This is a genomic window from Streptomyces sp. NPDC050564, assembly GCF_044457265.1.
GTDB lineage: Bacteria > Actinomycetota > Actinomycetes > Streptomycetales > Streptomycetaceae > Streptomyces.
The window spans coordinates 57,396-114,655 of record NZ_JBITGS010000030.1; the positions used below are offsets into that span (position 1 = coordinate 57,396).

General features: G+C 70.0%; 49 protein-coding genes (2 of these 49 cut by a window edge). 26 read left to right on the forward strand and 23 right to left on the reverse strand.

Going from position 1 to position 57,260, the window contains the following annotated elements:
• The 9 genes from ACIBK0_RS37220 to ACIBK0_RS37260 all read left to right on the forward strand — a co-directional run.
• Positions 1-413 carry the 3' portion of a response regulator transcription factor gene (locus ACIBK0_RS37220; RefSeq protein ID WP_399089803.1) on the forward strand. Its footprint begins 292 nt before the window's first position, so 413 of the gene's 705 nt are visible here — the last part of the coding sequence; its start codon lies off the left edge, out of view; the stop codon is at positions 411-413.
• Entirely contained in the window at positions 410-1,894 is a 1,485-nt protein-coding gene (locus tag ACIBK0_RS37225) for a sensor histidine kinase (protein ID WP_399089806.1), read from the forward strand. Before ACIBK0_RS37220 ends, ACIBK0_RS37225 begins: the two co-directional genes overlap by 4 nt.
• Positions 1,895-1,941: 47 nt before the next feature.
• Positions 1,942-2,340 (forward strand): hypothetical protein, encoded by a 399-nt coding sequence (locus ACIBK0_RS37230; RefSeq protein WP_399089809.1) that lies wholly within the window; start codon positions 1,942-1,944, stop codon positions 2,338-2,340.
• A complete protein-coding gene (locus tag ACIBK0_RS37235) occupies positions 2,337-2,531 on the forward strand; it encodes a hypothetical protein (RefSeq protein ID WP_399089812.1) in 195 nt (64 codons plus the stop codon). The genes ACIBK0_RS37230 and ACIBK0_RS37235 overlap by 4 nt, the downstream gene beginning before the upstream one ends.
• Before the next feature lie 510 nt (positions 2,532-3,041).
• A complete protein-coding gene (locus ACIBK0_RS37240) occupies positions 3,042-4,277 on the forward strand; it encodes an acyltransferase family protein (protein WP_399089815.1) in 1,236 nt (411 codons plus the stop codon).
• Between the two features lie 118 nt (positions 4,278-4,395).
• Positions 4,396-6,255 (forward strand): M1 family aminopeptidase, encoded by a 1,860-nt coding sequence (locus ACIBK0_RS37245; RefSeq protein ID WP_399089818.1) that lies wholly within the window; start codon positions 4,396-4,398, stop codon positions 6,253-6,255.
• A gap of 300 nt (positions 6,256-6,555) precedes the next feature.
• Positions 6,556-7,719, forward strand: a complete 1,164-nt coding sequence (locus ACIBK0_RS37250; RefSeq protein ID WP_399089821.1) for a S1 family peptidase — start codon at positions 6,556-6,558, stop codon at positions 7,717-7,719.
• Positions 7,720-8,036: 317 nt separating this feature from the next.
• Entirely contained in the window at positions 8,037-9,137 is a 1,101-nt protein-coding gene (locus tag ACIBK0_RS37255; protein ID WP_399089824.1) for a PP2C family protein-serine/threonine phosphatase, read from the forward strand.
• Between the two features lie 70 nt (positions 9,138-9,207).
• On the forward strand, positions 9,208-9,633 hold the full coding sequence (locus ACIBK0_RS37260; RefSeq protein WP_399089827.1) for a tautomerase family protein: 426 nt from the start codon (positions 9,208-9,210) through the stop codon (positions 9,631-9,633).
• A gap of 36 nt (positions 9,634-9,669) precedes the next feature.
• On the opposite strand, the gene kstD is transcribed toward ACIBK0_RS37260, so the two are convergent.
• Positions 9,670-11,466: a 3-oxosteroid 1-dehydrogenase gene (gene kstD / locus ACIBK0_RS37265; protein WP_399089830.1), complete on the reverse strand. Its 1,797-nt coding sequence runs from the start codon at positions 11,464-11,466 to the stop codon at positions 9,670-9,672.
• A gap of 249 nt (positions 11,467-11,715) precedes the next feature.
• On the opposite strand from kstD, the gene ACIBK0_RS37270 reads away from it, so the two are divergent.
• Complete coding sequence (locus tag ACIBK0_RS37270; protein WP_399089833.1) at positions 11,716-13,362, forward strand: GMC oxidoreductase; 1,647 nt, start codon at positions 11,716-11,718, stop codon at positions 13,360-13,362.
• A 34-nt stretch (positions 13,363-13,396) separates the two neighbouring features.
• Here ACIBK0_RS37270 and ACIBK0_RS37275 read toward each other — a convergent pair whose 3' ends face one another.
• A complete protein-coding gene (locus ACIBK0_RS37275) occupies positions 13,397-13,876 on the reverse strand; it encodes a carboxymuconolactone decarboxylase family protein (protein WP_399089995.1) in 480 nt (159 codons plus the stop codon).
• Positions 13,877-13,885: 9 nt separating this feature from the next.
• Positions 13,886-14,959 carry a dihydrodipicolinate reductase gene (locus tag ACIBK0_RS37280; RefSeq protein ID WP_399089836.1) on the reverse strand — a complete coding sequence of 358 codons (1,074 nt, stop codon included), beginning with the start codon at positions 14,957-14,959 and terminating at the stop codon, positions 13,886-13,888.
• 112 nt (positions 14,960-15,071) lie between these two features.
• Between ACIBK0_RS37280 and ACIBK0_RS37285 the strand changes: the two genes are divergently transcribed.
• Positions 15,072-15,692 (forward strand): L-threonylcarbamoyladenylate synthase, encoded by a 621-nt coding sequence (locus ACIBK0_RS37285; RefSeq protein ID WP_399089839.1) that lies wholly within the window; start codon positions 15,072-15,074, stop codon positions 15,690-15,692.
• A 23-nt stretch (positions 15,693-15,715) separates the two neighbouring features.
• On the opposite strand, the gene ACIBK0_RS37290 is transcribed toward ACIBK0_RS37285, so the two are convergent.
• On the reverse strand, positions 15,716-16,990 hold the full coding sequence (locus ACIBK0_RS37290; RefSeq protein WP_399089842.1) for an ArgE/DapE family deacylase: 1,275 nt from the start codon (positions 16,988-16,990) through the stop codon (positions 15,716-15,718).
• Between the two features lie 172 nt (positions 16,991-17,162).
• On the opposite strand from ACIBK0_RS37290, the gene ACIBK0_RS37295 reads away from it, so the two are divergent.
• Positions 17,163-17,600 (forward strand): Lrp/AsnC family transcriptional regulator, encoded by a 438-nt coding sequence (locus ACIBK0_RS37295; RefSeq protein ID WP_399089845.1) that lies wholly within the window; start codon positions 17,163-17,165, stop codon positions 17,598-17,600.
• A gap of 78 nt (positions 17,601-17,678) precedes the next feature.
• Here the strand turns inward: ACIBK0_RS37295 and ACIBK0_RS37300 are convergent, their stop codons facing one another.
• The 3 genes from ACIBK0_RS37300 to ACIBK0_RS37310 form a co-directional block, all read right to left on the reverse strand.
• Positions 17,679-20,069 (reverse strand): M4 family metallopeptidase, encoded by a 2,391-nt coding sequence (locus ACIBK0_RS37300; protein ID WP_399089848.1) that lies wholly within the window; start codon positions 20,067-20,069, stop codon positions 17,679-17,681.
• Positions 20,070-20,928: 859 nt separating this feature from the next.
• Positions 20,929-21,777 carry an SMP-30/gluconolactonase/LRE family protein gene (locus tag ACIBK0_RS37305; RefSeq protein WP_399089851.1) on the reverse strand — a complete coding sequence of 283 codons (849 nt, stop codon included), beginning with the start codon at positions 21,775-21,777 and terminating at the stop codon, positions 20,929-20,931.
• Between the two features lie 195 nt (positions 21,778-21,972).
• On the reverse strand, positions 21,973-23,754 hold the full coding sequence (locus tag ACIBK0_RS37310; protein WP_399089854.1) for a PucR family transcriptional regulator: 1,782 nt from the start codon (positions 23,752-23,754) through the stop codon (positions 21,973-21,975).
• Between the two features lie 412 nt (positions 23,755-24,166).
• Between ACIBK0_RS37310 and dnaK the strand changes: the two genes are divergently transcribed.
• The 7 genes from dnaK to ACIBK0_RS37345 all read left to right on the forward strand — a co-directional run bounded on the left by dnaK (position 24,167) and on the right by ACIBK0_RS37345 (position 31,942).
• Positions 24,167-26,059: a molecular chaperone DnaK gene (dnaK, locus tag ACIBK0_RS37315; RefSeq protein WP_399089857.1), complete on the forward strand. Its 1,893-nt coding sequence runs from the start codon at positions 24,167-24,169 to the stop codon at positions 26,057-26,059.
• Positions 26,060-26,068: 9 nt separating this feature from the next.
• Positions 26,069-26,620: a nucleotide exchange factor GrpE gene (locus ACIBK0_RS37320; protein ID WP_399089860.1), complete on the forward strand. Its 552-nt coding sequence runs from the start codon at positions 26,069-26,071 to the stop codon at positions 26,618-26,620.
• 7 nt (positions 26,621-26,627) lie between these two features.
• Positions 26,628-27,581 (forward strand): DnaJ C-terminal domain-containing protein, encoded by a 954-nt coding sequence (locus tag ACIBK0_RS37325; RefSeq protein ID WP_399089863.1) that lies wholly within the window; start codon positions 26,628-26,630, stop codon positions 27,579-27,581.
• Positions 27,578-27,976, forward strand: coding sequence for a chaperone modulator CbpM (locus ACIBK0_RS37330; RefSeq protein WP_399089866.1), 399 nt, complete (start codon positions 27,578-27,580; stop codon positions 27,974-27,976). The genes ACIBK0_RS37325 and ACIBK0_RS37330 overlap by 4 nt, the downstream gene beginning before the upstream one ends.
• Complete coding sequence (clpB, locus tag ACIBK0_RS37335) at positions 27,967-30,606, forward strand: ATP-dependent chaperone ClpB (RefSeq protein ID WP_399089869.1); 2,640 nt, start codon at positions 27,967-27,969, stop codon at positions 30,604-30,606. The genes ACIBK0_RS37330 and clpB overlap by 10 nt, the downstream gene beginning before the upstream one ends.
• A gap of 5 nt (positions 30,607-30,611) precedes the next feature.
• On the forward strand, positions 30,612-31,055 hold the full coding sequence (gene trxA, locus ACIBK0_RS37340) for a thioredoxin (protein WP_399089998.1): 444 nt from the start codon (positions 30,612-30,614) through the stop codon (positions 31,053-31,055).
• A 341-nt stretch (positions 31,056-31,396) separates the two neighbouring features.
• Positions 31,397-31,942, forward strand: a complete 546-nt coding sequence (locus tag ACIBK0_RS37345; RefSeq protein ID WP_399089872.1) for a GNAT family N-acetyltransferase — start codon at positions 31,397-31,399, stop codon at positions 31,940-31,942.
• On the opposite strand, the gene ACIBK0_RS37350 is transcribed toward ACIBK0_RS37345, so the two are convergent.
• Positions 31,914-32,150, reverse strand: coding sequence for a DUF6296 family protein (locus ACIBK0_RS37350; protein WP_399089875.1), 237 nt, complete (start codon positions 32,148-32,150; stop codon positions 31,914-31,916). The two genes, ACIBK0_RS37345 and ACIBK0_RS37350, sit on opposite strands and share 29 nt — an antisense overlap.
• A 189-nt stretch (positions 32,151-32,339) precedes the next feature.
• Between ACIBK0_RS37350 and ACIBK0_RS37355 the strand changes: the two genes are divergently transcribed.
• The gene (locus tag ACIBK0_RS37355; RefSeq protein WP_399089878.1) at positions 32,340-35,072 is read left to right on the forward strand and encodes a SpoIIE family protein phosphatase; all 2,733 of its coding nucleotides are present in this window, start codon (positions 32,340-32,342) and stop codon (positions 35,070-35,072) included.
• Positions 35,073-35,222: 150 nt separating this feature from the next.
• Here ACIBK0_RS37355 and ACIBK0_RS37360 read toward each other — a convergent pair whose 3' ends face one another.
• From ACIBK0_RS37360 to ACIBK0_RS37380, 5 genes are all read right to left on the reverse strand, one after another.
• The gene (locus ACIBK0_RS37360) at positions 35,223-36,083 is read right to left on the reverse strand and encodes an ABC transporter permease (protein WP_399089881.1); all 861 of its coding nucleotides are present in this window, start codon (positions 36,081-36,083) and stop codon (positions 35,223-35,225) included.
• Positions 36,043-37,065: an ATP-binding cassette domain-containing protein gene (locus ACIBK0_RS37365; protein WP_399089884.1), complete on the reverse strand. Its 1,023-nt coding sequence runs from the start codon at positions 37,063-37,065 to the stop codon at positions 36,043-36,045. The genes ACIBK0_RS37360 and ACIBK0_RS37365 overlap by 41 nt, the downstream gene beginning before the upstream one ends.
• The gene (locus tag ACIBK0_RS37370) at positions 37,062-37,517 is read right to left on the reverse strand and encodes a MarR family winged helix-turn-helix transcriptional regulator (protein WP_399089887.1); all 456 of its coding nucleotides are present in this window, start codon (positions 37,515-37,517) and stop codon (positions 37,062-37,064) included. Before ACIBK0_RS37370 ends, ACIBK0_RS37365 begins: the two co-directional genes overlap by 4 nt.
• Before the next feature lie 111 nt (positions 37,518-37,628).
• Positions 37,629-38,654 (reverse strand): Gfo/Idh/MocA family oxidoreductase, encoded by a 1,026-nt coding sequence (locus ACIBK0_RS37375; protein WP_399089890.1) that lies wholly within the window; start codon positions 38,652-38,654, stop codon positions 37,629-37,631.
• A gap of 43 nt (positions 38,655-38,697) precedes the next feature.
• Complete coding sequence (locus tag ACIBK0_RS37380; RefSeq protein WP_399089893.1) at positions 38,698-39,480, reverse strand: TIM barrel protein; 783 nt, start codon at positions 39,478-39,480, stop codon at positions 38,698-38,700.
• Positions 39,481-39,690: 210 nt separating this feature from the next.
• Between ACIBK0_RS37380 and ACIBK0_RS37385 the strand changes: the two genes are divergently transcribed.
• The 4 genes from ACIBK0_RS37385 to ACIBK0_RS37400 all read left to right on the forward strand — a co-directional run bounded on the left by ACIBK0_RS37385 (position 39,691) and on the right by ACIBK0_RS37400 (position 42,894).
• The gene (locus ACIBK0_RS37385) at positions 39,691-40,731 is read left to right on the forward strand and encodes a LacI family DNA-binding transcriptional regulator (protein ID WP_399089896.1); all 1,041 of its coding nucleotides are present in this window, start codon (positions 39,691-39,693) and stop codon (positions 40,729-40,731) included.
• 105 nt (positions 40,732-40,836) lie between these two features.
• A complete protein-coding gene (locus tag ACIBK0_RS37390) occupies positions 40,837-41,217 on the forward strand; it encodes a DoxX family protein (RefSeq protein ID WP_399089899.1) in 381 nt (126 codons plus the stop codon).
• Positions 41,214-41,681: a peroxiredoxin gene (locus ACIBK0_RS37395; protein ID WP_399089902.1), complete on the forward strand. Its 468-nt coding sequence runs from the start codon at positions 41,214-41,216 to the stop codon at positions 41,679-41,681. Before ACIBK0_RS37390 ends, ACIBK0_RS37395 begins: the two co-directional genes overlap by 4 nt.
• 265 nt (positions 41,682-41,946) lie before the next feature.
• Positions 41,947-42,894: a TauD/TfdA dioxygenase family protein gene (locus ACIBK0_RS37400; RefSeq protein ID WP_399089905.1), complete on the forward strand. Its 948-nt coding sequence runs from the start codon at positions 41,947-41,949 to the stop codon at positions 42,892-42,894.
• Between the two features lie 45 nt (positions 42,895-42,939).
• On the opposite strand, the gene ACIBK0_RS37405 is transcribed toward ACIBK0_RS37400, so the two are convergent.
• From ACIBK0_RS37405 to ACIBK0_RS37445, 9 genes are all read right to left on the reverse strand, one after another.
• Positions 42,940-44,406, reverse strand: a complete 1,467-nt coding sequence (locus ACIBK0_RS37405) for an FAD-binding protein (protein WP_399089908.1) — start codon at positions 44,404-44,406, stop codon at positions 42,940-42,942.
• Positions 44,407-44,857: 451 nt separating this feature from the next.
• The gene (locus tag ACIBK0_RS37410) at positions 44,858-46,057 is read right to left on the reverse strand and encodes an SPFH domain-containing protein (RefSeq protein ID WP_399089911.1); all 1,200 of its coding nucleotides are present in this window, start codon (positions 46,055-46,057) and stop codon (positions 44,858-44,860) included.
• 11 nt (positions 46,058-46,068) lie between these two features.
• Positions 46,069-46,320, reverse strand: a complete 252-nt coding sequence (locus tag ACIBK0_RS37415; RefSeq protein ID WP_399089914.1) for a hypothetical protein — start codon at positions 46,318-46,320, stop codon at positions 46,069-46,071.
• A 107-nt stretch (positions 46,321-46,427) separates the two neighbouring features.
• Positions 46,428-47,306, reverse strand: coding sequence for a hypothetical protein (locus ACIBK0_RS37420; protein WP_399089917.1), 879 nt, complete (start codon positions 47,304-47,306; stop codon positions 46,428-46,430).
• Positions 47,307-47,561: 255 nt separating this feature from the next.
• Positions 47,562-48,560: an ROK family protein gene (locus ACIBK0_RS37425; protein WP_399089920.1), complete on the reverse strand. Its 999-nt coding sequence runs from the start codon at positions 48,558-48,560 to the stop codon at positions 47,562-47,564.
• Positions 48,557-50,203: a nickel ABC transporter ATP-binding protein NikE gene (nikE, locus tag ACIBK0_RS37430; protein ID WP_399089923.1), complete on the reverse strand. Its 1,647-nt coding sequence runs from the start codon at positions 50,201-50,203 to the stop codon at positions 48,557-48,559. Before nikE ends, ACIBK0_RS37425 begins: the two co-directional genes overlap by 4 nt.
• Positions 50,200-51,081: an ABC transporter permease gene (locus ACIBK0_RS37435; protein WP_399089926.1), complete on the reverse strand. Its 882-nt coding sequence runs from the start codon at positions 51,079-51,081 to the stop codon at positions 50,200-50,202. Before ACIBK0_RS37435 ends, nikE begins: the two co-directional genes overlap by 4 nt.
• Positions 51,078-52,037, reverse strand: a complete 960-nt coding sequence (locus ACIBK0_RS37440; RefSeq protein ID WP_399089929.1) for an ABC transporter permease — start codon at positions 52,035-52,037, stop codon at positions 51,078-51,080. Before ACIBK0_RS37440 ends, ACIBK0_RS37435 begins: the two co-directional genes overlap by 4 nt.
• Before the next feature lie 6 nt (positions 52,038-52,043).
• Positions 52,044-53,837 (reverse strand): peptide ABC transporter substrate-binding protein, encoded by a 1,794-nt coding sequence (locus tag ACIBK0_RS37445; RefSeq protein ID WP_399089932.1) that lies wholly within the window; start codon positions 53,835-53,837, stop codon positions 52,044-52,046.
• Positions 53,838-54,013: 176 nt separating this feature from the next.
• Here ACIBK0_RS37445 and ACIBK0_RS37450 point away from each other — a divergent pair, with 176 nt between their 5' ends.
• Together ACIBK0_RS37450 and ACIBK0_RS37455 are read left to right on the forward strand one after the other, a co-directional pair.
• Complete coding sequence (locus ACIBK0_RS37450) at positions 54,014-55,255, forward strand: ROK family protein (RefSeq protein WP_399089935.1); 1,242 nt, start codon at positions 54,014-54,016, stop codon at positions 55,253-55,255.
• 163 nt (positions 55,256-55,418) lie between these two features.
• Positions 55,419-56,948 carry a M81 family metallopeptidase gene (locus ACIBK0_RS37455; RefSeq protein ID WP_399089938.1) on the forward strand — a complete coding sequence of 510 codons (1,530 nt, stop codon included), beginning with the start codon at positions 55,419-55,421 and terminating at the stop codon, positions 56,946-56,948.
• A gap of 125 nt (positions 56,949-57,073) precedes the next feature.
• On the opposite strand, the gene ACIBK0_RS37460 is transcribed toward ACIBK0_RS37455, so the two are convergent.
• Positions 57,074-57,260 carry the 3' portion of a chaplin gene (locus ACIBK0_RS37460; protein WP_399089941.1) on the reverse strand. Its footprint extends 47 nt past the window's final position, so 187 of the gene's 234 nt are visible here — the last part of the coding sequence; its start codon lies off the right edge, out of view — the gene reads right to left on this strand; its stop codon occupies positions 57,074-57,076.

Genomic DNA, 57,260 nt, shown 5'->3' on the forward strand with positions numbered 1-57,260 from the left:
CCGGCGGCGACGACTATCTGGTCAAGCCCTTCGCCCTGCAGGAGTTGGTGCTGCGCCTGCAGGCCCTGCTCCGGCGCCGACCGCCGCGGGACATCGACTCCGTGCGAGTCTGCGGACTGCTGCTGGATCCCGCGACCCGCCGGGTGAGCCTCGACGGGAACCCCGTGGAACTGACGCGGCGCGAGTTCGAGCTTCTGCACGTGCTCGCGCGCAACGCCGGCCTCGTGCTCAGCCGCGACCAACTCCTCGACCGGGTCTGGGGGTACGACTTCGAGGTGCGCACCGACGCGGTGGACACCTTCGTGAGCTATCTGCGGCGCAAGCTGGAGGCATCGGGCCGCTCCCGGATCATCCACACGGTACGAGGAGTGGGCTTCGTGCTGCGGGACGACGATGCGGGGGCCGGGCGATGAGGCTCTCCACACGGATCGCTCTGGCCGTCGGGGCCACCGTACCCGTACTGGTCCTGGCCACCGGCTGGCTGCTGTTGCGACTGGTCGCGGCGGATCTGCACGACGAGCAGGACACTCACCTGCACGAGCGCGCCACGGCCGTGGCCAAGGATGCGCGCGGGCTGCTGCGCGCGAGCGCTGCCGACCGGTCGGCAGCGGTGGAGCAGGCCCGCGAGCGGCGGCTGTTCACCTCGGCCCTGGACGTAGGCGTACGCCTGATCGGTCCCGAGGAGACCTTCACCGGTGGCCCGCAACCCGATGAAGGCGTGGCGCTGCCCCAGAGCGCGCCGGTCCCGGTGACACTGCGGGCCGACGGCCGGAGCTGGCGGGTCCTGTCGACGCGGGTGACCGGCGCGCGGCCCGGCGTACGCGGCACGCTCTGGCTGTTCGCGCCGGACACGGCCGGCGAGACCCAACTGCGCCTGGTCCGCAGACGCGTCGTGACCGTGGCGCTGCTCGCCGCGCCGCTGTCCGGACTGCTCGCCGGGGCCGTCGCGACGCGCGCGAGCCGTCCGCTGCGCCGCCTGCGGGACCGTGCGAGCGGCTTGGACCCGCGCACCAACACGGCCCGGCTGGAGCACGCGCCCACGCGGATCGCCGAGGTCGACGACCTGGCGCACACCCTGCAGACCGTCCTGACCCGCTACGACGAACAGGCCGCCAGAACCGCCGAGGCACTCGCCACGGCCCGCTCCTTCGCCTCGGCGGCCTCGCACGAGCTGCGCACTCCGTTGATGAGTATGCAGACCAATCTGGAGATACTCACCGAGCATCCGGAGCTTCCCGGGCCCGACCGCGACGAAGTGCTCGGCGACCTGCGCCGCGAGCACGGCCGACTGCTGGGGCTGCTGGTCATGCTGCGCGAACTCGGCCGTGGCGATCTGGTCGAGGTGGACGCCTTCGGCCCGGTGGATCTGGCGGATGTCGTCGAGGCGAGCGCCGAGGAACAGCGGCGACGCCATCCGCTCGCCCGGATCTCCAGTGAATCCACGGTGGGGCTGCGCGTCCACGGCTGGGAGCCCGGGCTGCGCGTGGTCGTGGACAATCTCCTCGTCAACGCGCTGGTGCACGGCTGCGTGGACGGCCGGCCCGCGCAGGTCGAGATCACGCTGAGCGCGAACGGCGGTTCCGCCGTCATCGTCGTCGACGACCGGGGACCGGGCATCCGGCCCGAGCGCCGCGCCGAGGTCTTCGAGCGCTTCAGGCGCCGACCGGACAGCCCGGGTTCCGGCCTCGGGCTCACCCTCGTCGCCCAGCAGATCGACCTGCACCGGGGCGGGATCCGCATACTGAACCCGCCGGCAGGCCCGGGCACTCGCATCGAGGTCACCCTGCCGCTCATCAGCGGCTCGGCCGACGCGGAGGCCACACTTCCCCTGCAGCGCAACTGGATGATCACGACCGCCGACCGGCCACAAGAATTCCACAAAGAAGACTCCTAGCTTTCCGGGCGTGAGGGCAACCGCCCCTGAAAGCAGAGGAGTTCGTCATGCCAAGGACCAGGACAACCGTCGTCTCGCTGGTCGCCGTCGGCACGCTGCTCGGTGCCGCGGGCGCCGCGACGGCCAGCGACCCACAGCCCACGCCGTCGGGCGCCCCCACGGGGGACGGTGCGTCCGCGCTCTGTAAGCGCGCACCGAAGATCGACCACCGAATCGACCGGATCCTCGCCCGGCTGCACGCGGACGCGTCACAGCGTGGCTCCATCGCCCGCCTGGAACAGCGCGTGGCCAACGCCAAGTCGGCGGGACACACGGAGATCGAGACCTATCTGAACGACCGGCTCACCTTCCGGCGTTCCCTCGTCCCCACCCTGGAAGCGCGCCAGAAGGATCTGGCGGACGTGGAGAAGTGGTGCGGGGCGCATGACAACGGAGCCGGCAAATGATGCGGGCGCGCCACGCGGGACTGGCCACCGGCGCCGCCCTGCTGCTGCTTTTGACAGCATGCGGCAGCCACGATGCGAACACGCAGAGCCCGGCGCCTGCCTCCTCCACGGATCTCACGCATCTGCAGAAGCTGGTCGAGGGCGCCGAGTCGGCCGCGAGCTCCGCCGAATCCGATATGGCACGGGAGTGACGCACGGGGTGGTGACTCGCCCGCCGTCGCCCACGAGCGAGTGGCTCCCGGGTGCGCTCACGAGTCGCCGCCCAGTAGCGGGGGCCGCCAGGATGCACTCACGACTCGTCGTCGCCGAACGGCTGGTCGCTCCAGCGGAACCATGCGCGGTTCCCCGCGATGTGCAGCAGAAACTCGGGGACGGAACCGTCCGGGGAGAACAGCGAGACATGCTGCCGGATCTCGTCGTACGCCGCCCCCGCGTCCCGGGCGTCGTCCGACTCCGGCCCCCGAGCGTTTCTGCCACCTCGTCCACGGCGTGCCCGAGGCGCTCGTCCCGCTCGCCGTCCGCACCGCACGCGATCGCGGCGCGACGGTCTCCGGACCGGTGACGGGCGAACTCCTCAACCCTTGAGCGCGGTTGACGCCTGCGTTGAGCGAGGGGGTGGCGTAGAACGCCGTGACCGACCCTGGCGGTCGGCACCCACAGGCCGGACACTGGTGGCGCCATGGGCCTACGGGGGAGGCGGCATGACGGAACCGACAGTCCAGTCGGGGCGGCGCACGGAGCTGGACGCGATCCGCACCCTGGTCGTGATCGGACTCGTCTTCTTCCATTCGGCGTTGGTCTTCGCCACGGACAACGACTTCTACGTCAAGAACCGCGACACCACCGACACGATCCTGGTCATCGGCGGTTTCGGCGTGGTCTGGGCGATGCCGATGCTGTTCTTCGTCGCGGGCCTCGGCTCCTGGTACTCGCTGCGCCGCCGCGGCTCGCGCGGCTTCGCCCGGGAGAGGCTGCTACGGCTCGGCGTACCGCTGCTCTTCGCGACGGCGGTGCTGCTGCCGGTCCCGCAGTGGCTGCGCGAGCGGGCCTCGCACCCGGGCCCCGACGAGTCGTATCTCCACTTTCTGCCGCGCTTCTTCGACGTACATCTGGATCTGTCCGAGTTCCCGTTCGTCGTCCAGGGCGAATACTTCGAGACAGGGCATCTGTGGTTCGTGGTGCTGCTGCTCACGTTCTCGCTGTTGCTCGCGCTGGCGACGCGGTGGATTCCCGCCGTGTACGCCCGGCGGATCCGCGACGGTGTGGCCCGTGCATGCGAGCGGCGGGGCATGGTGCTGCTGGCGGCAGTTCCGGTTGCCGTGATGTGCGCGCTGCTCGGCCTCGAGGAGAACTACGCGGCCTGGCATCGGTGGACGTATCTGATGTTCTTCGGGTACGGATTCGTGCTGGCCGGCGACGACCGCCTGCGGACGGTGATGCGTCGTGACGCGGTGCTGGCGGCCGTGCTGGGACCGCTCCTCTTCGCCGCCAGTGCGCCCGGTCTCATGGCCGAAGGCGACCCTTTCATGGACTGGACCGGTTCCGCGATGCTCGCGCGGACGCTGTACGGTGCGGCGGGCTGGTGCTGGATCGTGGGCATGGTCGGGCTGCTCGACCGGCGACGGCGGCCTGTGCCGGCACCCGACGAGGGGCACGAGGATGGGGCCGATGTCGGCCGACGTCGGCGGTTCTTCGGCTATCTGGCCGTCGGGGCGCTGCCGTTGTACGTGTTGCACCAGCCGATCGTCGTTGCGGTGGCGTACGGCGCGGTCGGTATGGACGCCTCGATCCCGGTCAAATACGCGCTGATCGTGGCGGCTTCGCTCTGTCTGACCCTGGCCGCCTACGACCTGCTCGTGCGGCGCACGCCAGTGACTCGTTTTCTGTTCGGGATGCGCCCGGGCGGGCCCCGGCCCACTCCCGACAGTCACGACTGATGGCATGTCTCGGTCAAATCTGCCACGCTTTTGCGCAGCCTGCCGCCTCCGGCGCACCCCAGCCGTCCGGGCGGCTGTCGAGCAGGCCGGAATCCCGGCCGCCGTAAAGGAGTTTCGCGTGAGACCAACCCCCCGCAAGGCCCTCGCCGCGAGCGTACTCGTCCTCGCCGCGTCGGCCGCTGTCTCTCTCCCCGTCGCCCCTGCCGCAGCCGCGCCGCATGCGGCACCTCGGGCTGCTGCCTGCACTCCGACTCAGGTGGTCACCAACGGTGGCTTCGAAAGCGGCACTTCGCCGTGGACCCAGTCGTCGTCCACCCTGATCACCAACCGCGCCGGGCAGACCGCCCACGGCGGCACCACCTTCGCCTGGCTGAACGGTGTCGGCAGCACGCACACCGACACGCTCTCCCAGAGCGTCACCATCCCGTCCGGATGCAGTAGCGCAACCCTCACCTTCTGGCTGCACATCGACACCGCCGAGACGACCTCGTCCACCGCGTACGACAAGCTGACGGCGAAGATCGGCAGCACGACGCTGGCGACGTACTCGAACCTGAACAAGAACAGCGGCTATGCACAGAAGTCGTTCGACGTCTCGTCGTTCGCGGGCCAGACCGTCAACGTCGCCTTCACCGGCACCGAGGACTCCAGCCTTCAGACGAGCTTCGTCCTCGACGACGTCGCCCTCAACACCTCCGGCGACACGACCCCGCCGGCGGACTCCACGCGCACCCCGGCCGCGCCCTCGTACACCGTCAATCTGAGCAGCAACACCAGCGGCACGGTCTGGACCGGTCACGAGAGCGCGGTCTTCACCAACGCGTCCTCGACCGCGCTCAGCGAGGTGTACCTGAGGCTGTGGGACAACTATCACGGCACCTGCTCCGCCATGCCGATCACGGTCAGCAACGTCACGGGCGGCACCGCGGGCGCCCTGTCGGTCGGCTGCACGGCCCTGAAGATCGACCTGTCGACACCCCTGGCACAGGGGCAGACCGCCACGATCGGTTTCGACCTCGTCATCGCCGTCCCCAGCGGGGCCGACCGCTTCGGCCACGACGGGGCCTTCAGCTTCATCGGCAACGCGCTGCCCGTCCTCGCGGTCAAGGACGGATCCGGCTGGCACCTCGACCCGTACACCAACAACGGTGAGTCGTTCTACTCCCTGGCCGCCGACTTCAAGGTGACCCTCGACCACCCGAGCACCCTGCTGGTGCCGGCCACCGGCGCCTCGGTCGACACACCCGGCTCCAGCGGACGCACGGTCACCACGGCCACCGCCTCGAAGGTCCGTGACTTCGCCTGGGCGGCGGGCCCGTTCACCAAGATCTCCGGCACCTCGACGGCCGGCACCCCGGTGAACGTCTACTCCGTCTCCGGCATCAGCTCGTCCGACGCGCAGTCGATGCTCACCACCGCCAAGACCGCCGTGGACGCCCACGCGGCACGCTTCGGCGCCTACCCGTACGGCGAGTTGGACGCCGTGATCGACAACAACTTCTGGTTCGGCGGCATGGAGTATCCGGGGTTCGTCCTCGACCTGGTCAGCACGACGGCGCTCACCCATGAGATCGGACACCAGTGGTGGTACGGGATCGTCGGCGACGACGAGTACAACAGCCCGTGGCTCGATGAGGCGTTCACCGACTACGCCACCGATCTGGCGCTCAACAAGACCGGCACCAACTGCTGGAACAGCGTCTCGTGGTCCTCGTCGGCGGAGAAGATCACCAACTCGATGGCCTACTGGGACGCCCACTCCTCCCGTTACTCCACCGTCGTCTACGGATACGGCAAATGCGCGCTGCACGATCTGCGCCGCGTCCTCGGCGACAGCGTCATGGCCAAGCTCCTGAAGGACTACGCCACTTCGCACTGGTACGGCGTCTCGACCACGGCCGAGTTCAAGGCCGCCGCCCAGGCCGCCACGACCACGGACCTGACCTCGTTCTGGACGCAGCACCGCATCGACGGCTGACAAAGCACCGGTTCGCCGCGGGTGGCGCTCTTCGGCGTCACCCGCGGCGAACCTGTACAGGGACTCCTGGGACCTCCCACACCGCGAGAACGTGCGGTCCGCAGACCCGCCTCCCGATCGGCGGCACCTCGGCCCAGGCTCAGCAGCCGTGGCGGCTGAGCCGCGGGCCCAGCAATGGCTTGCATTGGCATGGACCTGCCCTTGATCCGCGACTATCGTCGTCGACGCACAGCCTTGAGAGCGCTCTCTCTGTCCTTCCGCTCCACTCCCCCATGACCGGAACGACGAAAGGCAACTCCCTTGAGATGCACAACAGTTCTGCGGGTCGCCTTGTCCGCGGCCTTGGCCGTGAGCACCGCGGCCGCCGCCCTCACGACCCAGGCGTCCGCAGCCGACGCCCCCACCACCGCTTCCTCCTCCGCGACGGGCGCTCCCGGATCACCGGCCCTGATCACCGCCATGGAGCGGGATCTCGGCCTGTCGAGCAGCCAGGCCACCGCTCGGCTCAAGGCCGAGGCGACGGCGCGCGCCGTCGAGCGAGCCGCCCGGCGCGCCGCGGGCGGCTCGTACGGCGGCTCGTGGTTCGAGGCCAAGGGCGGCCGGCTCACCGTCGCGATCGCCGACAGCGCGCGAAGGAAGGCCGTTGAGGCCACGGGCGCCCGGGCCGTTCTTGTCGAGCACACCGAACGGCAGCTCGACGCCGCCATGGCAAGGATCGACACCCTTGACGCCCCACCGAGCGTCGGCGGCTGGCATGTCGATCCACGGCGCAACTCGGTCGTCGTCAGCGTGGTCGTCGCACGGCGGGATGACAACGATGTCCGGACGTTCCTGACGCGCGCTCGCCAGGCCGGACCGGTGATCGTCCGAGAGACGGAGCAGGCGCCACACACGCTGGCCGCCGGAACGGTGGGCGGAGACCCCTACTACACGGGCAACGTCCGCTGCTCCATCGGCTTCTCCGTGTACGGCGGCTTCGTCACCGCCGGACACTGCGGACAGCCCGGCGCCGGCGTGAGCGGCTGGGACCACAGCTACATCGGCAACTTCCAAGGTTCGTCCTTCCCCGACAACGACTACGCCTGGGTCAACGTCGGCAGCGGCTGGTGGACCGTGCCCGTCGTCCTGGGCTGGGGAACCGTCTCCGACCAACTCGTCCGGGGATCGGCGGAAGCCCCCGTCGGTGCGTCCATCTGCCGTTCGGGCTCCACCTCCCACTGGCACTGTGGCACCGTGCTGGCCAAGAACGAGACCGTCAACTACAGCCAGGGCGCCGTGCACCAGATGACGAAGACGAGTGTCTGCGCCGAACCCGGGGACTCCGGCGGCTCCTTCATCAGCGGTGACCAGGCCCAGGGCGTCACCTCGGGCGGCTGGGGCAACTGCAGCGGCGGCGGCGAAACCTGGTACCAGCCGATCAACGAGATCCTGAACCGCTACGGGCTCACCCTCCACACCGCCTGACCGGACCTGCCGCCGGTGCAGCAGACCGTTCCGGCACCATCCACGTGTCACAACGGTGCCCGGCGGCAGCGAGCCGCGGGACGGGGCTGCGCCGGCCGCGGGGGCGGGGGCGGGGGCTGCCGGCAGCGCTACGCCGCGTGGGCCACAGAGCGCAGCCGTGTCAGTGCGGACGGCTTCCACGTGCATGCGGCCTGCCCCCGCACGGATGTTGATGCGCTGGACGACTGTGATCGTCGCGATGAAGGTGCCGTTCGCAGGTGGATCGGAATGCGCGGCAGGCCCGAACGGAGGAGCGTGGTGATGTAAGGAGGAGCGCCATGGCCGGCAGGGTCGCTTCCGGGAGGCGGAACGGCGAGGACCGGGGGTGGCTGTATGGTTCGCCGCCTCCGCGCTTGGTGCGCGTGCTGCCGCCCGCACTGCTGGTGGGGGTCTGTGCGGCCGAGCTCATCAGTCACGAGCCGCTGGACATCGGGTTTCTGCTGGGCGCCATTCCGTCGCTGGCCGTGCTCTCGTACGGGCCGGTGGCCACGGGCGTATTCGGTTGCATCGTCGTCGTGCTGTTGAACCTCCCGATCCTGCGGCTCAACCACCCGGGCAATACCGACCTGTGGACCATCAGCTTCATCGCCGTGCTGAGCGTCCTCGCGTCGCTGGTCCGCAGCCGGCGGGACGAACACCTGGTGACGGTGCGCAGCGTCGCGGAAGCCGCCCAGCTCGCCGTTCTGCCGCCGCTTCCCGAGCGCGTCGGCCCCGTGCGCTGCGCCGGTCTGTACCGGGCGGCGCAGCGCGAGACGCTGGTCGGCGGCGACTTCTTCGATGTGCGCGACGGGCCCTACGGCGTTCGGGCCCTGATGGGCGATGTACGGGGGCACGGGCTGGCGGCCGTGGGCACGGTCGCCTCGCTGCTCGGGGCCTTCCGGGAGGCAGTGCTCGACCAGCGCGACCTGGAGGCGGCCGCGGCCCGCCTCGATCGCAGACTGGTCGTGGACTCTGCGGAAACCGAGCATGCCGAGCTGTTCGCGACCGCCGTGCTCCTGGAGTTCCCACCCGGCGCCGACACGGTGCGGCTGGTGTCCTGCGGGCATCCACGGCCGCTGCTGCTGCGCGGAGCGGAGGCCGTCGAACTCGATCTCGAGGCCGGGGTGCCGCTGGGTCTCGGGCTCCTCGACGTCTCCGCCCCGCAAGGGCGCACCGTCCGCCTCGAGCCCGGTGACCGGCTGTTCCTGGCATCCGACGGAGTAACGGAGGGCCGGGACGACACCGGCGCCTTCTACCCATTGGCCGATCGTCTGACGAAGTTCGCGGAGGACTCGCCGACCGCGCTGATCGACGGTGTGTGGGAGGACCTCGTCCAGTTCTGCGCATCGGTTCGCGACGATGTGACCATGCTGGTTCTCACGCCGCTGCAAGAGCCTTGAGATTGTACCTACTAGTATGTACGATCCCGGTCAGAGAGGCGTGGCCCCGGCGACGAGGAGAACCGCTGTCATGCCCTTCGTTCGCGTTGACGCGTTGGGGACCGACGGCGACCGGCTCGACGCGCTCGGGCGGGCCGTGCACGACGCCCTGGTGGAGACGATCGGTTTCCCGCCCGACGACCGGTTCCAGATCCTGGTGGGACACGACGGCGCAGGCAGCACGCTGCGCTACGACGACTACCTCGGTGTGCACCGCGACGACGGCATCGTGTTCGTCGCGATCACCATGCGCTCCGGGCGCACACCCGAGCAGAAGCGGGCCCTGTACCGACAGATCGCCGAGCGCGCCCACGAGTACGCGGGGGCCGAGCCGCGGAACGTGTTCATCACCGTGACCGTGAACGAGTCGATCGACTGGTCGTTCGGCCACGGGATGGCGCAGTACTCCGTTTCACCCGATGCCGTCGACCCACCATCGACGCTCGCCGGCGACTAGGGTCCGGCACCATCGAGGGGAGAGGGCCCGGCCCGTTCAGGCCGTCGCCGCGATGTCCAGCGCCGCGATGTAGCCGAACGTCATCGCCGGACCGATCGTCGAGCCGGCGCCCGCGTAGCTGTGCCCCATGACCGCCGCGCTCGCGTTCCCGGCCGCGTACAGGCCGGGAATCACGGAGCCGTCCGCGCGCAGTACGCGGGCGCGGGCGTCCGTGCGCAGTCCGCCCTTGGTCCCCAGATCGCCAGGGACGATCTTGAAGGCGTAGTACGGGGCCAGCCACAGGGGGGCCAGACAGGAGTTGGGGAGGATCGCGGGGTCCGTGTAGTAGTGGTCGTAGACGCTGTCGCCGCGATGGAGGTCGGTGTCCTTGCCGCTGCGGGCGAGGCTGTTGAAGCGGCTGACGGTGGTGCGCAGGGCGGCCGCGGGTACACCGATCGCGGCGGCCAGTGCGTCCAGCGTCCATGCCTTGTGCGCGGCGCCGGACGTGTACCACGCGTCGGGGAACGTGAACGTCGGCACGACGTCCTTGAACAGGTAGCGGTTGCGGTAGTTCTGGTCGACGATCAGCCAGGCCGGAATGTCGGGCGCGGCGGCGTCGCGCTCGTACATGATGTGCACGACATCGCTGTAGGGGGCGGCCTCGTTGACGAAGCGGGCTCCGGCGGCGTTGACCAACAGCCCGCCGGGCAGGGTGCGTTCTGCGAGGCAGAAGTAGGGCTGGTCGGGCAGCGGGATCGCCGGGCCCCACCAGGCGTCGTCCATCAGGTCGAGCGCCGCCCCGGCCCGCTCCCCCGCCCGGATGCCGTCGCCGGTGTTCTCCTTGGCGCCCACCGTCCACGCGGTGCCGATCGGCTGCCGCTGGTACTGGGCGCGCATCGCCGCGTTGTGCTCGAAGCCGCCGGAGCCGACGATCACCCCGCGCCGAGCCCTGACCAGGCCTGATGTGCCGTTCTGGGTGACCACGGCGCCGGTGACGGCGCCGTTGTCGACAAACAGATCGGACAGTGGGGTGTTCAGCCACACCGGCACCTGGGCGTCGAGCAGTCCGGCACGCAGGCCGGCCGCCAGCGACTGACCCATCGTCAGGGGCTTTTGACCCAGCAGCGCCGCCTTGGTGCCGCGGGCGAGGCATTCGGTGGCGACGGCGGCGCCCTTTGCGCTGACGGCGGAGAGGGTGAGCCATTTGTAGTCGGCGCTGAAGACGACCATGCCGCTCGGGACGGTCAGGTACGACGGGTTCAGGCGGGCGAGTTCGGCGCCGAGGATGTTTCCGTCGAGCTGGTCGGGCTCGATGGAGCGGCCGTTCGGCAGCCCGCCGGGCAGCTCGGGGTAGTAGTCGCTGTAACCCTCCATCCAGCGGAAGCGGAGCGGGCTGTTGGCCATGACGAAGGAGATCATGGCGGGTCCGTGGCCGAGGAACGCCTGTTGGCGGTCGGCGGAGACATCGGGGCCGACCACCGCGGACAGGTACGTGGCGGCCTTCGCCGGGGTGTCCGGGACACCGGCGGCGAGGATCACCGGGTTGTTCGGGATCCAGACACCCGCGCCGGAGCGTGCCGCCGATCCCCCGAAGGTGGCCGCCTTCTCCACGACGACGCAGCTCAGCCCCTGTTTCGCGGCCGTCAGCGCGGCGGTCATACCCGCCGCTCCGGAACCGATCACCACGACGTCGTACGTGCCGAGCAGGGGCAGGTCGGCCGCCTCGGTGACAGCCGGGAGGCCTGCCGCGAGCGCGAGCCCGGCGCCCGTCGCGGCGCCGAGCACATGGCGCCGTGACGGGCCGGGGGCCGAGAAGGATGCGGTACGTCTGACGGAATCCGCGCTCGTGGACATGGCAGGGCGCTCCAGCAGGGCGAAGGGATATGAGGCGTTCCGCGCTCCGAGGGCCAACCGGCCCCGGCCACAGCAGTTCTGATGCAGCGTCAGGAACGTTGCGCAGGGGTCTTGTGAAGTCAAGACACGCAAGGCCCATCACTCCAGACCACCCCAGGATCGGACACAAGTTACCTAGAGGTATGTAGTGACTTAACAAGCAAGCAACAGTAGAACGTGTTCCCACTCATCGAGAGTGAGGAGCGTCATATGAGTGACACTACCCAGCAAAACAAGGATTCCAGGGGTGTCTCACGCCGAAGATTTATCACTGGAACTGGTTCTATTATTGGAGCCGTGGCTGTTGCGGGTCATCATCCAGCGGCGGCTCAGGAACAGGCCGTCACGGCGGCCGGACCGATCGCCTCCGGAGCCCATGTCCCCGTCCTGGTGATCGGCACCGGGTACGGCGGCTCGGTCGCCGCCCTGCGACTGGCGCAGGCCGGTATCGACGTCCAGATGATCGAGATGGGGATGGCCTGGGACACCCCGGGCTCGGACGGCAAGATCTTCGCCAACACGACGAGCCCGGACTACCGGTCGTACTGGCTGCGCACCAGGACCAAGCAGCCGATCAGCAACTTCCTCGGCTTCCCGATCGACAAGGATGTCCCCCGCTACACCGGGATCCTGGACGCCGAGGAGATGGGCCAGATCATCGTGTACCAGGGGCGCGGCGTCGGCGGCGGCTCGCTGGTCAACGGCGGTATGGCGGTCACCCCCAAGCGGGAGAACTTCGGCGCCATCCTCCCGTCGGTGAACGCCGACGAGATGTACGGCACTTACTACCCGCGCGCCAATGCCGGACTCGGGGTCGCGACCGTGGACCCGACGTGGTTCGACAGCACCGACTGCTACCAGTACGCGCGCGTCGGCCGTAAGCAGGCCCAGCGTTCCGGCTTCCCCTTCGTCTTCGTACCCGACGTGTACGACTGGGACTACATGGAACAGGAGGCCGCCGGAACCGTTCCCAAGTCGGCGCTGGCGGGCGAGATCCTCTACGGCAACAACTACGGGAAGAAATCCCTGCAGAAGACCTACCTCGCGCAGGCCAAGGCCACCGGCAGGGTCACCATCTCACCGCTGCACAAGGTGACTTCGGTCTCGCCCGCGGCCGGCGGCGGCTACACCGTCCTCATCGACCAGATCAACACCACCGGAGACACCACGGCCACCAAGACGGTCACCGCGGACCGGGTGTTCTTCGCGGCCGGCAGCCTCGGCACCAGCAAGCTGCTCGTCAAACTGAAGGCCACCGGGTCGCTGCCCGGCCTCAACGACCAGATCGGCAAAGGCTGGGGCGACAACGGCAACGTCATGTGCGGTCGCGCCAACCATCTGTGGGACCCGACCGGCGCGCTCCAGTCGAGCATCCCCTGCGGCGGCATCGACAACTGGACCGCCGGTGGCGCGTTCGCCGAGGTCGCGCCGCTGCCCACCGGGATCGAGACGTTCGCGTCGTTCTATCTCTCCATCACCAACAACCCGAATCGTGCCCAGTTCTCCTGGAACGCCGCCACCGGCAACGTCGATCTGAACTGGCAGACGGCCTGGAAGCAGCCGGCCATCGACATGGCCAAGTCGATCTTCGACAAGATCAACGCGAAGGAGGGGACGATCTACCGGACGGATCTCTTCGGCACGTACAAGATCTGGGGCGACCACCTCACGTACCACCCGCTCGGCGGCGCGGTGCTCAACAATGCCACCGACAACTACGGTCGTCTGCAGGGCCATTCCGGCCTGTACGTCATCGACGGCTCGCTGATCCCCGGCAACACGAGCGTCAACCCGTTCGTCACCATCACGGCGCTCGCCGAACGGAACATCGAGAAGATCATCGCCACCGACCTCTGACGCCGGCCGGGGCCCAAGACCGTGCAGGGCCCGCTCAGTGGGTGGGCAGCACGCACACGGTGTCCAGGCCCAGCACATGATTGAGCCGGCCGAACGCCAGCCAGGAGCCGATGCTCATGCTCAGCTCCACGATCTCGCGCTGGCTGTAATGCGCGGTCATCCGAGTCCAGAACTCGTCGTCCAGACCGTGGTGATCCAGTGCGTACCGCTCGGCGTACTCCGCGGCCAGCCGGGTGCGGTCGTCGAAGGCGTCGGTGGTACGCCACTGGGTCACCGCGTCGGCAAACTCCTCCTCGACCTTCTGCCCGTCCCGCTCCGTGCGCCAGTCGAGGCAGAACAGGCACCCGTTGATCTGCGCGATGCGCAGCCGCGCGGCCTCGAACTCGCGCAGTCCCAGGGTCGTGTGCTCGTACACCGAGAGCGAGAAGTTCGCGGCCGCCACACCGATGCCGGGGACCATCTCCCCCCACACGTACCCAATCGGCTCCTGGCCCTCGGGGATGTCGATGTGCATCGTCATGGGTCACTTCCTTCCGAATCTGCCGACTGCGGGACGCAGCGGGACGTCGAGCGCGTCGTAGAGTCCGGGTTGCGCGTCCACGAGCCAGTCGATGGCGCCCACCAGCCGGCCGACCGCGGTGGCGTTGCCGCCCGCTGAGCGGTTCTCGCCTTCGTCGGTGGCCTCCACGGTGACCTGGATGCGCGGTCGGCCCTCGATGATCACGCGATGGGCTCCGTCGCCGTCGGGCGGCGTCGGCCAGTCCGGTGCGCAGGACGGGTGGATGCGGGTGACGTGCTCGATGACGATCCGGGGTTCGCCCCCGACGATCCCCTGCACCTCGAACCGGACCGCGCCTTGGTTTCCGGCCTCGAACTCGCCCATCGTGCGCGTGCTCACCGTGGCCTCAAGCGGGCGCCGCTCCACCGTCTCGCGGATCTCGTCGAGTGCGACTCCCAGCGCCCTGGCCATCAGCCGTACCTGCCCGCCCCACACCATGATGGGGATCGACGGCGTGAGCATCAGCGGTTCGTAGTCCATCGGCTGGCCCATGCCGACCAGATACCGAACGGATTCTTCCTGTTCGTACGTGGAGTAGTCGAAGATCTCCTGGCAGCGGATCGCGTCCACCTCGGTGCCGAGTCCGCTGATCAGCAGGGGCAGGACGTCGTTGCCCCAGCCGGGGTCGACACCGGAGACGAACAGGGAGCCGCCGCCGTCCTCGATGGCGGCGAGCACCGGATCCCGGAACTCGGGCGGGGCATTGCGCTGGTCGTAGAGCGGATAGAGCGCGGGGGTGACGACGACGGCTCCGGCGCGGATCGCCCTGCCGATGTCGGCAAGGGCCTCGTCGGGCCGGATGTCGCCGGACGCCGCGTACACCACGGCCTGCGGTCCGGTGGCCAGTACGGCGTCGATGTCGTCGGTCGCCGCGACCCCCAGTCCGTGGTCCAGCCCGGAGAGGTCACCGGCGTCGCGGCCGACCTTGTCGGGGTTGTGCACGAGCACGGCCGCGAGTTTCAGCGCCGGATGGGCCTCGACGGCGCGGATGGCCGCGCGGCCGACATTGCCGGTACCCCACACCACCGTGGAAATCATGCGGCGGAGGGTAGCGAGAGGACCTCGAGGTTCCTATAGCCGTGAGCGGTGAAGATGTGTGAGGCGAGCGCCGGTCGGCCGGACGAGCGCTCCGCGGATCTAAGCTCGGCGCATGGCCAAGTACTTCGACGTGCACCCAGAAAACCCGCAGCGCCGCATCATCGGCCAGGTGGTCGACATCGTTCGCTCCGGAGGGCTCATCGTCTATCCGACGGACTCCTGCTTCGCGCTCGGGTGCGCGCTGGGCAACCGGGAGGGGCTCGACCGCATCCGCTCGATCCGCCAGCTCGACGAGCGGCACCACTTCACCCTGATGTGCCAGGACTTCGCGCAGCTGGGCCACTTCGTACGCGTCGACAACGCGGTGTTCCGTACGGTCAAGGCGGCGACACCCGGCAACTACACCTTCATCCTCCCGGCGACGAAGGAGGCGCCCCGCAGACTGCTGCATCCGAAGAAGAAGACGGTCGGGGTGCGGATCCCCGACCATCTCGTGGCCCAGGCGCTCCTCGCCGAACTCGGTGAACCGCTGTTGTCGAGCACCCTGCTCCTGCCACACGAGGACAAACCCCTCACCCAGGGGTGGGAGATCAAGGAGGAGCTCGATCACGCGGTGGACGCGGTGATCGACTCCGGTGACTGCGGCACCGAGCCGACGACCGTCATCGACTTCTCCGGCCCAGAACCGGAGATCGTACGTCTGGGGGCCGGAGATCCCTCACGGTTCGAGTAGTCCCGGATCAGCCAGGGCAACCGCTATTTAGTACCGACGGTGCGCAGTGCGGCGAGCACCAACGTACGCGTGACGGCCACGACTTCGGCGAGGTGTACCTGCTCCCGCGGACCGTGTGCCAGTCGCACGTCGCCGGGTCCGTACTGCACGGTGGGTACGCCCGCTGCGCTGTACAGCCGCAGGTCGCTGCCGTAGGGCGCACCGTGTTCGTGCGGGCGGTGACCTCCGGTGACCTCGGCGTGCGCGCCACCGACCAACGCCGCGAGCGGGTGCCCGGCCGGCAGGCGTCCGCCGGCGAACCGGCCGCCGGGCCAGGACACCGTGGCGGGGTGGACGCGTAGCCAGACGTCGTCCGCGCAGGCTTCGGCGACGCACGTCTCCAGTTCCGTACGCGCCTGTGCCGGGTCCTCACCCAGCCGGACACCCAGTCTTCCCTCGACCACGAGCAGGTCGGGGACGCTGCTGGCCCAGTCGCCCGAGCGGACCGTGCCCACGGACAGCGGGTAGGGGATGGGGTATTCGGTCATCAGAGGGTGCGGGTCGGTATTGCGGCCGGCTTCAAGGCGGCTGAGTGCGCGATGTATCGGCAGGTAGGCGTCGAGGGCGCTGACTCCCGCGTAACGCGTGCTGCCGTGGGTGGCTTTGCCGGGCACCTCGATCCGAAAGGTCAGCGCCCCGGCGTTCGCGGTCACGAGCGTGGCGCTGGTCGGTTCGGTGATGATGCAGGCGTCACCGATGTGGCCGCGCCGGAGTGTGCCGAACGCGCCGAGCCCGCCGTCTTCCTCGCTGACCACGAAGTGGGCGGCGACACGGCCGCGCAGCTCGGCCCCTACGGCGCGGATCGCCGCCAGGGCGGCGAGCACAGCCGCCACTCCTGCCTTCATGTCGCAGGCTCCGCGAGCCCGGACCACATCTCCGGCGCAGCGGGCGACGAATGGATCACCCGCCCACTGCGCGCGGTCACCGGGCGGTACGACGTCGACATGGCCCTGGAGTATCAGGGTCGGGCCATCACCGCCGTTGCCCGTGCTGCCCACCAGCCCCCACGCCTCCTCGCGCGGCGCCTCACAACCCGGGAAGTCGGGATGCTCGCGCAACTCGGGCACGTTCATGGACCACAGGTCGACATCGAGATCCAGCCGTTGCAGGTGCCGGGCCAGGATGTGCTGCAGCTCGGACTCCGCGGCGCTGCCCGTCACGCTCGGCACGGCGAGCAGTTCCAGCAGCACGCGGGCGACGGCCGCTTCGTCCACTGCTGCCAGCGCGGCCGCTTCCACATCGCTGAGGATCGCTGTCATGGCGATTCCGCTCCCCGCACGTCGACGTCAGGTCGAGCGGAGACTATGGCCGCGGGGTCGGCGCAAACAATCGCCATATCCTGCCGGTCACAGGCGATCACTTGCAATATTCGGCGCGTTTCGGCGAATCTTTGCGCGTATTTGCCACTCCCCTGATGCCCGGAGGCCGTTCGTGGACTCGATCGACGAGGAGATCATCCGCTGCGTGCTGCGCAACGCCCGGTCCACGTACGCCGAGATCGGCAAAGCGGCCGGGCTGTCCGCGCCGGCCGCCAAGCGTCGTCTCGACCGTCTGGTCTCGACCGGCGCCATCCGTGGCTTCACGGCCATCGTCGACCCCCAGACACTGGCATGGCGCACCGAGGCTTTCGTCGAGGTCTACTGCCGCGGCAACCCCACTCCCGGCGAACTGCGCCAGGCACTGGAGGACATCCCGGAGGTCGTCGAGGCCTGTACTGTGTCCGGCGCCGCGGACGCAGTCCTGCACATGCTGGCCAGGGACATCACCCACCTGGAACAGGCCATCCAGCACGTCCGGGCCACCGCCCCCGTCGAGCGCACCGAGAGCGTCATCGTGCTCTCCCGGCTGATCGACCGGCCGCGCCTGTGAGCGGTGCGGGGCCGCGACGGGCTCGTCCTCACGGATGAGTCGCGTCGCGGCCGTCGCGGAGATCTCAGGTGGTGCGGATCAGCTCGTCGTCAGGGCCGTGTCGTCCACGACGAAGCTGGTCTGGAGGGAGGAGTCCTCGACGCCGCTGAACTTCAGCGTGACGGTGGTACCGGCGAAAGAGGACAGGTCGAAGGACTTCTGGGTGTACCCGGTGGCCTTGTTGAGGTTGGAGTAGGTCGCCAGGGTGGTCGAACCGGCGGTCACGGTCAGCTTGTCGTACTGGGTGCTGGTGGTGGTCTCCGCGCTGTCGATGTGCAGGTAGAAGGTGAGCGTGGCCTTGCAGCCGGACGGCACCGTCACCGACTGGGACAGCGTGTCGGTGTGAGTGGAGCCGTAGCCGTCCAGCCAGGCCTTGTACGAGCCGCCGTGGGCCGCCTCGCTGCTGGAGTTGGTGATGACACCGCTGGTGGCGGTCCAGGTGGTATTGCCCGACTCGAAGCCCGGGTTGCCCAGCAGCTGGGTCGAGGTGCAGGTGCCGCCGCCCGAGGAGCTGACCGTCCAGGTGTAGGACGCGGTGCCGGTCGCGCCGGTGCTGTCGGTCACGGTGACGGTCGTGCTGTATGTCCCGGCGGTGGTCGGAGTGCCCGAGATGACACCGGTGGAGCTGTTGATCGACAGGCCGGTCGGCAGTCCGGTGGCGGCGTACGTCAGTGCGCCGCTGTTGGTGCTGCTGGCCGATACCTGCAGGCTCACCGCCGTACCGACGGTGGAGGACTGGCTGCCGGGGTTGGTGACGGTCACACCGCTCGACGGCGGGGTGACGTGCGCGCCGACGTTGATGCCCGCGAAGGCGTTCGCCACCCCGGCGTACTGGGTGGAATTGGCGCCGTACAGGGCGGTGGCGGCGTTGAGGGCGGCGGTCCGGGCGCCCGCGTAGTTGGTGCTGGACGTCATGTACGTCGTCAGCGCCTTGTACCAGATCTGCAGCGCTGCGGCCCGGCCGATGCCCGCGACGGCGACACCGTCGGACGTCGGCGAGTTGTAGGTGACGCCGTTGATGACCTTGGTGCCACTGCCCTCGGAGAGCAGGTAGAACATGTGGTTCGCCGGGCCCGAGGAGTAGTGGACGTCCAGGTTGCCGACGCCGGAGTACCAACTGTCGGCGGAGCCGCCGTCCTTGCTGGGCTTGTCCATGTAGCGCAGCGGGGTGCCGTCGCCGTTGATGTCGATCTTCTCGCCGATGAGGTAGTCACCGACGTCGCTGCTGTTGCCCGCGTAGAACTCCACGCCGGTGCCGAAGATGTCGGACGTGGCCTCGTTGAGGCCGCCGGACTCCCCGCTGTAGTCCAGGCCCGCGGTGTTGGAGGTGACGCCGTGGCTCATCTCGTGGCCGGCCACGTCGAGCGAGGTGAGGGCGTGGGTGCCGCCCGAGCCGTCGCCGTAGGTCATGCAGAAGCAGTCGTCGTCCCAGAAGGCGTTGACGTACGCCGTGCTGTAGTGGACGCGTGAGTAGGCGGCGACGCCGTCGTTCTTGATGCCGCTGCGGCCGAAGGTGTTCTTGTAGAAGTCCCAGGTCGTCTGGGCGCCGTACGCGGCGTCGGCACCGGCGGTCTGGGTGTTGGAGCCGGATCCGGTACCCCAGGTGTCGTCGGAGTCGGTCATCAGCGTGCCCGTACCCGACGTGCCGTTGTTGAGGCTGTACGTCTTGTGGCCGCCGCGCGTGGTGTCGTACAGCTGGTACGTCGAGCCGGACAGGGTCGTGTTGAGCGTCACCGTGCCGCTGTACTGCGTGTTGCCGGTGCCGGTCTCGATGCCCTGATAGCGGTGGAGTTCCTTGCCGGTCGTGGCGTCGGTGACGACATGCAGCTTGCTCGGGGTGCCGTCGTCCTGGAGGCCGCTGATCACGGTCTCCCAGGCGAGCCTGGGGGTGCCGGTGCCCGCCCAGATCACCTTGCGGGCACTGTCGGTCGTGGGCCGTACCGCGTCGAGCGCCTTGGCGGCCTTCAACGCCTTGGTCGCGGCGGCCGACTTGGTGAACGTCGCGGCGGTGGAAGCAACCTTGATGGTGTGCTTGTTGTTGGAGGTGGTGCTCACCGTGCCGGAGGCCAGGGAGGCCGGCGGTGTGTGGACGACGATGTCGCCGCCCAGTACCGGGAGACCGGCATAGGTGCGCTCATAGCGGGTGTGGAGCGTGCCGTCGTTGTCCTTGACGACGTCCTTGACGACGAGCTTTTCCTTGGGGCCGAGGCCCAGGGAGTCGGCGGCCGCCACGGTCTGCTGGGATGCCTTCTTCAGCAGCGCCGTGTGCTGGGCCGGGGTGAGTTCGGCCTCCAGGCCTCCGGTGCGCAGGGGGCTGGGGTGGGGGGAGGGCTTGGCGGCCGCCGGAACCGACTGTATGCCGACGGCCAGGAACGCGGCGGTGGCCACCAGGGCTCCGGCCGCGGTCGCCTGGCGGGGGATTCGTCTCACTCGTACTCCTTCTGCGACAGCCGCGCGTCGGCGGCCGGTGACAGACCGGACAAACGGGATGTGCTGTCCGGGACGAGCTGAGCAGGGGTGTGCGGGAGCGTGACCGTGCGCAGGCCGGGCGCGACCTGGGTGACAGGTGGAGCGCGACCTGTGGTGGGGGAAGAGTCGCATCGTTGACCGATGCATGACATGCCCTGGGGATTTTTCGAGGGTTATCCCTCGACGTGGTCCACAATCAGCGCATGCACGTCCCCGAAATACTCGAAGCGGCCGGCCTCTTGGTCCCCGAGAAGACTGCCACCGACGACGACCTCACGGTGCGCGATGTCTGGGAGTGCCTCGCCGCCGACGACTGGGAGACCGCGCTCGGCCTGTTGGAGGAGTTCGGGAACGCCGGGCGGCTGCCTTTGACGTTCTGGGAGACCCTGGCCGACGCCGCCGAGCAGCTGCGTATGGCACGGAGTGCGGCCTGGTGCCATTGGCGCTCTACCGAAATCCGCAACGGCGTGATCCGGGCGGACCTGACGCTTCGTCCGGCCGGGGAGGGCCGCCGTTCAACCCCTGTCGACGGGGCGGGAGTTCTTCGGCCGATGTGGGGCATCGGGCACAGAACGGCTACCGGCGAACAGTCGGTCAACATCGCGCCGATGTGGCTCGAGGACGTGCCCTTCCTCGAGCCCGGCGGCCGGTGGCCGGTGGCCGGTGCCGGGTGCGACTCGTGCCCTTCGTTCCCGCCTCGTGGCAGCATCTTGAGCCGGGCCGTCGGATCACCATGCACGAGGGCCGGGCCGTGGCCGGCACCGCGATCGTCCTGGAAGTACGGCCGCCCGTCGGCCGGTCTGCGGGGTGATCGCCCGTCTCACGGCCAGCCGGCCCCCGGCACCTCGACCTCGGTGGCGAGCACCTGCCCGGATCCGGGTGTCACCAGCTCGGACGCCGTCATCCCCTGCCACCCGGCGGCCACGATGAATAGGGTCGTCCGGTCGGGACCGCCCAGTGCGCAGGCGAAGCCGCCCCGGTCCAGGTCGACCCGGTCCAGCACCGCGCCGCCCTCCGCGACGCGCACACAGCACCGGCCCGGCACATCGGCGTACCAGACGGCGTTCTGTGCGTCGACGCAGATGCCGTCCGGGGTCCCCTCCCCGAGGTCGGCCCAGACCCGCCGGCCGGACAGCCCACCGTCCGCGCCGATGTCGAAGGCCACCAGGCTGTGCCGGTACGAGTCCGCCACGATCAGCGTGGAATTCTCGGGCGTCACCGCCATCCCGTTGGGGAACGCGATGTCGTCGGCCACAAGGCGCACCGAGCCGTCCGGCGTGACCAGTGAGACCGAGCCCGGCTTGAAGGCCTCCCCCGCCATGGGGTTGAAGTCGGCGCGATTGACGTAGGTGTTGCCGCGGCCGTCGATCACGATGTCGTTCCAACCGGGCCTGCCCAGGTCCGCACAGGTGCTCAGTGAGCCGTCGGGTTCCCGGCGCAGCAGTTGCCCGTCCGGCGACGAGACGATCACCATCCGCCCGTCGGGGAGCCAGGCGGTGCACAGCGGCAGCGACGCCACGCGCGCGATCACCTCGCTGCGGCCGGCCGGATCGACGGCGACGACCTCGCCGGCCGACCAGTCGGAGAAGTACAACCGGTCACCGTGCCAGCGCGGCGATTCGACCAGTCCCCGTCCGCCGAGCAGCGTCCGTACCTCGTTCATCCTCATCACAGCCCTTGTCCCGGGTCGGCCCGACGCCGACATCTCGCTACCTGAACGAACGGCCACCGACCGAATCGACAGGTTGCCACCGGCCGAATGGACGGTTTGCCGCGAAGCGGGGTCGGGCTGTCACCCCATTCTGCTGTCGGGCGGCGAGTCGGTAGGGCTCACCTCGAAGCTCGCCGTACGGCCGATCTCGCGTTACAGCGCGAGGCCGCTCACTTTCCAGATCCGGGTGGCCACTTGGAGGTGAAAGCGCGTGTCCACGTCGTCCAGTCGCCGGCCGCTGACCTCCCGGATGCGCTGCAACCGGTAGCGCAGCGTGCTGCGGTGGACGGCGAGGGCGTGGGCCGTCTCGTCGTAGTTGCCGCCATGGTCGAAGTACTGGGCGAGGGTGCGCACCAGATCCGTACCGTGGGCCTCGTCGTAGTTCAACAGCGGGCCCAGCCACTCGCGGACGAAGATGTCGACGTCCTTGGAGTCGTTGCCCCGCGCGAGGATGCGGTAGAGCCCCAGTTCCTCGTACACGGTGGTGCCGTACGGCGGCTCCGACTGCCGGCGGACGCTGAGCGAGCGGACAGCCATGTCGAAGGAGCGGGGAATGTCGGCCGTGGCCTCGCACCGGCCGCCGATCCCCACCGCCCCCTGCAAGGAGCCCAGCTCCTCGGCGACGGCCTCGTACAGCCCCTCCTCCCGCGGCTCCCCCTGGACGACTAGGACCGCCATCTCCGAGCGTCGACCGATCAGCGAGCGAAGGCCCACTTTCTGGGCCGCATGGGCCACCGCTGCGATGAACCGGTCGTCGGTGGCCCTCCCCTGCCACCGCACGGCCACCACGTACTGCGGCCCGTGCAAATCGTGCCCGACGGCTTCCGCCCTGGCACAGGCTCCGCCCTCGTCCGCGCCGGTGAGCAGGTCGTCCACCAGCTCGCGGCGCATGCGCAGTTCCGTCTCGGCCAGGCTGCGCCGGTGCGCCAGTTCCAGCGCCAGTGCCGTGCACGCCTGGCCCAGAGTGAACTCCTCCGCCCGCCCCGCCTCGGCGGTGGGATCGACGAGTGCGATCGTGCCCAGCACCTCGCCGTGGTGGCGGGCCAGTCCGACGAGACGGCCACCGTGCCGGACCGGGGCCAATGCGCGCATCGCGTCCTGCACGACCTGCTCGCGCACCGATGGATCGGGCTTGTCGCCGGCGTCGGCAAGGCCGGGGCCCGCCCAGGAGAGGAGGTTCCCGAAGCGGTCCTCGACGCAGGTGGGGAAACCGGTCAGTTCGTACACGGCGCGGGCGATGCCGTCCTCCCTCTCGTCGGCGAGACTCGACCGGGCCAGGACTTCATGCACGTTGTGCTGGCCCTCCAACTCCGCCACGAGCGCGGTGAGCCGTGCGTTGGCCGCTTCCCGCTCCTCGATCGCCCGGAACAGCTGCCGGGCGTACTCGCGGTCGCGGCGGCGGGCGTCCGCGTTGAAGAGAGCGGCCCCGGTCGGCTGGGCCAGGGCGTACGCGAGGAAGCGCGCGTCGTCGGACGGCGGATTCCGCGCGCTGACGACGAGGTAGCCGAGCAGTGCGCCGGCACAACGCATGCCGACCGCCCATCCCCAGCCACCCTCCCGGAAGCTGATTTCGCCGTCCTGCCCGTGCAGTGCGGTCAGCTGATCGGGGGTTTCGGACATGTCGCGCGGAGTGTGTCCACCGACGAGCTCGGCCGGCGGAGCAGCTCCGAGCTCGAAGCGTCCGTCCTTGAGCAGATAGCCGCCCTCGGGCCGACAGCCGGTCAGGCGCGGTACCGCGCCCATGGCCAGCTGCAGGATCTCTTCCGCCGGACGGCCGTCCAGCATGGTCATGGCCAACCCGAACACGTCGTACAGAGGGGCCGACTGCCAGCGGTCCAAGCACGCCGCGTCAGTGGTCGGGACCTTGCCGGAGGGCCCGCCGGGTCCTCCGATCTGGTGGGCCGCACCGGGAGTGTCGTCGGCCGTGCCGGACATGCCGCAATATTAACTTTCGCGCCATCGCGCCGCTTCCCGTGCGCGACAGGGTGCAGTTACCGCCCTGGGGTATCTGGAGGGGGAAGGGCCCGCCCCGGGGCTGCGGACTGACACCTACGTCTCCCCGCAGGACATACGTACGTCCGCCCCCCTGCACTGGCGGGTGGAATCCGGGAGCCGAATTTGGCCCCGCCGGGAGCAGGCGTCGCCCTCGGTCCTTGTACCAGGCTGACCGGGACAAGAACGACGAACCACGAATCCGAGTTCGCACCGGGCCTCTCAGCGCGCCGACAGCGCGAGCACCGAAGGCTCTGCCGGAGCGCGCCGACAACAGGGCGCTCTCACCTGAACACAGCCGCCACCACCGGGCGGGTGCGGGTGGATGCCGGGGTGGCAGGCGAAGGAGTTCCTCATGGCCAAGGCAGTCGGAATCGATCTGGGCACCACCAACTCCGTGATCGCCGTGTGGGAGGGCGGCGAAGCGACCGTCGTACCGAACGCCGAAGGCTCGCGTACGACACCCTCCATCGTCGCCTTCACCGAAGGGGGCGAACGCCTGGTGGGTCAGCTGGCCAGGCGCCAGGCGATCCTCAATCCCAAGGGCACCATCTACTCGGCCAAACGGTTCATCGGCCGGCACTACGACGAGATATCGGACGAGGCCAAGGCCGTGGCGTACGACGTCGTCGAGGGCGAGGGCGGCGTCGCCCGGTTCAAGGTGCGCGACAAGCTGTACGCACCCGAGGAGATCAGCGCCCAGGTGCTGCGCAAGCTGGCCGACGACGCGGGCAAGCAGCTCGGCGAGCGGGTCACCGAGGCCGTCATCACCGTGCCGGCGTACTTCAACGACGCCCAGCGCCAGGCGACCAAGGACGCCGGCCGTATCGCGGGGCTCGAGGTGCTCCGGATCATCAACGAGCCGACGGCGGCGGCACTGGCGTACGGCATGGACAAGAAGCAGCACGAGACGGTGCTGGTCTTCGACCTCGGTGGCGGCACCTTCGACGTGAGCATCCTGGACGTCGGCGACGGCGTGGTGGAAGTACGGTCGACCGCGGGTGACAGCCACCTCGGCGGCGACGACTTCGACCGCCGGCTCGTCGACCTGCTGGCCGACACCTTCCAGAAGGAGAACGGGATCGATCTGCGCAAGGACCCGCAGGCGCTGCAGCGGCTGTTCGAGGCCGCGGAGAAGGCCAAGACCGAGCTGAGTTCGGTCACCCAGACGCAGGTCAGTCTGCCGTTCATCACCGCGGACGCCTCCGGTCCCAAGCACCTGACCGAGACGGTCATGCGATCCACGTTCGAGCAGATCACCGCGGATCTGGTGGAACGGACCCTGGAGCCGGTCAAGCAGGCCATGGCGGACGCCAAGATCAGTGAGAGCGACATCGACGAGGTCATCCTGGTGGGCGGTTCCACCCGTATACCCGCCGTGCAGAGCCTGGTCCGCCGGCTGACCGGCGGCAAGGACCCGAACATGAGCGTCAACCCGGATGAGGTCGTGGCGCTGGGCGCCGCGATCCAGGCGGGTGTCCTCAAGGGCGAGGTCAAGGACGTCCTGCTGCTCGATGTGACACCGCTGTCGCTGGGCGTGGAGACCCGCGGTGGCGTGATGACGAAGATCATCGAACGCAACACCACGATCCCGGTCCGCCGCTCGGAGACCTTCTCCACCGCGGAGGACAACCAGGCGGCCGTGGACGTCGTCGCCCTGCAGGGCGAGCGCGAACTGGCCGCCGACAACCGGGTCCTGGGCAGGTTCCAGCTGAAGGACATCCGCCCGGCACCGCGCGGTGAGCCGCAGGTCGAGGTCACCTTCGACATCGACGCCAACGGCATCCTGAACGTCACCGCACGGGACAAGGACACCGGCAAGGAGCAGTCCATCACCATCAGCGAGGGCTCCAACCTCGACCAGGGCGAGGTCGACCGGATGATCCAGGAGGCCGAGCGGCACCGCGGCGAGGACCAGGCGCTGCGCGAGGCCGTGGACGCCCGCAACGAGCTCGACGCCGTGGCCTACCAGGTCGAACGCCGGCTGAGCGAGCTGGGGGACGCCGTCCCCTCGCACGAGCGGGCCCGCGCGGACATGCTCGTGGCCGACGCCCGGGAGGCGGTCAAGCAGGAGGCGCCGCCGGACAAGGCCAGGCCGCTCGCCTCCGAGCTGCAGCAGATGCTGGCCGCGCTCGCAGCCCGCCAAGCAGGCGCGACCGCTCAGGCCCGGGCCGGGACGGACGACACCGCGAGCAGCACCGCGGCCGCCGACGACGACGTGATCGACGCGGAATTCGACAAGAGTTGAGGTGCGGTCATGGCCACCGGACAGGAGCCGATGACGCCCCCGGAGCAGGAGCAGCCGGTCGAGGACCCGACCACGCAGCAGCCGGGCCACAACGCCGCGCCCACGCGGCAGCCGGACGCGGACGACCAGGCCGCGGCCCTCGACGAACTCCGGGACCGCTGGCGCAGGGCGCTCGCCGACCTGGACAACCTGCGCAAGCGGCATGCGAAGGAACTGGAGGGCGTGCGCATGGAAGAGCGCGCCCGTACGGCAGCAGCCTGGCTGCCCGTCCTCGACAACCTCGAACGGGCTCTGGCCCACGCCGACTCCGATCCCACCGCCGTGCTGAAGGGCATCGAGGCCGTACGCGACCAGGCCGTCGAGGTGCTGCGCGGCCTCGGATATCCCCGTTACGAGGAGATCGGGGTGCCCTTCGACCCGACCCGGCACGAGGTCGTCGGTGTGGTCGACGATCCCGGCGCCGAGCCGAACACGGTGGCTCAGGTGGTGAGTCCGGGCTACGGCGCGAACGGCAAGCAGCTGCGGCCGGCGTTCGTCGTGGTCAGCAAGCGGCAGGAGTGACGCCCCCATGCCACGCGACTACTACGACGTGCTCGGGGTGTCGCGCGACGCGAACTCCGAGGAGATCCAGCAGGCCTTCCGCAAGCTGGCGCGCAAGCACCACCCCGACATCAACAAGGACCCACAGGCAGAGGAACGCTTCAAGGAGATCAACGACGCGTACAGCGTGCTGTCGGACCCCGGGACACGGCAGCGCTACAACCGCTTCGGCGCGAACTTCCGGCAGATCCCGGAGGACTACGACGAGCGGGTGGCAGCCGGTGCGGGCGCCCGCGGCGGCTGGGGCGCACGAGGAGGAACAGGCGGCACCGGGGCCCGCTTCCGCACCGCTGAAGGTGTCGACTTCGACGGCTCCGGCATCGACATCGAGGACCTGTTCGGCGGGATCTTCGGACGGGGCGGGGGCGGCAGTTGGGGACCGGTTCCCGGCGCCGACCAGGAGGCCGAGATCCAGCTCGGCGTCGAGGAGGCCTACCGGGGCGGCAAGCGGAGTGTCACCCTGGGCGGGCCGAGCGGGCAGCGGTCGTACGACGTCACCATCCCGCGAGGGGTGGCCGACGGCCAGCGCATCCGGCTGGCCGGAGAGGGCGGGAAGGGCAGCGGCGACGCCCGACCGGGCGACCTGTACCTGCGGGTTCGGATCAAGCCCGACGCGCGTTTCCGTCTGGAAGGACGCGACATTCACGTCGTCGTCCCGGTGACGCCGTGGGAGGCGGCGCTCGGCGCGACCGTGCCGGTGCCCACCCCCGGTGGCACGGCCAAGGTCACGGTCCCCGCGGGCTCGTCGGGCGGCCGCCGGCTGCGGCTGCGCGGTGAGGGCATGCCCAACCCGCGAGGCCATGGCGGGGACTTGTACGCGGAGATCCGCATCATGGTGCCGCCCGATCCCACCCCCCGCGAGCGCGAGCTCTTCGAGGAGCTGGCCGCCGTGTCCGCCTTCGATCCGAGGAGGCCCCGATGACCACAGCCCCTGGTCCAGGTGGCGAGAACCGCCGGACGGCCGCCCCGGTCTCCCGGCCGGGCGTGAACGTACTGGTCCGCACAACCACCACCCTCGAACCGGTCCGCCGGCTCGGTCTCGACGTCGTCGCCCAGCGGTCCGGTCTCCATCCGGACCTCGTACGGCGGTTCGTCGCCCTCGGCCTCGTCGACGCCGCCCGGGACGCCAACGGGCGGCTGTGGTTCGAGCCGTCCGCTCCCGCCACCCTCGCCCGCATCCAACGTCTACGGGCCGCGCTCCCCCTCAACTACGCCTCCCTCGGTCTGGTGCTCGACCTGCTCGACCGGATCAGTGAGTTGGAGGACGCACTGAGGCGCAGCAACGCCGGCTCCAGGAGTGATGAATCGTGGATTTGAACCGGCTCACCCAGAAGTCCCAGGAAGCGCTGCAGGAAGCACAGACGATCGCCGGTCGGCTGAACCAGACCGAGGTCGACGGCGAGCACCTGCTCCTCGCCCTCCTCGACCAGCCGGACGGCCTGATACCCCATCTGATCGACCGGACCGGAGCCGACACCCGTGCTCTGCGCACCGCCCTCTCCGACGAGTTGGCGCGTCGGCCGAAGGTGACCGGCCCCGGCGCCACCCCCGGCCAGGTGTACGTCACCCAGCGGCTGGCCAAGGTGCTGGACGCGGCCGAGCAGGAGGCCAAGCGGCTCAAGGACGAGTACGTGTCCGTGGAGCACCTGGTCCTGGCGCTGGCCGACGAGGGCTCACGGACCTCTGCCGGACGCCTGCTGAAGGAGCACGGCGTCACCAAGGACGCGTTCCTGTCGGCGCTGACCGGGATCCGCGGCAACCAGCGCGTCACCTCGGCGACGCCCGAAGCGGCGTACGAGGCATTGGAGAAGTACGGTCGTGACCTGGTCGCGGAGGCGCGCGGCGGCAGGATGGACCCGGTGATCGGCCGGGACGCGGAGATCCGCCGCGTGATCCAGATCCTCAGCCGCAAGACCAAGAACAACCCGGTACTCATCGGTGACCCGGGCGTCGGCAAGACCGCCATCGTGGAAGGTCTCGCCCAGCGCATCGTGCGGGGTGACGTGCCCGACGGGCTGCGCGATCGCACGATCTTCTCGCTCGACATGAGTTCGCTGGTGGCGGGCGCCAAGTACCGCGGTGAATTCGAGGAGCGCCTGCAGGCCGTGCTGAGCGAGGTCAAGGCGGGCGAGGGACGCATCCTGCTCTTCGTCGACGAACTGCACACGGTCGTCGGCGCGGGCGGCGCCGAAGGCGCGATGGACGCGGGGAACATGCTCAAGCCGATGCTGGCGCGCGGCGAGCTGCACATGATCGGCGCCACCACGCTGGAGGAGTACCGCAAGTACGTCGAGTCCGACGCCGCCCTCGAACGCCGCTTCCAGCAGGTCCAGGTGGACGAGCCCAGCGTCGAGGACACCGTCTCCATCCTGCGCGGGCTGCGCGAGCGCCTGGAGGTCTTCCACGGGGTGAAGATCCAGGACACCGCGCTGGTCGCGGCGGCGACCCTCAGCCACCGCTACATCACCGACCGGTTCCTGCCCGACAAGGCCATCGACCTCGTCGACGAGGCCTGCGCGCGGCTGCGGACCGAGATCGACTCCATGCCGGCCGAACTGGACGAGATCACCCGCCGGGTGACCCGACTGGAGATCGAGGACGCGGCGCTCGCCAAGGAGAGCGACCCCGCCAGCGCCAAGCGCCTGGAGGAGCTGCGGCGCGAGCTGTCGGACCTGCGCGCCGAATCCGACGCCATGCACGCCCAGTGGGAGGCCGAACGCCAGGCCATCCGCCGCGTACAGGACCTGCGCCAAGAGCTGGAGCAGGTACGCCAGGACGCGGAGGAGGCGGAACGCGCCTACGACCTCAACCGTGCCGCGGAGCTGCGCTACGGCAGGCTCACCGAACTCGAACGCCGGCTGGCGGCCGAAGAGGAGCGGCTGGACACCAAGCAGGGCGAGAACCGGCTGCTGCGCGAGGTGGTGACGGAGGACGAGATCGCGGAGATCGTCGCGGCCTGGACCGGCATCCCGGTCACCCGTCTGCAGGAGGGCGAGCGCGAGAAGCTGCTTCGGCTCGACGAGATCCTCACCGAGCGTGTGGTCGGGCAGGACGAGGCGGTCAAGCTGGTCACCGACGCCATCATCCGGGCCCGCTCCGGGATCCGGGACCCGCGCCGGCCGATCGGCTCGTTCATCTTCCTCGGCCCGACCGGTGTCGGAAAGACCGAGCTGGCCAAGACGCTCGCCGCGGCGCTCTTCGACTCGGAGGAGAACCTGATCCGCCTGGACATGAGTGAGTACCAGGAACGGCACACCGTCAGCAGGCTGGTGGGAGCGCCTCCCGGGTACGTCGGCTACGAGGAGGGCGGCCAGCTCACCGAGGCGGTGCGCCGCAAGCCGTATTCCGTGGTGCTGTTCGACGAGATCGAGAAGGCCCACGCCGATGTCTTCAACACCCTTCTCCAGGTGCTGGACGACGGCCGGATCACCGACTCCCAGGGCCGCACCGTCGACTTCCGCAACACCGTGATCATCATGACGTCCAACATCGGTTCGGCCCATCTGCTCGACGGGGTGACCGCCGACGGCGAGATCAAGCCCGACGCGCGGGCCCTGGTGGTGAGCGAACTGCAGAGCCACTTCCGGCCCGAGTTCCTCAACCGCGTCGACGACATCGTGCTCTTCAAGCCGCTGGGCATGACGCAGATCGAGCACATCGTGGAGCTGCAGTTCAACGACCTGCGCCGTCGGCTGGCCGAACGGCAGATCACCGTCGAGCTCACCGAGGGCGCGTGCGAACTCATCGCGAAGCACGGCTTCGACCCTGTCTACGGAGCACGGCCGCTGCGCCGGTATATCTCGCACGAGGTCGAGACGCTCGTCGGCCGGGCCCTGATCCGCGGTGATGTGCAGGACGGTTCGACGATCCGCGTCGACGCGCAGAACGGCGAACTGGTCGTCACCTATGGCGAGCCGTCCCGGCCGGACGTGCAGAAGGCCGCGTGAGTCCGGTGGCCACGAGCCGGAGCAGGACGATCGTCTGTGACCAGTGCGGCCGCAAGAACCGGGTACCGGCGGCGGCCGAAGGTGCCCCGCGCTGTGGGAGCTGCCACTCCCCGCTCGCGTGGATCGCCGACGCCGGCGACCAGGACTTCGCGGAAACTGCCGAGCGGGCGAAGCCGTACGTCCTCGTCGACCTGTGGGCCACCTGGTGCGGGCCCTGCCGGATGGTCAGCCCCGCACTGGAACAGGTGGCCCATCAGCTCGCCGGGCAGGTCAAGCTGGTCAAGGTCGACATCGACCAGAATCCACGGCTCGCCCAGCGCTTCCAGGTGCAGGCCGTGCCGACCCTGCTGCTGCTCGACAAGGGGGAGGTGATCTCTCGCAAGACGGGCGCGGCACCCGCTCCGGCGCTGCGGCAGTGGGTCGAGGAGAGCCTGGCGGTTCGCCGGTGAACGCGTAGCCACGGGCCCGCACCGCCGGTGAACTTCCCTGCCCCGTATGGAGAATTGCCATGCGGGCGGATCCGCACCTGTCGTTCGTACGCCCGGTGATACCGCGCACCCCGCATGGCTGCGAGGAGTGCCTGCGACTCAGCTCCCCATGGCTGCACCTCAGGCTCCTTCTGACCTGCGGGCACATCGGATGCTGCGACTCCTCGCCGCTCAAGGAGAGGTGCCATCGCCGCCCGGCTGGTGCACGAACACCGGTCGCGGGAAGGCGACTTGGCCCGGACGGCAGCGGAGAACGCGCAGCCGCCCCCCGTCCGCGGCAGAAGAGTGCATAGCATTGCGGGATGCCTCTGCTCCAGCTCCTCCGCCTCGACCACGCCCCGGCTCTTCTTCGGTTCGAACGGGAGAACAGGGACTACTTCGCCGCCTCGATTCCCGACCGAGGCGACGACTACTTCGCCCACTTCGACGCACGACACCACGAGTTGCTCGCCGAACAGGCGGCGGGGTTGCACTTCTTCCACCTCGTGGTGGACACCGACGGTGCGGTGCTGGGACGCGTCAACTTGGTCGACGTGCGGGACGGTTCAGCCGCACTCGGCTATCGGATCGCCGAGCGGGCCGCGGGACGGGGACTCGCCACGACAGCCGTGCGCGAGGTCTGCGCCCTGGCCGTCGCGGAGTACGGCCTGAGCACGCTGAGGGCCGCCACGACCCTCGACAACACCGGCTCCCGAACCGTCCTGGCCCGTACGGGATTTCAGTCTGTCGGCGAGATCCGGCTGAGCGGTCGCCCGGGCCTTCGTTTCGTCCGGGAGCTGCGCGACACCGACAGGGAGGTACCCGAAGGGCCGGACGTCGTCAGGGAATCGGTTCGGCGGAGGGATTGATCGGTGACTGGTAGGCGCCACTGGCCAGCATGCGCACCTCCCCCGCCGGGCTGATCTCGGCACGGAGGATTCCCGTCGGATCGCAGTACACCGGGTTGCCGCCCGGGCCGAGGTTGTCGGTCCTTTCGACGACCACCTCGTCCGTCACGACGCCGGTACCCGATCCGGGTTGCGTGAAGGTCAGCCGGTAGCGGTCCATGGTCTTCATGACGCCCTCCCACGCTGGGAACGAATGCGGGCAAATGGGTTACCCCTCCATGATGCGGCCAGATCCTCTCGACAGCAGCACTCGCGACAACGAGCGGCGCCGGGGCCGTGCCACACGGCCCCGGCGAGCTTCGTCCACATTGCGTGACGCCTCTCGCCTCCGGGCGCCGGGCAGTGTAGACATAGGCACATGGTCGGACTATTGGGTCGATCCCGGGCTCAGTCGACCCGCCGCCTCAAGACCCCCCTCGATCAGCGCGGGCCACACGGAGGCAGGCACCGACGCAGCCCCTCCGCCGGGCTCCGGTCGGCGCTGGGCGGGCGCAGCGTCGCCGGGCAGGTATTCCTCCTGCAAGTGGTGATCGTGCTGCTCCTGGTCGTGTCGGGCGTGGTGGCGCTGGTTCTCCAGGTACGTCACGACACTACCCAGGAGGCCCGCAACCGTTCGCTCGCCGTCGCCGAGACCTTCGCCAATGCACCGGGCACCCGCGCGGCGCTCAGCGCCCCCGATCCCACGGCTGTGCTTCAGCCACAGGCCGAAGCCGCCCGCAAGGCGTCGAAGGTGGACTTCATCGTCGTGATGAACACCGACGGGATCCGCTACACCCATCCCAAGCCCGACCGGATCGGCAAGAAATTCGTCGGAACCATCGCGCCCGCGCTGGCCGGTCACCCCGTCGTCGAGGAGGTCACGGGAACCATCGGGCCACTGGTACAGGCCACGGTCCCCGTCAAGGCCCCCGACGGCAAGGTGGTGGGCCTGGTGTCGGCCGGTATCACCACGGCGAACGTGGGCGGTGTCGCGGACCGGCAGCTGCCGCTCATGCTGACCTCCGCGGGTGTCGCGCTGGCCCTGGCCACAGGCGGGACGGCGCTCGTCAGCAGGCGTCTGCTGCGCCAGACCCGCGGCCTGGGCCCTTACGAGATGACCCGGATGTATGAGCACCACGACGCGGTGCTGCACGCCGTCAGGGAGGGAGTGATCATCATCGGCGACGAGAGACAGCTGCTCCTCGCCAACGACGAGGCGAACCGGCTGCTCGACCTGCCCGACGACGCCGAGGGGCGGGACGTCCGCGACCTCGGTCTCGACTCGGACACCGCCGACCTGCTGGCCTCGGGACGCGTCGCCACCGACGAGGTGCGTCTGGTGGGCGACCGGCTGCTGGCCATCAACCAACGCCCCACTGATCTTCAGGGCGGACCGGCCGGCAGTGTCGCGACACTCCGTGACTCGACGGAACTGCGCGCATTGTCCGGCCGGGCCGACGTGGCACGCGAACGACTCAAACTCTTGTACGACGCCGGGGTGGGTATCGGGACGACCCTGGACGTGACGCGCACCGCCGAGGAACTGGCGGAGGTGGCCGTCCCGCGGTTCGCGGACTTCGTCACCGTCGATCTGGCCGCCGCCGTGCTGAACGGGCAGGAGCCGGACGTCAGCACCGACCTCCGCCGCACCGCGTCCGGCGGAATCCGCAAGGACGCACCGCTCTATCCGCTGGGCGAGCACATCGAATTCGTCCCCTCCACCCCCCAGGCCCACAGTCTGCGCACCGGTCAGGCCGCCATCGAGCCCGACCTCGGTGGGTCCCCGGGCTGGCTGGCCCAGGATCTGCAGCGCACCGGGCGAGTCGTGGACTACGGCATCCACTCACTGATCACCGTCCCGCTGCGGGTGGGCCCCCTGGTGATGGGCGTGGTCAACTTCTGGCGCTCCGAGAAGCCCGAACCCTTCGACGGGGAGGATCTGGCCCTCGCCGAGGAGTTGGTCGCCCGGGCGGCCGTCTCGATCGACAACGCTCGCCGCTACACCCGCGAGCACACCATGGCCGTGACGCTGCAGCGCAGCCTGCTGCCGCGCAACCTGCCCGAGCAGAGCGCCCTGGACATCGCGTACCGCTACCTTCCCGCGCAGGCCGGCGTTGGCGGCGACTGGTTCGACGTGCTGCCGTTGCCCGGCGCCCGTGTCGCGGTCGTCGTGGGCGATGTCGTCGGCCATGGGCTGCATGCAGCGGCGACGATGGGACGGCTGCGTACGGCGGTCCACAACTTCTCCGCCCTGGACCTGCCGCCCGACGAGCTCCTCGGGCTCCTGGACGAACTGGTCGGCCGCATCGACCAGGACGAGGTGGCAGAGGAGAGCGGAGCCGCCGTCACCGGCGCCACCTGTCTGTACGCCATCTACGACCCGATCTCCCGGCTCTGCACCGTCGCGCGGGCCGGGCACCCGCCGCCGGTGGTGGTGCGTCCCGACGGGAGCGTCGAGTTCCCCGAGGTGCCGGCCGGTCCTCCGCTCGGGCTGGGCGGCCTCCCGTTCGAGACGGCCGAGCTCGAGCTGGCCGAGGGCAGCCGCCTGGTGCTGTACACGGACGGGCTCGTCGAGGACCGGGATCGGGACATCGACAGCGGAATCGAGCTGCTGCGCACCGCCCTGGCCGGGGCCGACCGGTCGCCGGAGGACACCTGCCGAGCCGTGCTCGACGCCCTGCTCCCGCCCCGGCCGAGCGATGACATCGCCCTGATCGTCGCCCGCACCCGGGCGCTCGATGCCGACCGCATCGCCGAATGGGAGGTGCCGTCCGACCCGGCCGCGGTCGGCGAGGCGCGCGCCGCCATCACTCGGCAGCTGACGGAGTGGGAACTGGACGAGATGGTGTTCACCACGGAGCTCATCCTCAGCGAGCTGGTTACCAACGCGATCCGTTACGGCAGCGGTCCGATCCGGGTCCGGGTGCTGCGCGACCGCAGTCTGATCTGCGAGGTCTCCGACGGCAGCAGCACCTCACCCCACCTGCGCTACGCGGCCTCCACGGACGAGGGCGGACGCGGCCTGTTCCTGGTCGCACAGCTCGCCGAGCGCTGGGGCACCCGCTACAACCCCTCGGGCAAGGTGATCTGGGCGGAGCAGCCGCTGCCCTGAACGTGCCGCGCAGCCGTGAACCGGCTGCCCCTCACCGCCCCCGGCGTTCGACGGTGCTGAATACGCCTCTCCCCGCCGACGCCCTGCGGGGAGCGCGCCGCGAGCATCTGCCAGGACTCCCCCGAGCGTCCGCCGAGCAGAGAGCCGAGCTCAGCGGGCCAGACGGCCCAGCAGGGACGAGGCGGACAGGATGCCGAGGCCCGCGGCCAGCACGAGAACCCCGTAGTCGAGAGCCAGATGGGCATGCGTGCCCAGCAACAGGCCGCGCAGCGCGTCCACTTGGTAGCTGAGGGGATTGATCTTGCTGATGGTCTGGAGCCAGCCGGGCATGACGGCCACGGGATACAGGGCGTTGGAGCCGAAGAACAGCGGCATGGTGATGGCCTGGCCGATGCCCATCAGCCGGTCCCGGGTCAGCACGATGCCCGCGATCGTCATCGAAAGGCAGGAGAAGAAGGCCGAGCCGAGGACGACGGCCACCGCGACACCCAGCAGCCGCAGCGGGTTCCACGTCATCGCCACCCCGAGCAGCGCGGCGATGACGACGACCACGACCGCCTGGATCAACGCCTTCACGCCGGCGGCGAAGGCCTTGCCGGTGATGAGCGCCGAGCGCGGAGTCGGTGTGACGAGGAGTTTGGTGAGGATCCCGGCGTCCCGCTCCCAGATGATCATGATGCCGTAGAAGATGGCGATGAACATGGCGGACTGGGCGATGATGCCGGGCGCCAGATAGTCGATGTAGGGGATGCCGCCGGTGGGTATCGCCTTGATCCGGGTGAAGGTCTCGCCGAAAATCAGCAGCCAGAGCGCCGGCTGGACCGCCCTGGTGTACAGCTCGGTGCGGTCGTGGCGGAGTTTTTGCAGCTCGACCGCGCACATCGCGCCGACCCGGGCGGGCAGCACCTTCCAGCCGCTGCGGGCCCGGGGCGGCACGACGAGCAGGTCGAGACCCGCGGGGTGGACGCGGTCAGCCGACACGGGTTGCGGTGCGACGCGTGTTTCGGACATCGCTGAAGTCTCCTGACTGGTCGTCGAGGCCACTGCCGGCGATGTCGCGGAAGACGTCCTCCAGCGTGGGCAGTTCACCGTTGCCGGCCCCCCCGCGCCGTTCACCGAGGCCCGTCCTCAGCTCGTCGGGGGTGCCGAGGGCGCGGACCCGGCCGCGGTGCATCAGCGCGACCCGGTCGCAGTACTGGTCGGCCTCGTCCATGTAGTGGGTGGTCACGAGCACCGTCATGCCCGTGGCGGCGCGCACGGCGTTGATGTGCTCCCACACGCTGGTCCGGGCGATCGGGTCGAGGCCGATGGTCGGCTCGTCGAGGATCAGCAGCCGGGGCGCGCTCACCAGCGCCTGGGCGAGTTCCAGGCGGCGGACCATGCCTCCGGAGTATGTCTTCGCGAGCCGGTCGGCCGCGTCGCAGAGGTCGACCGCCGCGAGCGCCTGATCGACGCGTGCCGCGCGCTCCCGGCGGGAGACGTCAAAGACACGGGCGAACAGCTCCACATTCTCCCGCCCCGTGAGCCCGGAGTCGGCGGAGAGCTGCTGCGGTACGTAGCCCAACAGGCGCCGTACGGCCATGCGTTCGCGCGTGGCGTCGTGCCCGAAGACACGGACCATGCCGGAGGGGACGGGCAGGAGCGTGGTCATGCAGCGGATCGCCGTGGTCTTGCCCGCGCCGTTGGGTCCGAGCAGTCCGAAGACCTCGCCGTCATGGACGGAGAGTTCGAGCCCGTCGACCGCGGTGGTCTCGCCGAAGGCGTAGGCGAGCCCCGCGCAGGTGACCGCGTCCGTCCCGGTACCGGCTGCCACGGCCGGTCCGTCGGCGGCGCCCTTTCGCCCGCTCGTGGGCGCGGCGCGGCCGACGGCCGCGTCCCTCCCACTGTCCGTCGACACGGCCCGAGCCTCGCCCGCGCCCGTCGCGCCGTCGTTCGCCTCGGCCCGGCTTCCGTCGTGGGCGGGGTCTGCGCCTCCGGTCGTGTTCCGTGTCATGTCTCCTCGGCCTCCTCGTGCAGGTTCGCCGCCAGCTTGCGCAGGGCCGGAAGGGCCGCCTCCAGGGCCGCACGGTCGGCCTCGTCGAGACGGGCCATCTGGCGCCGCACGAGCGCCGCGCGCCGCTGCCGCCAGTCGCGCAGCCGCGCGTCGGCTGCCGGGGTGGGCAAGAGCAGCGCGGCCCGCCGGTCGGCCGGGTCCGTCTCGCGGATCACATAGCCGTCCCGCACCAGCTGGTTCACCAGCGTCGAGACCGAATTGCCCGCCAGGTAGAGCTCCTTGGCGGCCTCCGACACACGGATACCGGGACGGGCCACGACCAGGCGCAGCAGCTCGACCTCGGCGCCGCGCAGCCGCGGAGCGGTCATGCCGCTGCGCAGCCGCCGCCGGATCAGCCGCTGCACTCCGGCCAGGGTGTCGGCCAGTTCCTCGGAAAGGCTCTCTGACTCCACACTCCGAGAATAGCTCTGCGGCAGAGGTATTTCGGAAAAGGGAGGGTCAAGAGCGCGCAAGCAGAGGGCCTGCGGGCACACCCCAGGGGCGTACCCGAGGCGGCCGTGGCGTCAGTGTTCCTTGAGTTCGTCGACGCGGACCGGTGCACCGATGGTGACCGACTGGACGGCGGCCAGGGCAATGGACAGAGCGGCGCGGGCGTCGTCACCCGTGACGGCGGGAGCGCGGCCGGTGCGGACCCGGTCGGTGAAGTCGGCGAGTTCGGCCACGTAGGCGTCGTGGAAGAGGTCCTGGTCGTAGCGGACGCACTCGGCGGTGATGCCTGCCGAGCCGTAGGAGGTCAGATGGGTGCGGCGGATGTCGCCCATGGTGAGCATGCCCGCCGAGCCGAACACCTCGCCGCGTACGTCATAACCGTACACAGCCTGGAAGTTGGCCTCGGCGGTGGCGAGCGCGCCGTTGTCGAAGCGGATCGTGACGACGGCGGTGTCGAGCAGACCGCGGTCCTTGAAGTCGGGGCGGACCAGGGCGTCGGCCATGGCGAAGACCTCGACGGGCTCGGCGCCGGGGTTCAGATAACGCAGGGTGTCGAAGTCGTGGATCAGAGTCTCCAGGAAGATCGTCCACGGCGGGATGGGCGCCGGGTCCGCGAGCTTCGGGTCACGCGTGAGGGAGCGGAGCAGTTGCGGCGTGCCCACGGCGCCGGCGACGACCTTGTCGTGCGCGGCGCGGAAGCCGGGGTCGTAACGCCGGTTGAAGCCCACCTGGAGAGCCACCCCGGCGTCTCGGGCGGCCGAGACGGCACGGTCGGCCTCGGCGAGGGTGACCGCCATGGGCTTCTCGCAGTAGACGGCCTTCCCCGCCCGCGCCGCCGCCTCGACCAGGTCGGCGTGGGTGCGGGCCGGGGTGGCGATCACCACCGCCTCGATCCGCGGGTCGGCCAGCAGATCGACGATCGCGGTGTAGGCCGTGGCACAGCCGAGCGGGGCGGCGAGGCGCTCGGCGGCGCCGGGGGCCGGGTCCGCGACGGCGGCGAGGCGGACATGGGGCAGGCGGTGGGCGAGGGTTTCGGCGTGGAAGGAGCCCATCCGTCCGGCGCCTATGAGACCGACGGCGAGCGGTTGCTGCGAGGCCATGAGTTCTCCGTGGGTGGGTGCGTGCGGGGCGGGGAGTGCGTCGTCAGAGGGTGAAGGCGGAACGGAAGCGCTCCAGGGCGAGGTCACTGTCGCCGGACGCCCAGGCCTCCATGGCGACGGTGCCGTCGTAGCCGAGGTCCACGAGGGCGCGTGCGACGGCCGGGTAGTTGATCTCGCCGGTTCCGGGCTCGCAGCGGCCGGGCACGTCGGCCACCTGGATCTCGCCGATCAGGCCCCGGCCGTGGGCGCGGCGCACCAGCTCGATCAGGTTCCCCTCGCCGATCTGTGCGTGGTAGAGGTCGAGATTCATGCGCAGTCCGGGTCGGTTCACGGCCGCCACCAGGGCGAGGGTGTCGGCGGCCGTCGCGAACGGCACTCCGGGGTGGTCGACCGCGGTGTTGAGGTTCTCCAGGGTGAAGACCACCCCGGCGCTCTCCCCCAGCTCGGCGACGCGGGTGAGTGTGCGGTGGGCGGCGATCCACATCGGACCGGCGGCCTCGCCGGCGACCGCGGTGACCGTGAGGCCCTCGGAGTCGAGGCCGGTGCCGTGCAGGTTCAGCCGGGTGCAGCCCAGCAGGTGAGCCGCCTTGACCGACTCCTCAGCGGTACGCAGCAGCTCGGCCGCCCCGTCCTCGTCGGTCAGGCTGCCGCGCAGGTAACCGGTCATCGAGGAGAAGACCGCCCCGCTCCGCGCCAGTGCGCTCAGGTCGTGCCGGCTCCAGTCCCAGATCTCGACCTGGAAGCCGGCGTCGTGGATCCGCCGCGCCCGCTCCTGGACCGGCAGATCCAGGTGGACCATCTCGGCGCAGACCGCCAACGTGTGCATCGTTCGTCGCCCCCTTTCCGGTTCTCGGGCTTCTAGAACGTTCTAGTCCCGGAGCAGCAGTACGCCAGCCGCCGAGCGTCTTTGTCAAGGTTCCGCGAAGGCGCGGAACTAGAACGTTGCAGTAAGGTGGACCAGCGTGTTCGCGTCTGGTCTACGATCCTCGACGGGAAGCACGCTTCGACACTTCGACACTTCGACCAGGGAGCAGCTGTGTCACCGACCCCTGCGGTCCCGGGAGGCAAGCGGCCGACCCTCGCCGATGTCGCGGCGCGAGCCGATGTGTCCGTCGCCCTGGTCTCCGTCGTAATGCGCGGGGCCAAGGGCGCGGGAGCCGCCACCCGGGAGCGGGTGCTGCAGGCCGCGAAGGAGATCGGCTACCGGCCCGACACTCGGGCGCGCCTGCTGCGCAGCAGCCGCTCACGTCTGCTCGGGGTGCAGTTCGGGCTCCAACAGCCGTTCCACACCGACCTGGTGGAGGGCTTGTACGCCGCGGCCGAGCCCCTCGGCTACCAGATCGCCCTCGGCGCCGTCGCCCCGAGTCGCAGCGAGCGGCAGGCCGTGGAGGCGCTGCTCGCCGACCGATGCGAGGCGCTGATCCTGCTCGGTCCGCAGGCCCCCGCCGCACGGCTGGCGGAGCTCGCCGCACAACTGCCGGTCGTTTCCGTGGCTCGGCGGCTGCGGCCGACCCCGGTCGGGGTGGATGTCGTCCGGACGGCCGACGACGAGGGCGCCCGCCAGGCCGTCGATCATCTCGTGTCCCTCGGTCACCGGGACATCGCCCATATCGACGGCGGCCGGGCGCCGGGCGCGGCAGACCGGCGCCGCGGCTACCGTACGGCCATGAACCGCCACGGTCTCGGCGAGCACGCCCAGGTCCAGCCGGGCGGACTCACCGAGGAGGACGGCGCCGCCGCGGCCCGCGCCCTCCTCGACGCCGACCGACGGCCCACCGCCGTCCTCGCCTTCAACGACCGCTGTGCCACCGGCGTCCTCGACACGCTTCTGCGCGCCCGCGTACCCGTCCCCGGTGAGATCTCCGTCGTCGGCTTCGACGACAGCCGTCTGGCCCGGCTCGCCCATATCGACCTCACGACCGTCGGTCAGGACATCGCGCGCCTCGCACAGTTGACGGTCGGCCGGGCCGTGGCACGCCTGGAGGGCGAAGCGCCACGCGAGGGCGAGGGACAGGAGGTCGTCATCGAGCCGCACCTCGTCACGCGCGGTACTACCGCGGCTCCCCCCGCCACCTGAGTCCTCGGCGTGTCCAGGCCCAAGTGGCGATGAACGGGCGCACCTCGCCCCACCGCGACTTACCGTCCAGTAATATCGCGCGACAGGCCCCCCAGAGGAGGAACCGTGCCCCGGTCGGAACGTTCGCCCTTGTTGCTCGCCGGCCTGTTGGCCGCCGCGGGCGTCACCCACTTCGTCGCCCCACGGCAGTACGACGCGACCATTCCGCGCGCTCTGCCGGGCACCCCGCGGACCTGGACCTACGCCAGCGGTGCCGCCGAACTCGCGCTGGCGGCAGGGCTGGCGCTGCCCCGTACACGGCGCATCGCAGGGCTGGCCGGCGCCGCCTTCTTCGTCGGCGTTTTCCCCGCCAACGTCCAGATGGCGGTGGACTGGCGCCATCGTCCGGCCCCTCTCAAGGCGGCGGCCCTCGCGCGGCTGCCGCTGCAGGTGCCACTCGTCCTGTGGGCGCGCGGTGTCGCCCGGGGTGCGGAGGCCCGGTCATGACGTCTCGGATGAACGTGGGCGACACGGTCGAGGACTTCACGCTGCCGGACGAGACCGGGGCGAGCCGGAGCCTGTCCGAACTGCTTGGCGACGGGCCGGTGGTGCTGTTCTTCTATCCCGCCGCCCTCACCGCCGGCTGCACCGCCGAGGCCTGCCACTTCCGCGACCTGGCCGCCGAGTTCGCCGCCGCGGGTGCGCGGCCGGTGGGGATCAGCGGTGACACGGTCGACCGGCAGCAGGAGTTCGCCGGGCGCCACACGCTCGGATTCCCGCTCCTGTCGGACACCGAAGGGACCGTCCGTGAACGGTTCGGGGTGAAGCGCGGCTTCTCCATGGCCCCGACCAAGCGGGTCACCTTCGTCATCGCACAGGACCGCACGGTCCTGGAGGTGGTCCGCAGCGAACTGCGGATGAGCGCGCACGCCGACCGCGCCCTGGCCGCGCTGCGCGACCATCGGAGCTGACGCACGCACGACACGGCCACGTGCCCACGTGAACGGGGCCCGCCCCTTCGCGGATGGTGGGCGGGTCCCGTTCACTGCGCTTCATTTTCGACACCTCGCACGGGCTCCGGCAGGGAGTGCGACCAGGCATGTCCGCGACACGGGGCACACCCCGTGTGTCCGCCGCGTCTCCCGTGCGCCCGGCCCGCGAGGCGCCCTGTCGTGAGCCGGACCGAGCGGTCATGCTGGTCCCCGACGAGCCGACAGCGCGATCGACGGAGCCCAGATGACAGACCAGGTCACCCGACTCGAAGTGAAGCCGGTCGCCGGCCATATCGGAGCCGAGATCACGGGAGTGGACCTGGCCGGGGAGTTGGCGGACGAGGTCGTCGACCGGATCCGGGCGGCGGTGCTGCGCTGGAAGGTGGTGTTCTTCCGGGCCCAGCGACTGGATCACCCCTCGCATGTCGCGTTCGCTCGGCGGTTCGGCGAGCCGATCCGTCTGAGGTCACGCGGCAGCGCGTCGCCGCGGGACTTCCCCGAGGTCGAGACGACAGCCGATCGGCTGGAACTCGGCGGCCGATACGGCATGGACCACGACGAGTGGCTGCGACGGCGCCGCCATTCGCTGCTGCGGGGGTGGCACTGCGACCACGGCGCCCGCGTGGATCCGCCGGCCGCGACCATCCTGCGCGCCGAGACGGTGCCGCCGTACGGTGGTGACACGACCTGGTCCAACCTGGCCGTCGCCTACGCGGGCCTTTCGGAGCCCGTACGGCACTTCGTGGACGGTCTGCGTGCGGAGCACCGACTCGGGGTCGGGTACCAGGCACGGCCCGGCGACGACGCGTATGTGCGCCATCTGCTGGACCATCAGATCGCCTCCGACCACCCGCTGGTACGGGTGCACCCGGAGACGGGCGAGCGAGTGCTCTTCGTCAACGGCTACTACATCGAGCAGATCCTCGGGGTGTCCCGCGCGGAGAGCCGGGCGCTGCTGGAGATGCTGCTGGAGCAGGCGACCCGGCCCGAGTACACGGTCCGGTTCCGGTGGGAGCCGGGCAGTGTGGCCTTCTGGGACAACCGGGCCACCATCCATCTGGCGCCCAGTGACACGGCCCATGTCGATCACTCCCGGGTCATGCACCGCGTGATGCTCGCGGGCGATGTCCCGGAGGGGGTCGACGGCAAGCCGTCGGCAGCGGTCGTGGGCAGCGAGCCACAGCGCTGGTGAGCCACGGCCGACAGGCGTGCGGCAGGTCGTCAGGACAGGGCGTCGTCAGAAGATGCCCTGTCCCGGGACCAGGATTCCGTTCGGGTCGTAGGTGTGTCTGGCGGTGGCGAGTTGGCGCCAGGCGGAGCCGAAGTGGTCACGCCAGTCCGACGGGCCGAAGGGGACCGAGCCGACCGGGTAGTGGGTGCCGCCGGCCGCGTGAACGGTGTCGTAGGCGGCGCGGTTGGCGGCGAGCAGCCGGTCGATGGTCGCGGTGTCGTCGGGCGGGGTCGTGCGCAGAACCGCCAGAAGGTACGGCACGGGGTCGTCGGGGGTGCGCAGCAGCGGCGCGTGCAGCCGCTCGCGCAGCAGGGGGTACAGAAGGACGACGCCCGGGCCGAGGTCGGCCGAGGTGAGGTCGTCGAGGAGCGATCCGGCGAGAGCGGCGGCCTCGCGGCCGGGCAGCAGCAGATTGAGCCAGGGGTGGGCGTAGGCCCAAAGACCCGCTTCCTTCAGGGCGGCGACGCCGGGGGCGAGCCGGTCGAGGAAGTCGTAGTACGCGAGGTCGGACGTCTGCACACCGGACGGGTCGTGGCGCAGCCCCCGCAGCAGTGCGCTGTCGTCGGGGGCGGGACCGACGGGAGGGCCGTAGGCGACGGCTTCGAGGAGGTAGCCGCGGAAGGATCCGGCGCTGTCAGGGGTGACCTGGCCCTCGACATAGGCGAAACGGCCCTCCCGCACCAGCAGCCGCTGGTCGTCGAGAAACGTCCGCAGGTCGTCGTACGGGAGGAGGTAGTGGCGCACGGTCTCGGGCGCGGGAACCAGACGCAGGGTGGCGCCGACGACGACCGCGCACTGGCCGAGTCCGGCGAGCACGACGCGGAAGAGGTCACGATGGCGCGTCGGGGAGCAGCGGACGAACTCTCCGGCGCCGGTGACCACTTGCAGTTCCGTGACGTTGTCGACCTGGGCGCCGTGCCGGTGGGTCTGGCCGCCGAGCCCGCCGACCGACAGGGTGCCGCCGACGGAGAGTTCGAGATAGTCGGTGAAGGTGGGCGGTGTCAGTCCGTGGGCCAGGGTGGCCTTGGCCACGTCGCTCCACTTGGCGCCGGCCCCGACCGTGACCGTCGAACTCCGTGGTCCGACCGCACCGATGGCCGCAAGCGGTGTCGTCTCGATGACCAGGCCGCCGTCGACCTGTGCCTGGCCTTGCGTGGCGTGGCCCTGACCACGGGGGGCGGCCTGCAATCCGTGCGCGTTGCAGAAACGGATCATCGCGACGACGTCCCTGACGGAACCGGGTCGCAGGACCGCGGCCGGACGCCGGTGGACGATGTGTCCGAAGTCGTCGGCGGCGGCGGTGAGTGATGCCTCGTCGGTGTGCAGGGTCCCGTCGAGCGGGGGGAGGCCGGTCAGCGGCCGGTCGGACGCGGTGACCGCCCAGCTGCGGGTGAAGGGGTCGAACCCGATCACCGCAGCGCCGACGGCCGCGAGGCCGTGCAGTGCGGTACGTCGCGAGGGAGTCCGGGGCATGCGCTCCTCCTGGGGCAGGCGGGATGCAGCGATCAACTCCGGCCGAGTCTAAGGTGATTGGGACGTGAGACGAGCGCGGACCACCGTGGATTCCCACCAACGGCCCTGTTTCCCCGGGGCCGCATGAGGTGGGACGAGTGCGGCCGCCGTCCGGGCGAGGACGGCGGCCGACTTCATGCGGACGCGGCACGGCTCACACCCCGGCAGCGGCGCCGCTCACGCGTCGATACGGCACGACTCACGCGCCCGAGCCGCACGGCACACACGCCGGCACGGCACCACACACGCGTCGAGGGCGGCGCCGAACCCGGCGCCGCCGCTCAAGTCGCCCAGCGCTCGCGCCCCGTAGAGCCATGAAGCGCGGCACATGGTGTTGTGGAGCGTGCCCGTGGCCGCAGAGCGCCGCCCCTGAACGTGCACAACGCGTCGGGGGCGGCCGCCATCGCGCGGCTCATGTCGTCGAGGACGGGCCCTCCGCCGGCTTGTCCTCGTCGGTGTTCTTCTCCGGCGTACGCAGGTACCCCTGAAGTTCGAGCAGACCCTCCGCCTTCTCGGAGCGGCCTTCGGAGTTCTGGCCGTTCAGGTTCTGCCGGACCGAGTCCAGGATCGTCAGACCCTGGGCGACCAGGCCGGCCGCTATCTCGCCGAGACCGTCGGCGCCGTTGAGAACATTGACGTTCGCTCCGGCGAGACCGCCCGCCGCTTCCTTCACGATCAACGGGAGCTGGTCGATCAGCATGCGGTCGAGGGCGACACGGTCGTGCGAGGCCGCGGCCTCGGCCTGGATCTTCATCCGTTCCGCCTCGGCGATGGCGAGCACCTTGATCCGCTCGGCCTCCGCCTCGGCGGGCTTCACGATCTCGCCCACCAGCTGCTGCTGGCGCAACTGGGCTGCCTTCTGGGCGAGTTCGGTCTGGGCGGCGAGCACCTCCTGCTGGGCGTGGGCCTGCGCCAAGGGCCCGGCCTGGGCGGCCTGCGCCTGGGCGCGGTCCACCTCGGCCGAGTACTCCGCCTTCACGACCGCGGTCTGCCTGGCGTACTCGGCCTGGTTGCGCGCGGCCACCTGTTCCGCCTCGACCGAGGCCTGGGTGGCCTGGGCCTGCGCGATCTGGGCCTGCCGCTGGATGGCCGCCTTGTGCGGTGCGGACATGGCCTCGATGTAACCGACGTCGCCGTCGTCTATCGACTGGATCTGCAGCGAGTCCACGATCAGGCCGATCTTCGCCATCTCGACCTTCGAGGTGTCCAGGACCTCCGCGGCGAGCTTCTGCCGCTCGGTGACGATCTCCTCGACGGTCATCGAACCGATGATGGCGCGCAGATGGCCGGCGAAGATCCGGCCGGTCAGCACCGACATCTGGTCTTGGTCGGAAAGGAAGCGCTGACCGGCGTTGATGATGCTCTCGTGGTCATTGCCGACCTTGAACGCGATCACGGCGCGGACGTGCAGCGCGATGCCCTGCCTGGTCACACAGGTCTCGGTGACCTCGGCCTCGCACATCGACAGCGTGAGGAACCGGGTCTTGCGGAAGACGGGGAGCACGAACTTGCCGTGCCCCGTGACCACTCGGAACGGCGCGCCCCCCAATCCCCGCCTGCCTCCCGAGATCAGCATTGCCTCGTCGGGGGCGGGAACGCGGTAACCGAACATCCTGCTACTCCTTAACCGGCGTCGGCGGCATCCCCGCCCAACGCGTCCAACGGATCGGCCCACTCGATGACGTCGACCTCGCGACATCCACGTGATTCGATCACAAGCACAGTCGCCCCTGTCGGCAGGGGCTCCTGCGACCAGGCAAGGAACGTCTCGGATCCACCTCTGACCCGCACGAGGATCTCGCCGGGACCGACAGCTCCGCGCGTGCCGACGAGCAGTTCCCCCGTGCAGCCGATCACGGCATCGTCCTGCACCACTGTCAGCCGCCCCCAATCGCTCTTGTTCTCCTTCCGACCTTAGACCCCACTCGCGTCGGGCGCCTATGCTCCTGTCGCTCCCCGTGTTCTGCCGGGGGCGCGCACGCTCAGCTCCTGGTGAACCGGTAGGTCTTGCTGTCGGTCAGGACGCAGAAGCCCGGCGACACGACGATCACGCGCAGCGTGCCGGTACGCCGGTCGTAGTCGATGCCCTCCGCCTCGAAGGTGCCCGAGCAGGAGCTGCGCAGCGGGAGCTGGCGGAGCGCCGTGACATGGCCGGAGACGTCCGCCGAGCCGGGCTCGCCGCTCAGGTCGACCTGCAGCAGCGGCTTGGTGATGCCGAACAGCGTGCCCGCCGGATCGTCGGACGAGCACAGCAGTTGCGTCGCGGTGACGAAGTCGCAGCCCTGTATGTCGCGGACCGCGTGATCCAGGTTGATCGTGGACGCCTGCGGCAGGTTCGCCGAGGGGGACGTACTCGGGTTCACGCCCGGGGTCGGGAACACCAGCAGCCGGCTCATCGTGCCGTACTCGCCGGACACCATCCACGTACCGCTCGGGGCGATGGCGACGAACGAGTTGTTCAGCGCTTCTCCCGCGCTCAGCGCGTGGACGTACTCCGACCAGCCGCCGCCCGGCGCCTGTACCCGGAACATCTTCGAACTGCCGGAGTCGCTCTGGTACGGCTCGATGTAGTAGCCGTTGTAGGAGGCGTCCGGGTCGCCGACGTGGTTCCAGCCGCGGCTGGACACGCCGGCGGGGATCGTGCCGATGCCGGTGTAGCGGTTGGCGCTTGCGGCTGGGACCTCGACCGAGGTCAGGCCCTGGCTCTCGGTCAGCGGATCGGCACGGTCCGAACCCACCTCGCTCCAGGTGTCGGCGGCCGCGGCGGGCGCGGTGGTGCCGACGGACAGGACGGCCGCCGTGGCGAGTGTGACGAGACCGGCCAGGACGCTGTGACAACGTTGCCGTGCGGGCATGCGCATGAGGTCGACTCCTCAGTGGGGGGTGTGTTCGGCGCACAGTCTGGCCCGAGTTGATGGTCATGTACAGACCAATGAATGGACGTCAGTCGTCGGCTCACCGTCCAGGAAGCGACTCAACGGCCCGGAGGCAAGGCCCGTCCAGCAGGCGACACCTCACCGCTCCGGATGGGACGCCCCGTCCAGGAGCCGAGACCTCACCGACCCCGAAGGGGACGCACTGTCCAGGAGGCGACGACTGACCGTCCACGAGACACGTCACCGCCGAGGACGTGACAAGGACGGCCCCTGCACCGGTGTCGCCGCCTGTTCCGGTGTCGCCGCCCCGAGTTCCATACGCGGACGCGCCGCGGCCCCGAGCGCGACGCCACCGTTGCCGAGCCGGGCCCGTACGACCCGGATCGGCTGCCCGCTGACGGGCGGCTCGGCGGCGAGCGTCGCCAGGATCGGCGGTTCGAGGAGATCCCACGCCCCGCTGACACCGCCACCGATCACGAAGGTCGCGAGGTCCACCAGGCCTGCCGTGATCAGGAGGGCGCGGGCGATCCCCGCGCCCGCCGCCTCGTACACGGCGATCGCGTCGGGATCCCCCGCGACCGCCGCCGCGGCGACTTCCCGCGCGGTGAGTTTTCGCCCCGTCCGCTCGCCGTAGCGCGCGGCGATGGAGCGCCCGGAGGCGAGTGTCTCCAGATGGCCCCGGCCGCCACAGGTGCAGGGGAGTTCGCCGAAACCCGGGATGTGCCCTATCTCGCCCGCTGCCCCGTGCGGGCCGTCGACCAGCGTGCCGTTCATCCACAGCGCGCCGCCGACTCCGGTGCCGAGTGTCATCCCGAGTACGTGCGGTTCTCCCGCGACGGCGCCCTTGGACACCTCGCCGCGGAGGAAGGCGTTGACGTCGTTGTCGAGGAAGGCCGGTACACCGAGCGCCTTCTCGATCGTCGCCGTGACCGGGAATCCGGCCCAGTCGGTGAAGGAGTCGCTCGCCACGAGGATGCGCCCCGTACGGGTGTCCACCACGCCCGCCGCGCCGACTCCGACGCCGAGCAGGCGCGAGGGCACGCGATCCTGGAGCAGCATCAGCGCGTCGAGCGCGGCGCGCATCATCGCCTGCCCGCCGCGGACGGCCGGCGTGGGCACCTCGACGCTGTCGACCGCGGTGAGGTCGGCCGTGCAGAGTACGACCTGCGTGGTCGTGCCGCCGATGTCGACACCGGCGTACACCTCGGGCCCGGGGCGGTGTGTGCGGGATGCGGTCACGCCTTGACCTCCGTGGCGGCCCGGCGTTCGTCGCGGCGACGGCGTTGCACAACCGGGTCCGGTACGGGCACGGCGGCGATGAGCCGCCGCGTGTAGTCGGTGCGCGGGCGCAGGAGCGTGGTCGCTGTGCTGCCCTCCTCTTCGACGTGCCCGGCACGCAGGACGACGACGTGCTGGGCGAATTGCTGTACGACGGCCAGGTCGTGGGAGACGAACAGGCAGGCGAAGCCGAGTTCGCCCTGGAGTTCACCGATCACCTCCAGCACCGACTGCTGCACACTGACGTCGAGTGCGCTCGTCGGCTCGTCGGCGACCAGCAGCCGCGGCCGCAGGACCAGCGCGCGGGCGAGGCTCACCCGCTGACGCTGCCCCCCGGACAGTTCACGTGGCCCCCGGTGCGCCAAGTCCCGTGGCAGACGCACGAGTTCGAGTACGTCCGCGACCCGGGCCCGGCGCTCGGCCGACGACATGCCCGCGCGGTGCACGCGCAACGGTTCGGCGACGCACTCCCCCACACTCATCCGGGCGTCGAGCGAGGCCACCGGATCCTGCAGGACCACGCCGACGCCGGACAGCAGGGCGCGACGCGTTCGGCCCCTGGCTCTGCCGAGGTCGGCCCCGAAGAGCGAGACCGAGCCCGCGGACGGGGGTACCAGGCCGAGCGCGACCCGGGCCGCGGTCGACTTGCCGGAGCCGGACTCACCGACGAGGCCGACGGTCTCGCCGGGACGGACCGTGAGCGAGACACCGTCGAGTGCCCGTACCGCCCGGCGGCCGCGGCCGAACCGCACCGACACCTCTCGGAGATCGACCACCGGGTCCTCCACGGGCCGGTGGCGGGCGCCACTTGCCGGCTCGGCGAGGGACAGTCTCGGCACCGCCCCCAACAACCGCTTGGTGTAGTCGGCCGTCGGCCGCAGCAGCACCTCCTCCACCGGGCCCGTCTCCACGACCTCCCCCTGGAGCATCACGGCGACGCGGTCCGCGAAGTCAGCGACGACGCCCATGTTGTGCGTGACCAGCAGCACCCCTGTGCCGGAGTCGGCGGCGAGCCCCCGCAGCAGGTCCAGGATCTCGGCCTGCACCGTCACATCGAGCGCGGTGGTCGGTTCGTCCGCGATGAGCAGGCTCGGCGCGTTCGCGATCGCCATGGCGATGACCACGCGCTGCCGCTGCCCGCCGGAGAGTTGGAAGGGAAACGCCAAGGCCCGCTTCTCCGGCTCGGGGATGCCGACACGGCGCAGCAGCTCGACCGCTTCTCTAGCGGCGTCCTTGACCGGGACGGGCCGATGATTGCGTATGACCTCGGCTATCTGCGCTCCGATCCGGGTGAGCGGGTCGAGCGCGGTCGCGGGTTCCTGGAACACCATCGACGCGGTACGCCCGCGAAGGCCCGCCAGGTCTGCTTCGGCCGCGCCGATGACGTCGGTCCCGCCGACGCGGACGCGGCCCGTGGCGCGGGCGCTGCCCGGCAGCAGCCCCATCGCGGCGAGCGCGACCGTCGACTTCCCCGAGCCCGACTCGCCGACCAGGGCGAGCGTTTCACCGGGTCGCACGCGCAGGGACACGTCACGGACGGCGGGCACGTCACCCGTCTCCGTCGAGAACGTCACGCCCAGGTTCTCGATCTCCAGGATGCTCATCCCCGCCCCCTCACGTCGAACGCGTCCCGCAGCCCGTCCCCGATCGCGTTGAACGCGCACACGACGAGGATGATGGCGAGGCCCGGCGGAACGATCAGCCACCAGCGCCCGGAGTAGGCGGCGGTGAGCCCGGCCGACAGCATGCCGCCCCAGTCGGTGGACGGCGGTTGCACGCCGAGGCCGAGATAGGACACGTACGCGACGAGCAGGATCGCGTCGGCGACCTGGAAGGTCGCGGCGACCACGATGGTCGACACCGAATTCGGCAGGATGTGCCGGGCGATCGCCCGCCCGTGCGTACCGCCGATGGCGCGGAGGGTCAGCACGTAGTCGCGGTTCTTGAGGGTGAGGGTCTCCGCCCGGACGAGCCGCGACGGCACCAGCCACGACACCAGACCGAGGATGACGATGAGTCCGGCGGTGTCCGGGGTGGTGATGGCGGAGACCACGAGCAGGATGAAGAGCGCCGGGATCGCGATCCCGGCGTCGACGACGCGCATCATGACCGCGTCGATCCAGCCGCCCGCATAGCCGGCGACCGCTCCCCAGAGCGTGCCGATGACGGTGGCGAGGATGCCGGCCGCGAGGCCCACGAGGAGCGACACCTGGCCGCCGTACATGAGCCGTCCGAGCTCGTCGTGTCCGACGGCGTCGGTGCCCAGCAGGTGCGCGCCGCCGGGGGCGAGGTTCACCTGCGTGAGGTTCGTGTGGGTCTGGTCGGTCGAGTACACCAATGGGCCCAGGAAGGAGAAGAGCACGAACAGGACGACGACCACGAGCCCGGCGACTGCGAGTCTGTTCCGCGCGAACCGGCGCACGGAGAGCCGGTACCCGGCGGCCGCCTCCACTGGTGGTGTGACCGGCAATACGGCACTCATGCGCGCTCCGCCTTCACTCGGGGATCGATGATCCGCTGGACGACGTCGGCGAGCAGCGTGCCAATGACGGTCGCGACGGAGATGACGAGGACGCAGCCGAGCAGCACCGGATAGTCGGAGGACTGCGCGGCGCTCCAGAACAGCAGCCCCATTCCTGGGTAGTTGAAGAGCTGTTCGACCACGAGCGCTCCGCCGAAGAGCACCGGCACGTAGTAGCCGAGCATCGCGACGACGGGGGTCAGCGAGTTGCGGAAGACGTGCCGCCACAGGATCGCGCGCGGCCCGGAGCCGCCGGCGCGGGCGGTCCGTACGTAGTCCTCGGAGAGGTTCTCCAGCGTCGCGGCGCGCATGTACCGGCTGAACACGGCGACCATGGACGCGGCCCCCGCGACGACCGGCAGGACGAGCGCGTTCGGCTGCGCGAGCACCTGCCCGAGCGTGTCGCCCTGGGGCGCCTGCGACGGGAACCAGGGCAGGAGCTGGGTGAACACGAGGACCAGTACGAGTCCGAGGAAGTACACCGGTGTCGAGTACGCGACGAAGCCGAGCGTCGTGATGACGTAGTCGACGGGCTTGTTGCGCCGGACCGCCTGCCACATGCCCAGCGGCACCGCGAGCGCGAGCCCGACGAGTGCGGACAGCACGGTGAGGACGAGCGTCTTCGGCAGACGCTGCTCGATGAGCCGGGAGACCGCCTCGTTCAGGGTGTACGAGGTGCCGAGGTCGCCGTGCAGAAGGGTGCGCAGGTAGTAGACGTACTGCACGGGGAGCGAGCGGTCGAGGCCCTGCTCGTGGTTGAACTGCGCGATCTGCTGGGCGGTCGCCTGTGGGCCGAGGATTCCGCGCGCGGGACCTCCGGGCAGCGCGTGCAGCAGGCAGAAGACCACCACGGTCACGATGAGGATCACCACGAGCGACTGGAGGACGCGCCGGGTCAGGTAGAGGAAGGTGTCCATGCGGCGTCAGCTGGTCCACTTCCACTGCGCGGGGTGGAAGTTGGCGAGTGAGTCCTGCGCGAAGCCGCCGATACCGTTCTTGACGACGGAGATCTGGTAGTCGGGCTCGGGCAGCCAGATCACCGGCAGGTCCTTGGCGACAGCGGCGCTGTAGTCCCGTACGGCCTGCGGCGAGTTGGAGGTCGTCGATGCGGTGAGGAGCTGGTCGACCTCCGGGTTGGAGTAACTGCCGAAGTTCGAGCCGCCTTTGCTCTGGAAGAGGGAGTCACCGGTCGGGAAGGCGCTGAAGTACCAACTACCGGCGGTGCCGAAGAAGGACAGCTGCCACTTGCAGATCGACTGGCTCGCGGTGCAGGGCGGGGTCTGGGACAGTACCGAGTTGACGGGCGCGGTCTTGATCGAGAACTTGATGCCGGTCTTCTCCAGCGAGGACTGGATGGCGCTCATCATGTTGTCCGTGACGCTCGAACCGGACTGCGACAGCACCTGCATCTGGAACTTGGTGCCCTTGGCGACGCCCGCCCCGCACCGGTCGGAGCCGGTGCCGGGGTCGGTGCACAGCATCACGCCGCCCTTCTCCGTCCAACCGTGGCTGGTCAGCAGCTCCTTCGCCGCTGAGGTCGAGAACGGGTACGGGTTGTCCTTCTGCGTCGGCGAAAGGAAGTCCGACGACTGGGCCTGGGGAATCGGGCCGTAGCCGGGGACCGCGGTGCCATTGAAGATGACCTTCGCCAGAGCGGCCTGGTCGATCGACTTCTGGACCGCCTGGCGGGCGTACAGCTGCTTGAACACGGCGCCCATGGACGGGTTGTTGAAGTTGTAGGGCATGTAGGTGATCGCCCAGCCGGACCACGGCTTCACCGTGTATCCCTGTGCGGTGAACCGGTCCTTCTGGTCGAGGTCGGTGGCCTCGATGTAGCCGTAGTCGACGCCGCCGGAGCGCAGGGCGTTCTTCTCGGCGTCGGCCGTGGTGAACGGGAGCAGGTTCACCGTCGCGATGTTCGCCTTCTCACCGCCGTCGTACTTCTTGTTGGCCGCGAGGACGACCTTGCCGGACGTCGAGAACGACTTGACCGTGTACGGGCCGCTGATGGTCTTCCACAGCGCGTCCTTCTCATAGCCGGAGATGTTTTTCGCGGCCGTGTTCAGGTACGTCCAGACTTTCTTCGCACCCGCGGCCGTCCGGTCGGCGTCCGACACCGTGGCCGACGCGCTCGTTCTGTCCCAGGCGTGCTGCGGCAGCGGGGTGATCTCGCTCAGTTCGTTGGCCAGCATCCACTGGGCGTTGTAGGCCTTGTCGAAGGTGATCGTGAAGTGACGGTCGTCGATGGTCTTGAACGAGGTCCAGTTGTCCGGGGACTTGCCGGGGGTGTAGCCCGCCCACTGTGCCTTGTCGGCCTTGATGAGGTTGAACCAGAACTCGACGTCGCGCGAGGTGATCGGCTTGCCGTCGCTCCAGCTCCGGTCGCCCAGGGTGATGTTGACGCTCTTGCCGTCGGAGGCGAAGTCGGCCGCGGTGGCGATGGACGCCTTCTTGTTCCAGGCAACCTCGCCGGTGGAACCGTCGTACGCGACGAGCCGCTCCCACAGACTCGCGGCGATGGAGATGTTGTTGGTGTTCAGGTGCGCCGCGGTACCGATCGGCAGGATCCAGTTCGGCGTGAAGTTCGCGGGCAGCGCGTAGTTGATGGAGTCGCGTGAAGCGGACGACGTACCGCTCGTGCCGGAGCAGCCCGCGAGCAGCAGGGTGCCCGCCGAGACGACGGCACCGGCGACGAGTGTCGGGCGAGCAGGGGACATGGCTCTCCTCGGGGTGAGCGATGGCGTGTGGCGGAGCCAGTCAACGACCCGGCTGCTCGAAGAAACAGACGGCTTCCTGTAAAAAGCCTGTTTCTGCTGTTCTGCAAAAAGTCGGGAGGCGGCTCTTTGGACGTACGCTCCCCTTCTCGGACCCCACGTCGGAAGTTACTTCGTCCATGTCTGAAAAAAGTGTGTCGTACCGCAGGGGCGTCACGGGCGTCTCCTCACTGGCCGAGCGCGTCCTCGAGCTCCTCGCCTCCGGACAGGCGACCACCCGCACCGAACTGGCCGATCTGCTCGGTGCAGCGCCGTCGACGATCTCGCTCACCGTCGGCCAGTTGGTGACCCACGGGCTGGTCGCGGAGCAGGGCACGCGCTCCTCCACCGGCGGGCGTCCGCGCAAGGTGTTGCGGCTCGGTGGCAGCGAGGGGTTCGCCGTCGCGGCCGAACTCGGCGGCCGGCACGCGCACGTGGGCGTGGTGCTGCCCGGCGGCGGGCTCACCGATGTCTCGACCGTCCCGTTCACGACGGCTGAGGGACCCGAGGTGGCGCTGCCCGGACTCGCCGAGACCCTGCAAGGCCTCGCCGAGCAGCACGGCAGGGAACTGCTGAAGGGTGTCGGCCTCTCCCTCCCGGGTCCGGTGGACGTCGCCGCCGGCGTGGTGACGCTGCCGTCGCGGATGCCGGGCTGGAACAGATTTCCCGTTCAGGCCTGGCTGGAGGACCGGTTCGGCGTTCCGGCGGCGATCGAGAACGACGCCAACTGCATGGCCGTCGGCGAGCACAGCGTCCGGCCCGCCGAGCGACGCCAGTCGATCATGGTGAAGATGGGGTCGGCCATCGGCGCGGGCGTCATCGCGGACGGACGGCTGTACCGGGGCGGGACCGGCGCGGCGGGCGAGATCACCCACGTACGTGTCGAAGCCGGCCACGACATTCCCTGCTCCTGCGGCAACACAGGATGCCTGGAGACCGTCGCCTCGGGTGCCGCGCTGGTGCGCATCCTGCGCGCCCGGGGCCTGGACGTCGCCACGATCGAGGAGGTCGTGCGCCTGGCGCACGACGCCGACCCGGAGGCGACACACGCCGTGCGCCAGGCCGGCCGGTACCTCGGCATGGTGCTGGCCGCGAACGTCAACTTCTTCAACCCCGATGCCGTGTACCTCGGCGGCATCCTTTCCACGCTCGAACCGTTCGTGGCCGCCGTGCGCAGTCAGCTGTACGAAGGCTGCCATCCGCTGGTGACCCAGCATCTGGTGATCGAGCGCGCGAGCCTCGGCGCGGACGCGGGGCTCGTCGGCGCGGGCCAGTTCGCCCTCCAACGCGCGCTGGCCCACGCGCTCCAGGCCGTCACCGGAACCGGTATCGCCGCCCCGCACCCCGAAGCGCGGCACGGCGCCGCGCGCACGGGTTTCTGACCCCGAGCACCCATCGAGGAGCCGCGCCACCACGAGGAGAACGCGCAGTCATGCCGCACGGAGCACGGGCAGCCGTGTGGCGAGCAAGGCGAGCAGCCGTGCCGCAAAGAAGACGAGCAGTCAGCCGCAAGGAGGACGAGCAGCCGTGTCGCCAGGAGGAGCCGTGCCGCAACCCCGCACCCCCGTCGCCCACCCCGTCATCGCCATCGCCGGACTTGGCATCGAGTCGTCGACGTTCTCGCCGGCCCGGACCGAGGCCCCTGCCTTCCATCCGCTGCGCGGCGCTGACGTCCTGACGCGCTATCCCTTCCTCGCGCCCGGGACGCCGCTGCTCGCCGCCGCCGAGTGGCGCGGCGCCCTCGTCGGCAAGGCGTTGCCCGGCGGCACGGTGACCGCCGCCGCGTTCGCCGAGCTCTGCGACGAACTCATCGCGCGGCTCGCCGCGATACCACGTCTCGACGGCCTCTGGTACGACATCCACGGCGCCATGACGGTGGAAGGAATCGACGACGCCGAGGCCGTCCTGCTCGCCCGGATCCGCGAGACCGTCGGTCCGGACGTGATCGTGTCCACCTCCATGGACCTGCACGGCAACGTGTCACGCGAGCTCGCCCATATGAGTGACCTGATCACCTGCTACCGGATGGCCCCGCACGAGGATCACCTGGAGACCAAGGAGCGGGCCGCCCGCCATCTCGTGGACCTGCTCACCACCGGCGCTCCCCGGCCGCTCAAGGCCTGGATCCCGGTACCCGTGCTGCTGGCGGGCGAGCAGACCTCGACGCGTATCGAACCGGCCAGGAGTGTCTACGCGGCGGTCGGCGACGTGGAGGCGATGGACGGCGTCACCGACGCCGCGATCTGGGTCGGGTACGCCTGGGCGGACGAGCCGCGCAACCGTGCCGCCGTCGTCGTCACCGGACCGTCCGAGGCCGCCGTCACCGCGGGCGCCGAACGGCTGGCCCGCGGCTTCTGGGAGGCACGGCACGCGTTCGCCTTCGTGGCGCCGACCGGCTCACTGGACGAGTGTCTCGAGGAGGCGCTGGCCTCTCCCTCCGACGCGCGGCCGTTCTTCATCAGCGACACCGGTGACAATCCGACCGCGGGCGGCGCCGGCGATGTCACCTGGGGGCTCGAACAGGTCCTTGCCCGGCCGGAGTTCAAGGACGCGTCCGGCCCGACGGTGATCTACGCCTCGGTGCCCGGCCCGGCGGCCGTCGAGACGGCGGAGAAGGCGGGTGTCGGCGCGACCGTCACGGTCACGGCCGGTGCCGAGGTGGACGACCGACATGCGGGGCCGCTCACCATGACGGGGGTCGTGCACGCGATCCGGCACGGCGACCGGGACGCGGGGACGGAGGTGGTGCTGCGGGCGGGCAGCGTGTACGTGATCATCACCAGGCTCCGCAAGCCGTACCACCACGAGCACGACTTCACCGACCTGGCGCTTCACCCGCGCGGCGCGGACATCGTCCTCGTCAAGATCGGCTATCTGGAACCGGAACTGTTCGACATGTCGGCGGGCTGGAAGCTGGCGCTCACTCCGGGCGGTGTCGACCAGGACCTCGTCCGGCTGGGCCACCGCCGCATTCGCCGCCCGATGTTCCCGTTCGACCCGGAGATGGCCGAACCGGACCTCGCGGCCCGGATCATTCCGCCTTCGGATGCGCAGCTCACCGGGGAGGACGAGTGAGCCGCCGGGTCGTCCCCGAGACCACCTGATCACCGAAATCTCCTCGATTCCGTTGATTCCGCAGATTCCGTTGCTCCCGGCCGTCCGCCGGGCAGGGAAGAGCCCTGCCCGGCGTCACGCGGCGGTCAGTCGTTCACGCAGCTGTTGCCGAACGCCGGGTTCAGCAGGCTCAGCACGTCGATGGAGTTGCCACAGAGGTTGAGGCCGAGGTCAACGGGGACCTGGATGACGTTGCCGGACAGGACTCCGGGACTGCCCACGGCGGCACCGACCGGGTCGGGGTCGGCGGCGGCGGCCCCGGCGGCGGCCAGA

What these genes read in the sequence shown, in the direction of transcription:
- ACIBK0_RS37225 (WP_399089806.1), top strand. Translation starts at nt 410, where the DNA reads ATGAGGCTCTCCACACGGATCGCTCTGGCCGTCGGGGCCACCGTACCC.
- ACIBK0_RS37230 (WP_399089809.1), top strand. Translation starts at nt 1,942, where the DNA reads ATGCCAAGGACCAGGACAACCGTCGTCTCGCTGGTCGCCGTCGGCACG.
- ACIBK0_RS37235 (WP_399089812.1), top strand. Translation starts at nt 2,337, where the DNA reads ATGATGCGGGCGCGCCACGCGGGACTGGCCACCGGCGCCGCCCTGCTG.
- ACIBK0_RS37240 (WP_399089815.1), top strand. Translation starts at nt 3,042, where the DNA reads ATGACGGAACCGACAGTCCAGTCGGGGCGGCGCACGGAGCTGGACGCG.
- ACIBK0_RS37255 (WP_399089824.1), top strand. Translation starts at nt 8,037, where the DNA reads ATGGCCGGCAGGGTCGCTTCCGGGAGGCGGAACGGCGAGGACCGGGGG.
- ACIBK0_RS37260 (WP_399089827.1), top strand. Translation starts at nt 9,208, where the DNA reads ATGCCCTTCGTTCGCGTTGACGCGTTGGGGACCGACGGCGACCGGCTC.
- kstD (WP_399089830.1), bottom strand. Translation starts at nt 11,466, where the DNA reads ATGTCCACGAGCGCGGATTCCGTCAGACGTACCGCATCCTTCTCGGCC.
- ACIBK0_RS37270 (WP_399089833.1), top strand. Translation starts at nt 11,716, where the DNA reads ATGAGTGACACTACCCAGCAAAACAAGGATTCCAGGGGTGTCTCACGC.
- ACIBK0_RS37275 (WP_399089995.1), bottom strand. Translation starts at nt 13,876, where the DNA reads ATGCACATCGACATCCCCGAGGGCCAGGAGCCGATTGGGTACGTGTGG.
- ACIBK0_RS37280 (WP_399089836.1), bottom strand. Translation starts at nt 14,959, where the DNA reads ATGATTTCCACGGTGGTGTGGGGTACCGGCAATGTCGGCCGCGCGGCC.
- ACIBK0_RS37285 (WP_399089839.1), top strand. Translation starts at nt 15,072, where the DNA reads ATGGCCAAGTACTTCGACGTGCACCCAGAAAACCCGCAGCGCCGCATC.
- ACIBK0_RS37290 (WP_399089842.1), bottom strand. Translation starts at nt 16,990, where the DNA reads ATGACAGCGATCCTCAGCGATGTGGAAGCGGCCGCGCTGGCAGCAGTG.
- ACIBK0_RS37305 (WP_399089851.1), bottom strand. Translation starts at nt 21,777, where the DNA reads ATGAGGATGAACGAGGTACGGACGCTGCTCGGCGGACGGGGACTGGTC.
- ACIBK0_RS37310 (WP_399089854.1), bottom strand. Translation starts at nt 23,754, where the DNA reads ATGTCCGGCACGGCCGACGACACTCCCGGTGCGGCCCACCAGATCGGA.
- dnaK (WP_399089857.1), top strand. Translation starts at nt 24,167, where the DNA reads ATGGCCAAGGCAGTCGGAATCGATCTGGGCACCACCAACTCCGTGATC.
- ACIBK0_RS37320 (WP_399089860.1), top strand. Translation starts at nt 26,069, where the DNA reads ATGGCCACCGGACAGGAGCCGATGACGCCCCCGGAGCAGGAGCAGCCG.
- ACIBK0_RS37325 (WP_399089863.1), top strand. Translation starts at nt 26,628, where the DNA reads ATGCCACGCGACTACTACGACGTGCTCGGGGTGTCGCGCGACGCGAAC.
- ACIBK0_RS37330 (WP_399089866.1), top strand. Translation starts at nt 27,578, where the DNA reads ATGACCACAGCCCCTGGTCCAGGTGGCGAGAACCGCCGGACGGCCGCC.
- ACIBK0_RS37345 (WP_399089872.1), top strand. Translation starts at nt 31,397, where the DNA reads ATGCCTCTGCTCCAGCTCCTCCGCCTCGACCACGCCCCGGCTCTTCTT.
- ACIBK0_RS37350 (WP_399089875.1), bottom strand. Translation starts at nt 32,150, where the DNA reads ATGAAGACCATGGACCGCTACCGGCTGACCTTCACGCAACCCGGATCG.
- ACIBK0_RS37355 (WP_399089878.1), top strand. Translation starts at nt 32,340, where the DNA reads ATGGTCGGACTATTGGGTCGATCCCGGGCTCAGTCGACCCGCCGCCTC.
- ACIBK0_RS37360 (WP_399089881.1), bottom strand. Translation starts at nt 36,083, where the DNA reads ATGTCCGAAACACGCGTCGCACCGCAACCCGTGTCGGCTGACCGCGTC.
- ACIBK0_RS37365 (WP_399089884.1), bottom strand. Translation starts at nt 37,065, where the DNA reads ATGACACGGAACACGACCGGAGGCGCAGACCCCGCCCACGACGGAAGC.
- ACIBK0_RS37375 (WP_399089890.1), bottom strand. Translation starts at nt 38,654, where the DNA reads ATGGCCTCGCAGCAACCGCTCGCCGTCGGTCTCATAGGCGCCGGACGG.
- ACIBK0_RS37380 (WP_399089893.1), bottom strand. Translation starts at nt 39,480, where the DNA reads ATGCACACGTTGGCGGTCTGCGCCGAGATGGTCCACCTGGATCTGCCG.
- ACIBK0_RS37395 (WP_399089902.1), top strand. Translation starts at nt 41,214, where the DNA reads ATGACGTCTCGGATGAACGTGGGCGACACGGTCGAGGACTTCACGCTG.
- ACIBK0_RS37400 (WP_399089905.1), top strand. Translation starts at nt 41,947, where the DNA reads ATGACAGACCAGGTCACCCGACTCGAAGTGAAGCCGGTCGCCGGCCAT.
- ACIBK0_RS37405 (WP_399089908.1), bottom strand. Translation starts at nt 44,406, where the DNA reads ATGCCCCGGACTCCCTCGCGACGTACCGCACTGCACGGCCTCGCGGCC.
- ACIBK0_RS37410 (WP_399089911.1), bottom strand. Translation starts at nt 46,057, where the DNA reads ATGTTCGGTTACCGCGTTCCCGCCCCCGACGAGGCAATGCTGATCTCG.
- ACIBK0_RS37420 (WP_399089917.1), bottom strand. Translation starts at nt 47,306, where the DNA reads ATGCGCATGCCCGCACGGCAACGTTGTCACAGCGTCCTGGCCGGTCTC.
- nikE (WP_399089923.1), bottom strand. Translation starts at nt 50,203, where the DNA reads ATGAGCATCCTGGAGATCGAGAACCTGGGCGTGACGTTCTCGACGGAG.
- ACIBK0_RS37435 (WP_399089926.1), bottom strand. Translation starts at nt 51,081, where the DNA reads ATGAGTGCCGTATTGCCGGTCACACCACCAGTGGAGGCGGCCGCCGGG.
- ACIBK0_RS37440 (WP_399089929.1), bottom strand. Translation starts at nt 52,037, where the DNA reads ATGGACACCTTCCTCTACCTGACCCGGCGCGTCCTCCAGTCGCTCGTG.
- ACIBK0_RS37445 (WP_399089932.1), bottom strand. Translation starts at nt 53,837, where the DNA reads ATGTCCCCTGCTCGCCCGACACTCGTCGCCGGTGCCGTCGTCTCGGCG.
- ACIBK0_RS37450 (WP_399089935.1), top strand. Translation starts at nt 54,014, where the DNA reads ATGTCTGAAAAAAGTGTGTCGTACCGCAGGGGCGTCACGGGCGTCTCC.